We start from the raw sequence: 56,184 nt of genomic DNA on the forward strand, positions 1-56,184 counted from the left end.
CCCCTGGAGGGCGTGCAGGCCCTGTGCAGCTACCTGCAGGAATTTGAACGCACCCACGGATAAGACCCCATGGCCCGCACCCTCCCCGAACTCCGCGCGCTGATTGACGCCGTCGACCTGGAACTGCTGCAACTGCTGAACAAGCGCGCCGGATATGCCAACGAAGTCGGCGAGATCAAGCGCCATGAAGGCTCGGTGGTGTTCCGCCCCGAACGCGAAGCGCAAGTGATTGCCGGCCTGCAGAAGGCCAACGACGGGGCCCTGCGCGACGAGAACATCGCCGTCATCTGGCGCGAGATCATGTCCGCCTGCCGCGCACTGGAAGCCCCGCAGCGCGTGGCCTACCTCGGCCCGTTCGGCACCTTCACGGAAGAGGCCGCGCTGCGCTTCTTCGGCTCCAGCATCCACAAGATTCCCTGCAACTCGTTCGACGAAGTGTTCCATGCCGCCACCTGCGGCAATGCGCAATACGGCGTGGTGGCGCTCGAAAACAGCACCGAAGGCGTGGTCACGCGCACGCTGGATTTGCTGCTGCACTCGCCCCTGCACATCGTCGGCGAAATCAGCCTGCTGATTCGCCACCAGCTGCTGCGCAGCACCAATTCGCTCGATGGCATCGAGGTGGTGCTGGCGCACCCGCAAGCGCTGGCCCAGTGCCAGGAATGGCTCAACACCCACCTGCCCCATGCCGAGCGCCGCGCCGTATCGAGCAATGCCGAGGGTGCCCGCCTGGCCGCCACCAACCCGGCCTGGGCCGGCATCGCCAGCGAACGCGCCGGCTCCGAGTTTGGCCTGCACATCGCCGCCCACGCCATCCAGGACGACCCGTTCAACCGCACCCGCTTTGCCGTGATCTGCCTGCCTTCGGTGCTGCCGGTACCGCAGGCCACCGGGCGCGACTGCACCAGCCTCGTGGTGTCGGTGCCCAACCGCCCCGGCGCCGTGCACGACATGCTGGTGCCGCTGAAGAAGCACGGTGTGTCCATGACGCGCTTCGAATCGCGCCCGGCGCGCTCGGGCCAATGGGAGTACCACTTCTTCATCGACCTGCAGGGTCACCCCAGCGAGCCCCACGTGGCCGCAGCGCTGGCCGACCTGCAGAACCTGTGCGCCTTCTACAAGATCCTGGGCGCCTACCCCTTGGCCGACTGATGGGAAGGGCCCGATCGCATGTTTGAACAATTGGGACTCATCGGATGCGGCCTCATGGGCGGCTCCTTCGCATTGGCGCTCAAGCGCGCCGGCCTGGTGCGCCGCGTGGTCGGCTACAGCAAGTCGCCCAGCACCACCGAACGCGCCCGTGCCATGGGCGTGATCGACGTGGAAGCGCCGTCGGCCCTGCTTGCCGTCTCAGGCGCCGACATCGTGCTGATTGCCGTCCCGGTGGCATCCACTGAAGCAACCTTCAAGGCCATCAAGCACCTGGTGTCCAATGACATGCTCATCATGGACGTGGGGTCGACCAAGTCGGACGTGATCCAGGCCGCCAGTCGCGTGCTGCGCGAGCGCGTCCGATCCTTCGTGCCGGCCCACCCCATTGCCGGCAAGGAGTTGGCCGGTGTGGAACATGCCGATCCCGAGCTCTACAAGGGGCGCCAGGTCATCCTGACCCCGAACGACCAAACCGGTGCTGCGCAGGTCCAGAAGGCCATCGACCTGTGGACGGCGCTGGGTTGCCGGGTGCTGCAGATGAGCCCCGAGCAGCATGATGCAGCCTACGCCGCCGTGAGCCACCTGCCCCACCTGCTGGCCTTTGCCATAATGAACGGCATCACCAGCCAGCCGCAGTCCAAGGATTACCTGTCATTGGCCGGTCCGGGCTTTCGCGACTTCACGCGCATTGCCGCCGGCGACCCCAAGGTCTGGCGTGACATCCTCCTGGCCAACCGCGACGAACTGCTCAAGCAGAGCCAGATCTTCCAGCGCAACCTGCACGCCCTGGAACTGGTGATCTCCAGCGGCAATGGCGAAGCCTTGCAAGGCCTGCTCGAGCAGGCAAGCCAAGCCCGGGGCAATTGGACCCTGGGCAACAACCCACAGAACTGATGTTTTCCACTGCTTTTCTCGACCTGCCCCCACTCGCCAGCGCGCAGGGCAGCATCACCCTGCCGGGCTCCAAGAGCATTTCCAACCGCGTACTGCTGCTGGCCGCCCTGTGCGAAGGCGTTACCACCATCCACGACCTGCTCGATTCGGACGACACCCGGGTCATGCTGGCGGCCTTGCGCCAGCTCGGTTGCACCATCGAACAATCCGGCGCCACCGTGCAGATCACCGGTCTGGGCGGCAGGATCGCACCGCAGAACGCACAGGCCGACCTGTTCCTGGGCAACGCTGGCACTGCCATGCGCCCCTTGACGGCCGCCCTCTCGGTACTGGGTGGCGACTTCCAGCTGCGTGGTATCCCGCGCATGCATGAGCGCCCCATCGGTGACCTGGTGGACGCGCTGCGCCAGCTTGGCTGCGATGTGCGCTACCTGGGTAACGAGGGTTACCCGCCGCTGCACATCGGCCAGGCCCACATTGCCATCGACGCACCGATCCGCGTGCGTGGTGACGTTTCCAGCCAGTTTCTCACCGCCTTGCTGCTGGCACTTCCGCTGGTTGCCCAAACCCAGGCCATCGTGATCGAGGTGGTGGGTGAACTCATTTCCAAACCCTACATCGAGATCACCCTGCAGTTGCTGGCGCGCTTTGGCGTACGGGTTCAGCGTGATGGCTGGCAGCGCTTCACCATTGCAGCGGGGGCCCGGTATACCAGCCCCGGCACCATCCATGTCGAGGCCGACGCCTCGTCCGCTAGCTATTTCATAGCGCTTGGCGCAATTGCCACGCGGGATGGAGGCGAAAATCACATCCACATCCAAGGCGTGGGGGCGGACAGCATCCAGGGTGACATCCGTTTCGTGGAAGCGGCCACCGCCATGGGTGCGAAGGTGGAAAGTGGACCGAACTGGCTCAAGGTGTCGCGCGGTAGCTGGCCCCTGAAGGCCATCGACCTCGACTGCAACCACATTCCTGACGCGGCCATGACCCTGGCGGTCATGGCTCTCTATGCCGAAGGCACCACCACCCTGCGCAACATCGCCTCCTGGCGTGTCAAGGAAACCGACCGCATCGCCGCCATGGCCTGCGAACTGCGCAAGCTGGGTGCCACGGTGGTCGAAGGGGAAGACTTCATTTCGGTCACCGCACCCGCTTCGAAGTCCGACTGGAAGGCGGCTTCGATCCACACCTACGACGACCACCGGGTGGCCATGTGCTTCTCGCTGGCCGTGTTCAACCCCGCAGGTCTGCCGGTGCGCATCGAAGACCCGAAATGCGTGGCGAAGACCTTTCCGGACTATTTCGAAGCATTGTTTTCTCTCGCAAAGGCGGACAGCGCAGCGATTCCCGTGCTGTGCGTGGATGGCCCCACAGCGTCCGGCAAAGGCACGCTGGCCACGGTACTGGCCGAACGCCTCGGCTACCACCTGCTGGACTCAGGCTCGCTGTACCGCATCACCGGGCTTGCCGCTACCCGCCGCGGCATCGCCATCGAACCAGCCAACGCCCAGGCACTGGCGGACATGGTGGGCGGCCTGCACATCCATTTTGAAGGCATGACAGTCTTCCTGGATGGCGAGGATGTGACCCAGGCCATCCGCACCGAGGAAGCCGGCATGAACGCTTCACGCATCGCTGCCCTACCGCCTGTGCGCATCGCCATGACCGCGTTCCAGCACAGCTTTGCCCAACTGCCTGGCCTGGTGGCCGACGGTCGCGACATGGGTACGGTGATCTTCCCTGAAGCGCCACTCAAGGTGTTCCTCACGGCCAGTGCCCAGAAGCGTGCGGAGAGGCGCCATAAGCAGTTGATTTCAAAAGGAATTGCAGCTACACTCGACAGTCTTCGCGCCGATTTGGAAGAACGTGACGCCCGCGACATGAACCGCAGCGTAGCGCCTTTGAAGCCAGCGCAGGACGCCCAACTTCTGGACAACTCCGATCTCACCGTCGAACAGTCGGTCGAATTGGTGCTGGGCTGGTGGCAAGGCAAGCAGCCGTTTCAACACACGTAGCAACGACTGGCGACAGCAAGTCGCGTCCCTCCTGGGGTCGCGCAAAACCGGGCCCCTGGTGCTCCTCTCGCGCGACAGCGCACTGGCAACAGGGTTCTACAACCTAACCCACGGGTCACACCGTGAGCAACTTGCGGTTCACGCCGCACAACAACATGTCTGAATCTTTCGCAGCCCTCTTTGAAGAGTCCCTCAAGCGTTCCGAAACCAAGGTTGGTGAAGTCGTCACCGCCGAAGTCATTCGCATCGAGCACAACTTCGTCGTGGTCAATGCCGGCCTCAAGTCGGAAGCCTATGTGCCTCTGTCCGAGTTCAAGAATGACCAAGGCGAACTCGAAGTTCAAGTGGGCGAGTTCATTTCCGTGGCCATCGTCGCCATGGAAAACGGTTACGGCGACACCATCGTCAGCCGCGACACCGCCAAGCGCCTGGCTTCCTGGATGAGCCTGGAAAAGGCCCTGGAATCCGGCGAGTTCGTCACCGGCACCACTTCCGGCAAGGTCAAGGGCGGCCTGACCGTTCTGGTCAACGGCATCCGCGCCTTCCTGCCCGGTTCGCTGGTCGATACACGTCCCACCAAGGACCTGTCTCCCTGGGAAAACAAGACCATGGAATTCAAGGTCATCAAGCTGGACCGCAAGCGCAACAACGTGGTGCTGAGCCGCCGTGCCGTGGTGGAAGCCTCCATGGGCGAAGAGCGCGCCAAGCTGATGGAAAACCTCAAGGAAGGTTCCATCGTCCGCGGCGTGGTCAAGAACATCACCGAATACGGTGCATTCGTGGACCTGGGTGGCATCGACGGCCTGCTGCACATCACCGACATGGCATGGCGCCGTGTCCGCCACCCCTCCGAGGTGGTGCAGGCTGGCCAAGAGATCTCTGCCAAGATCCTCAAGTTCGACACCGAGAAGAACCGCGTGTCCCTGGGCCTCAAGCAAATGGGCGACGATCCCTGGATGGGCGTCAACCGCCGCTACCCCTCCGGCACCCGCATGTTCGGCAAGATCACGAACATCGCCGACTACGGTGCATTCGTCGAACTCGAACCCGGCATCGAAGGCCTGGTGCACGTGTCCGAAATGGACTGGACCAACAAGAACGTTGCTCCTTCCAAGATCGTGTCCCTGGGTGACGAAGTCGAAGTCATGGTTCTGGAAATCGACGAAGACAAGCGTCGTATCTCCCTGGGCATGAAGCAGTGCAAGGCCAACCCCTGGCAGGAATTCGCCCAGAACACCAAGCGCGGCGACCGCGTCAAGGGCCCGATCAAGTCGATCACCGACTTCGGCGTGTTCGTGGGTCTGGCTGCCGGTATCGACGGCCTGGTGCACCTGTCTGACCTGTCCTGGAACGAGTCCGGCGAAGCCGCCGTGCGTGAGTTCAAGAAGGGCCAGGAAGTCGAAGCCATCGTGTTGGCTGTGGACGTGGACCGCGAGCGCATCTCCCTGGGCATCAAGCAACTCGATTCCGACCCCTTCACCACCTTCGTGTCGATCAACGACAAGGGTGCCACCGTGACCGGCAAGGTCAAGACCGTGGACCCCAAGGGCGCTGAAATCGACCTGGGCGAAGACGTCATCGGCTACCTGCGTGCTTCCGAAATCAGCCGCGACCGCGTCGAAGACGCCCGCAATGTGCTGAAGGAAGGCGACGAAGTCACCGCTGTGGTCGTGAACGTGGATCGCAAGAGCCGCAACATCCAGCTGTCCATCAAGGCCAAGGACGTGGCAGACCAGAACGAAGCCATGGCCAACCTGAGCCAGAACTCCGGCAACGCCGGCACCACCAGCCTGGGCGCTCTGCTGCGCGCCAAGCTGGACAACAACAACTAATCAGCTGTTGTAGACCCTGATCAACGGCCGAACGCTCCCTTCAGTGTGGGCTTCGGCCGTTTTCTTTTGTAGTGAATCACCATGACCCGCTCCGACCTCGTTGAAGAACTGGCCAACCGTTTTGCCCAACTGAACCACCGCGACTCCGAAATCGCCGTGAAGGCAATCCTGGACGCCATGAACGACGCCTTGGTGCGCGGCCACCGTATCGAAATCCGCGGTTTCGGAAGTTTCTCCATCAACCGCCGCCCGCCGCGCATGGGCCGCAACCCACGCAGTGGCGAAAGTGTCGCCATTCCCGAGAAGCGCGTTCCCCACTTCAAACCCGGCAAGGCCTTGCGCGAAGCCGTGGACAAGCGCACCGCCGAACTGCAGTCCAGGGCCTGAGTGGCTGCGATGCAGCGATAGAATCACCTCGCCTGCGAGGAGATCCATGAAACACCTGGCCTGGCTCTTTCGCACCCTGGTGAAAGCGGCCATATTCTTTACCCTGTTCGCGTTCACGCTCAACAATCAGGCGGACGTCACGGTCCATTTCTTCTTCGGTCGCCAATGGACCGGCCCGCTGATCCTGGTAGTGCTGGGTGCGTTCTGCATTGGTGTCATGCTTGGCATCGTGGCCATGGTGCCGCGCTGGTGGCGCCACCGCAGCGACGCCGAACAGGCGCGCCGGGCCATGCAAGGCCCGGCGGCCCCCGCCACGCCCCCATCCACTCCCCTACCACCCGATGGAATTTGATTTCAGTTTCTTCCTACTGGGCTTGCCCATCGCGTTCGGACTGGGGTGGCTCGCCTCACGCATGGACATCCGGCAACTGCGACTGGAAAACCAGCAAGCCCCCAAGGCCTATTTCAAGGGCCTGAATTTCCTGCTCAACGAACAGCAGGACCAGGCCATCGACGCATTCATCGAGGCGGTGCAGAACGACCCCGACACGTCGGAGCTGCATTTTGCCCTGGGCAACCTGTTTCGCCGCCGTGGCGAGTACGAACGGGCAGTGCGCGTGCACCAGCACCTGCTGTCGCGATCCGACCTCAGCCAGGATGACCGCCACCGCGCCCAGCACGCACTGGCGCTGGACTATCTCAAGGCTGGCCTGCTCGACCGCGCCGAGCAGGCCCTGCTCAAGCTCGAAGGCACCCGTTTCGAGGAGCAGGCGCGCCTGGCCCTGCTGGCCAACTACGAGCGCAGCCGCGACTGGCCACTCGCCGCCGGGGTGGCTCAGCGCCTGCAGGACAGCGGCCAGGGACATTTTGCGACACGACTGGCGCACTACCTGTGTGAGCAGGCGCAGACCCTGGTGCAGCAACAACAGGTCGATGAGGCCATGGCGCTCTACCGCCGAGCCATCGACACCGCCCCGGAGGCGGCCCGGGCGCGCATTGCGCTGGCCGAACTGCAGCACCGCCAAGGACAAACCTCGGACGCGTTCGAGACCCTGCTGGCTGCCCTTGACCATGCACCACAGGCCAGCCCGTTGGTCGCCCCCTTGCTGGCACGCTATGCCCAAGCCTGCGGCCAGCAGACACGTGCACTGGAGACCTTGCTGGCCTTGTACCGCGGCCCACACCCATCCCTCGACGTGCTCGATGCGATTGTCTCCCTGCAAGCACCCGACGCCCTGGAGAGTGCGCGCGACTGGTATGTGCAACACCTGGAAAAGGAGCCCTCGCTGGTGGCTGCCGCCAAGTGGATTGCGGGCGAGAAGCTGGAGCACGAACAGTTCCACCCCCAGGTGCAGCGCGCCCTGGACCACGCCGTCAAGCCTCTCACACGCTACCGCTGCGCCGCCTGCGGGTTTGAAGCCAAGAGTCACTTCTGGCAGTGCCCGGGTTGCCAGACCTGGGACAGCTACCCCGCACGGCGCGTCGAAGAGCTATAAACACCGATTCGTATGGACATCAACAAAGCAAAACTATCCGCCTCCCGCGTGCTGGTCGTCGGCGACGTCATGCTCGACCGCTACTGGTACGGCGCCGTTGACCGCATCAGCCCAGAGGCCCCGGTGCCCGTGGTGCGCGTCACGCGCGAGGAAGAACGCTGCGGTGGCGCCGCCAACGTGGCCTTCAACGCTGCATCGCTGGGTGCGCAGGCATCTTTGCTGACCGTGGTCGGTGACGACGAGGCCAGCCACAAGCTCGAACGCATCGTCGCCCGTACCGGCATCCGCACCCACTTCGGTCGCGACGCGGACCTGCAGACCACCGTCAAGCTGCGCGTGATCGGGCGCCAGCAGCAGTTGATCCGTCTGGACTTCGAGAACACCCCCAAGACCGAGGTGCTGGCCACCCAGACCGAAACCTTCGCACAACTGCTGCCCAGCCACGAGGCTGTGCTGTTTTCGGACTACTGCAAGGGCGGGCTGGCCCACGTGAGCGACATGATTGCCCGGGCACGCGCCGCCGGCAAGCCGGTGCTAATCGACCCCAAGGGGGCCGACTATTCGCGCTACCGCGGCGCCAGCGTCATCACCCCCAACCGGGCCGAGCTGCAGCAGGTGGTGGGCCACTGGAACAGCGAAACCGAACTGCGCGCCAAGGCGCACCAGTTGCGCGCGGACCTGCAGCTCGACGCTGTGCTGCTGACCCGCAGTGAGGAAGGCATGACCCTCTTTGATGCCGATGGCGAACTCCACGTGAGCGCCCAGGCCCGTGAGGTGTTTGACGTGACGGGCGCTGGGGACACCGTCATTGCCACCATGGCCGCCCTGGTGGGGGCGGGCATGACGCTGCGTGAAGCCGTACCCCACGCCAACCGCGCCGGCGGCATCGTGGTCGGCAAATTCGGCACCGCTGCCGTGTCTTTCGAGGAGTTGTTCGCATGACCCGAATTGTTGTAACTGGCGCCGCAGGTTTTATTGGCAGCAACATCATCGCCGGGCTCAACGCCCGCGGCCTCACCGACATCATTGCGGTCGATGACCTGACCCAGGGCGACAAGTTCCGCAACCTGGCCGACCTGCAGATCGCCGACTACGTGGACGCCGGCACCTTTTACGACGAATTCGCTTCCGGCCACTACGGCCAGATCGAAGCGGTGTTCCACGAAGGCGCCTGCAGCGACACCATGGAACTTGATGGCAAGTACATGATGGCCAACAACTACACGCTGTCGTGGAACCTGTTCCAGGCCTGCCAGAAGCGCGGCGCGCGCCTGCTGTATGCGTCGAGTGCCGCCACCTACGGCGGCTCCAGCACCTTCCGCGAAGACCCTGCGTTTGAGTTGCCACTGAACGTGTACGGCTACTCGAAGCTGCTGTTCGACCAACGCATGCGCCGCGAGTGCGGTGTCAACTTCGAACGCACCAAGGCCGGCCGCACCCACCAGGTGGTGGGTTTCCGCTACTTCAACGTGTACGGCCCGCGTGAACAGCACAAGGGCCGCATGGCCAGCGTCGCCTTCCACCAATACCACCAGTTCCAGGGCGAAGGAAAAGTCAAGCTGTTCGGCGAATACGGCGGCTACGCAGCTGGTGGCCAGATGCGGGACTTCGTCTTCGTGGACGATGTGGTCGCGGTCAACCTCTGGTTCTTCGACAACCCCTCCAAGGTCGGCATCTTCAACCTCGGTTCCGGCCGCGCGCAGCCGTTCAACGACGTTGCCAGCTCGGTGGTCAACGCCCTGCGCACGCTGCGTGGTGACGCCCCCTTGCCGCTGGCCGACATCGCCGCCCAGGGCCTGGTCGAGTACGTTCCTTTCCCCGATGCGCTGCGCGGCAAGTACCAGTGCTATACCCAGGCGGATCTCACGGCACTGCGCAGCGCCGGTTGCGACCATGCGTTCGTGGATGTGCAGACCGGAGTCGCCAAGTACGTGCAGTGGCTGCACCAGCGCGGCTGAAGACACTCGCCATGAAGCAGCCACTTCACACCCTGCGTACCGGCTTGGCGGCTCTTTGCCTGGCCCTGGCCACCAGCGCGTTTGCCGTGGACGCCAATACCGCCACGGAAGCGGAATTGGACAGTGTCAAGGGGCTCGGGCCCAGCCAGACCGCGCGCATCCTGCAGGCCCGTGAAAAAGGCCTGTTCAAGAACTGGGCCGACCTGATGGCGCGCGTCAAGGGCATCAAGCCCGCCACCGCTGCCAAGCTGACGGCCAACGGCCTGACCGTGAACGAACAAGGCTACCAGCCCCCTGCGAAATGATGCTCCAGGTGTTCGCCATCTGCCTGGGCGCCTGCGCGGGCGCACTGGCGCGCTGGCAACTCGGGCTGTGGCTCAACCCCACCGGCGTGGTGGTGGGCAGCACCTTGCCCCTGGGCACCCTGGCGGCCAACCTCATCGGCGGCTACCTCATCGGCGTCTGTGTGGCCGTGTTCCAGGCCTTGCCGGAACTGCACCCGGCATGGCGACTGGCGCTGGTCACCGGCTTCCTGGGCGCCCTGACCACCTTTTCCAGTTTCTCCGCCGAAGTGGTGGCCATGCTGGGGCAGGAGCGTTATGCCTTGGCCCTGGGCACCTCGGCACTGCACCTGCTCGGGTCACTGGCCATGACCATTGCCGGCATCCGATCCGCTAGCATTTTCCTAGCTACCCACGCATAGTTTGCGCGGGCTGCAGGCCAATTTCTATCCCAAATCCGTTCTGTATCGCGCTCAAGGGCCGACCAGACCGACGCTGCGCAACCAGTCCTTCTCCTCCCCCAAGGGACGGTAGAGAAAACGCTCGGGCAACTCCCACACCAGCACATTCGGTGGTGCGGATGTGAACGCCTCGTCTTTCAGGTAGGCGGTGGTCGCCTGCAGGAAACCGCCTCCGTCCTTCGACACGTTGAGCACCTTGCGCGAAAGTGCCTGCTGCAACGCACCATGGAAGTTGCCTCGCTGCGAATACGAGGTGCCAGTCAGCACCACCGGGACCGCCGCATCACCGAACAAGCCGACGGCGGCGTCCTGTGAGACCTGGCTGGTTGCCCTTGGTGTCTCGCGGTCCGGCAAGGGACGCCAGCCGTTGGGCACCGACTCGAGCCCCATGAGACGCAACAGGTCGCCAGGACGCTCCCCCTCCGGGCCTTGCGGCGCGGTTTCGAAGCGCGTATCGCCAGCGCCCGCCAGCATCGACTGAATCTGCTTGGCAATGGCCTGTGCGGCGATCTCGGCCCCGTCCTGGTTCCAGTGCGTGTCGGTGCGGTAATAAACCGGTTTGGTGCGCCCGGCCTGCGTCAACGGTGTGACCAAGTCCACCACCGGTACACCGGCATTGCGCAAACCATCCAGGGCCGCCGTGTAGCGGCCCTGCAGGTAGGACGGATAGCCACCCTGCACCCATTCCGCGTAGATGCGTGCCTTGTCGGGTACCACCGCCACCACCAGTTCCACCTGCTTCTTCGCCAAGGCCTGGCGGGTTTGCTGCAGCAGGGCTACACGTGCGGCCAGCTGCTCCTGGCCATGGTCATCAAACTGCACTTCCTCGGTAAGGAAGATCCAGCCATCGCGCCCCAGGCGCACCTGGTCGTTGGCTCCACCGGTGATGCGCCAGCGCAGGGCATTGGCAAAGGCGATGATGTCGGCCCGCTGCGGCATCGCCTTGTCCAGCGACTTCTCGATCGCCCCCGTCATGCGGCCGTCGCGGAAGGCGTCAATTCCGTGCGGAAATTCGATCGGCTTGCCGGATGCCAGGGCCAACACGTACTGGCTGGCACCTGCCAGGACCACCAGGCCCAAAGCCGCGGCTGCCGCATGCCGGTGCCAGCGCTCCAGTACAGAATCAGCCGGCCCGTTGGAAGCGTTCAGGGTGTCTTGCATGGCAGCGCTCAGAATTGGAAATACAGGAACGGTGTGAACGACTGCGACGACAGGGTCGCCACCGCCCACACGAACAAGGGGATCAGCGCATAGCGCAGCACACTGCCACGCTGGCGGCGCAGCCAGGGCATGGCGTACACCAGACCGATACCGAACACCAGCACCAGCAGTCGCTCGGGCACCACCTGCCAGGACATCGGGTCCGAAATTCCCAGGCCCTGCATACCCGCCATGCCCTTGAACATGCGCATCGCACCTGCCACGTCCGCGGCGCGGAAAAAGACCCAGCCAATGATGACCAGCAGCATGGTCTTGGCCACCCGCACCACTGCAGGCAGGCGGCTCGGCCCGAAGCGCTCTTCGAGGTAGCGCTCGACCGCGAGGATGCCCCCGTGCCAGGCCCCCCAGATCACGAAGGTGAAGTTGGCGCCATGCCACAGGCCTCCGAGCAGCATGGTGAGGAACAGGTTGATGTAGGTACGCACCCTGCCCTTGCGGTTGCCCCCGAGCGCGATGTACAGGTACTCGCGCAGCCAGTTCGACAAGGACATGTGCCAGCGCTTCCAGAATTCGGTGATGGACTTGGAGGTGTAGGGGTCGTTGAAGTTTTCGGGAAAGACAAAACCGATCATCAATGCCAAGCCGATGGCCATGTCGGTATAGCCGCTGAAGTCGAAGAACAGCTGCACGGTGTAGGCCACCGCGCCCAACCAGGCATCGGCCAGACTGGGATTACTCAGCGCAAACGCGGCGTCGGCCAACGGGGCGACCGAGTCGGCTATCAGCACCTTCTTGCAGAACCCCACCATGAAGATCACGCAACCGCGGCTGAAGCGCTCCATGGAGTGCACCCGGCTGCCGAACTGCTGCGCCAGCAGGTGGTAGCGCAGCACCGGGCCCGCGACCAGGTGCGGAAAGAGGGCAATGAATGCCGCAAAGTCGATCAGGTTGCGCGCCGGCGGCGCCTCTTCGCGGTAGATGTCGACCAGGTAGCTGATGGCATGGAAGATGTAGAACGACAGGCCGATGGGCAGGAGCACATGGGACCAGGGCATGGCTTCGAACCCCATGGCCACCAGCAGGGCATTGAAGGTCTCCACCCCGAAATTGGCGTACTTGAAATAGGCCAGCGCGGCCAGGTTCAGCACCACCCCCAGCGTCAGGTAGCGGTACTTGGTGGCCTTGTCGGCAGCCGATCCAATGGCCAGCGCGATGGCGTAGGAAACCACCGTGACCCCCACCAGCAGGCCCAGGAAGTCCGGGCGCCACCATGCATAAAAAGCATAGCTGAACGCCAGAATCAGCGCCGACCGCCAGCGCTGCGGGGAGAGGTAATAGCTCGCCAGGAACAGCGGCAGAAACGCAAACAGAAAGAGATTGGAGCTAAATACCATACGAATTTTTCGAGTCGACAATGCACTTCCATCGCGGACTGAATGCGAGGACAAATACATGTGGCATGGGGCTGATGTTACGCGCAATGCCTAGCCAGTCGCCGTGAAGTATTTCGCTACTCGTCCCAATATTCCCTGCAAGACAATCCGGCGCACTGATAGTGAACAACTTTGGTTAGCCGTTGCACCGCTGGGGAGACATCTGCACCGGCCGAATCCGTTTCCCACGGCTATGGCCCCAGACCTAGGCAATTACCAAGTACGATTCACTTGGTTGCCATTGAAAAAACCAGCATGCCAGATTTCACTTCATCGTTGTTTTGGATTTCCGTACTGCAAATCATCGCAATCGACATCATGCTCGGCGGCGACAACGCCGTCGTTATTGCATTGGCCTGTCGCAAGCTACCGCCTGAGCAGCGCAATAGAGGGATATTCTGGGGTGTGGTGGGTGCGATCGGACTACGGATTGCACTGATCTATTTCGCTCTGCGACTGCTTGAGTTGCCTTACCTGAAGATTTTTGGTGCACTTCTGTTGCTTTGGATTGGAATCAAGCTCCTCGTCCCCGAAGATGAGCAACACGACGCTATCGACGGTGGCACCACCCTGTTGAACGCCATCAAAACGATCATTGTTGCCGATGCAGTCATGAGTTTGGACAACGTAATCGCCGTCGCTGGTGCGTCCCACGGGTCGCTCATATTGGTGACATTCGGCATTTTGGTATCTATCCCCATCGTGGTGTGGGGAAGTAAGCTGGTGTTGACGCTCATGGACCGATTCCCTCTAGTAATCACATTGGGTGGGGCACTGTTGGGCTGGATTGCTGGAGGGATGATGCTGACCGACCCAGCCATGCCGAAGTCGCTATCGGAATCAATGCCACATGCGAACTATGTATTCTCTGCAATCGGAGCCGTACTAGTGGTCGTCATCGGAAAGTGGAAAGCAAGGCAAAGACAACCACCAAGTCCGCACGACATATCTGCGGCATCCAATGAAAACCGATAACGGAAAGAATGGAATGACATCTCATACACCAGAGCATTGGTTAGTACCGATTGATGGATCGGACCATTCAATCCACGCCTTGAAACTTGCGATCAGCGAAGCACAGGCACGACTTACAACACCGAAGTTGATGCTACTCAATGTGCAACTGCCGTTGCCGTCGGACGTTACCCGGTTTATCGACGGCGGAACCATTGATGAATTCCACCGCGAAGCCGGTGAACGCGCTGTTCAGGCCGCAAAAGACCTCGTGGAAGCTACTGGACTTGCGCACTCGGTCCACATCGTGGTGGGGTCTGTCGCATCGACGATTGTTGCATTCGGATCGAGCAACGCCTGCACAAGGATCGTCATGGGGACCCATGGGCACAGCAGTGTCGCAGCAATGATCATGGGATCGGTCACAACCAAAGTTCTGCACCAAAGTACTTTGCCTGTACTGCTCACGAAATAAGCTTTCTGCCCTGCGGCGGAATGGACAACTCACCCGAGCCGCGCAAAATGCCCGGATTGCAACGGTTTGGAAGTCTCCACAGCGGTACGACGTATTTCTGCCGGTCAAAGCGGTCACATCGCTGGCCACCAAAGGCCCCGCCGAGCAATGTCGTCAAAATCGATTTCACGGGCCTTGGCCAAGCCCAGACAAACCCTAGCCGTCAGCATCTCTTCAGCACACGAGCCAGAGACAAGGCGTAGACTCGCGGCTCGCAAGTGGGTATTGCCAATGTTTTTGTGCTGCCCACCACTACAACGGAGACAACCATGACACCTTTGCTCTCGCTGTCCAGACTGATCGACAAGGTCAGCACCCTGGTCGGCAAACTCACCATGTGGCTCATTCTGGCCACCACGCTCATCAGTGCAGGCAATGCACTGGTGCGCAAGTTCTTCAACAGCAGCTCCAACGGCCTGCTGGAAATCCAGTGGTACCTGTTTGCCGGCGTGTTCATGCTGGGGGCCAGCTACGGTTTCCTGAAGAATTCCCATGTCCGCATCGACTTCATCTCCAGCAAGCTGTCGGACCGCGGACGCAACTGGGTGGACGTGGTCGGCATCGTGGCGGTGCTGTTTCCGTTCTGCATCATCGGCATCTCCTTGGGTTGGCCCTTCTTCATGCAGGCCTTCACCAGCGGTGAAATGTCGCAAAACGCTGGCGGCCTGATCCGCTGGCCGGCCTACCTGCTCATCCCCGTGGGCTTTGCCCTGCTGATGCTGCAGGGTGTGTCCGAACTCATCAAGCGCCTGGCCTTCCTCACCGGCAACGGCCCCGACGTATTGAATAGCGAAGACACCAAGTCCGACGAACAAAAGCACCTGGAAGCGCTCGAAGCCCAGGCCGCTGCCCAGTTGGGAGGTACCAAGTAATGCAAGAGACTTTCCTGGCACAGCAGTTTGTGCCCATCATGTTCATCACCCTGTTCGCCGTGTTGCTGACAGGCTTTCCCGTCGCTTTCGGTCTGGCAGCAACCGGCCTGGGGCTGGGCTTTGTCGGCATCCAGGCCGGCATCTTCCCCGCGGCCATGTTCCAGGCTCTGCCCTTGCGCATCTTCGGCATCATGCAGAACGACACCCTGCTGGCCATTCCGTTCTTCACCTTCATGGGCATCATCCTGGAGCGAAGCGGCATGGCCGAAGACCTGCTGGAAACGGTAGGCCAGGTGTTCGGCCCGGTGCGCGGTGGCGTGGCCATCGCCGTCATCCTGGTGGGTGCGCTGCTGGCCGCTACCACCGGTGTTGTGGCCGCAGCGGTCATTTCCATGGGCCTCATCTCCCTGCCCGTCATGCTGCGCTACGGCTACAGCCGCACCATCGCCACCGGCACCATCACTGCCTCGGGCACCCTGGCGCAGGCCATTCCGCCTTCGCTGGTGCTGATCGTTCTGGCCGACCAGCTGGGTCGCTCCGTCGGTGACATGTATTCCGGCGCGTTGATTCCCGGTCTGCTGCTGGTAGGCCTGTACATCGCCTTCATCGTGGCCGTGGCCATTTTCAAGCCCGCCATGGTGCCGGCCTTGCCGCCCGAGGCCTTGCTGTACAAGGAAGACAACGGTGCATCGGGCCACAAGTCCCTGCTGGCACTGGCACTGATCTGCACCGCCGTGGGCTACGGCTGGGCCCAAGTGCACGACGGCCTGATGACCCAATGGCTGGAACGTGCCACCAAGTCGCCCGGCGATGAAATCGTCATCATGTCCTTGACACTGGCCTCCCTCACCGGCCTGGCACTGGCCATCGTGAACAAAGTGATCGGCCTGAAGCTGCTTTCGCGCCTGGCCGAGCAAGTGACCTTTGTGCTCATGCCACCGCTGATCCTGATCTTCCTGGTACTGGGCACCATCTTCCTGGGCGTAGCCACTCCCACCGAAGGCGGCGCCATGGGTGCACTGGGTGCCATGGTGCTGGCCATTGGCAAGAAGCGCCTGTCCTTCAGCCTGATGAAGCAGGCATTGGAAAACACCGCCAAGCTGGCCAGCTTCGTGCTGTTCATCCTGATCGGCTCCACCGTGTTCAGCTTCACCTTCAACGCCGCCGACGGCCACATCTGGGTCGAGCATCTGTTCGCCAGCATGCCCGGTGGCGCCTGGGGCTTCCTGCTCGTGGTGAACATTCTGGTGTTCATCCTCGGTTGCTTCATCGACTTCTTCGAGATCGCCTTCATCGTGATCCCGCTGCTGGCGCCCGTGGCCGAGAAGCTACTGCCCGGTCTGGTCCCCGGCATGACTCCCGACCAGGCGATGATCTGGTTTGGCGTGATCATTGCCATGAACCTGCAGACCTCGTTCCTGACACCGCCCTTCGGCTTTGCGCTGTTCTACCTGCGCAGCGTGGCCGCCAAGTTCGACTACAAGGACCGTGTCACCGGCAAGCTGATTCCCTCGGTCAAGACCGTGGAAATCTACAAAGGCTCCATCGCCTTCATCATCCTGCAGCTGATCATGGTGGTTGCAGTTGTTGCCTTCCCGGTGCTGGTCACCGGAGGGATCGAAAAAACCGAAACCCTGAACGCCGACCAGATCATGGAGCAGCTGGAAATGCCCAAGGCCGAGGGTGAAGCAGACCCCGCGGCAGCGATGGAAAACGCCGCCAAGGAAGGCGAGGCCAAAGAGGGCGAAATGCCCAACCCGGCCGCCGATGCCGCGAAGGAAGACGACCCCATGAAAGCCATGCTGGAAGAGGCCGAGAAAGACGCCAAGAAGAAGCCCTGAGCCGGGCCGACACAACAAGGGGCCCGGCGGGCCCCTTTTTTTCCATAACTACAAAGGAGACAGCATGCTGACCACACTCGTCATCATTTTTGTGCTGGCCTACGCCGCCATTGCGCTCGAACACCCGCTGCACATCAACAAGTCGGCCAGCGCCCTGCTCGGCGCGGGCCTGTTGTGGACCATCTACGCGCTGGGCCAGGGCGACGCCCACCTGGTGGGCGAGCACCTCAACGAATCGCTCATGGGCACGGCGCAGATCGTGTTCTTCCTCATGGGTGCCATGACCATCGTCGAGGTGGTGGACGCGCACAACGGCTTCGAGGTCATCACCTCGCGCATCAAGACGCAGAAGCTCTCCAGTCTGATGTGGATGGTGGGGTTCGTGGCGTTCTTCCTGAGCTCCATCCTCGACAACCTGACCACCACCATCGTCATGGTGTCGCTGATGAAGAAGCTGCTCGACAAGCGCGAAGACCGCCTGTTCTTTGCGGGCATCATCATCATTGCAGCCAACGCCGGTGGCGCCTGGACACCCATCGGCGACGTCACCACCACCATGCTGTGGATTGGCGGCCAAATCACAGCCGTGGAGATCATGAAAGGACTGTTCATTCCCTCCATGATCAACCTGCTGGTACCACTCGCGGTGACCGCCATGGTGCTGGGAAACCGCCCGGTCATTGCACCACAGCGCAACCCCGAAGAAGAGCCCTTCGAGACCAGCGCCTTCGAGCGCAACCTCATGTTCTACATGGGTCTTTCCATCCTGGTGCTGGTACCGGTGTTCAAGACCGTGACCCACCTGCCGCCTTTCATGGGCATTCTGTTGGGCCTGGGCGTGCTGTGGCTGGTGGGTGACTTGGTGCACCGCAAGACCGAAGACCTGCGCAAGCAGCGCTTGACGCTGGCACGGGCACTCACCCGCATCGACATGAGCTCCATCGTGTTCTTCATTGGCATCCTGCTCAGCGTGGCGGTGCTGGAGCACACCCATATCCTCTCCAGCATTGCCAAATGGCTGGACACCACCGTGGGCCGCCAGGACATCATCGTTGTCCTGATCGGGCTGGTGAGTGCAGTGGTGGACAACGTGCCTCTGGTAGCCGCCAGCATGGGCATGTACAGCCTGGAGCAGTACCCCACCGACAGCTTCCTGTGGGAATTCATGGCCTACTGTGCTGGTACGGGCGGCTCCATCCTCATCATCGGCTCCGCCGCCGGTGTGGCGGCCATGGGCCTGGAGAAGATCGACTTCTTCTGGTACATGAAACGCATCAGCGGCCTGGCCTTGCTGGGCTATGCCGGTGGAGCGATTGCCTACATCATCCAGTACAACCTGCTGCACTAAAACAATTCCGCGGGCCCACAGTGCACGCGCAATAGGGGCCTCTGGGGCCCCTGTTTTTTGGCGCTCACAACCAGGAAGAGAACGCACGGCCATAAAAAAACCCCGCCAAGGCGGGGTTCTGTACGTCGGCCCGAAGGCCGATGCGGTGCTTACAGCTTTTGCGCCTGCATGAAGCTGTCGAAACGCGCTTCTGTGAAACGGAACCACAGGTTCTGGTCCTTGCGGAAAGCGGCCATGTCTTCGTAGACCTTCTTCCAGTTTTCGTTCTTGGCGCTCAGTTCGGCGTAGATAGCCATGGCTTCCTTGAAAGCCAAGTCCATCACATCCTTGGGGAAGGGCAGCACTTTGACCTTCTGGCCTACCAGCTGCTTGAGCGCTCCGGGGTTCTTGGCGTCGTACTTGGCTTGCATTTCGGTGTGGGCATAGGCCGCAGCCGCTTCCACAATCGCCTTGTATTCGGGGCTCAGTGCCTCGTACGCTTCCTTGTTGATGTACAGGTCGAGCTGTGGGCCACCTTCCCACCAGCCGGGGTAGTAATAGAAGGGCGCAACCTTGTTGAAGCCCAGCTTCTGGTCGTCGTACGGACCCACCCACTCAGCGGCGTCAATGGTGCCTTTTTCCAATGCGGTGTAGATTTCACCGCCAGGAATGTTTTGGGGCACGCCACCCATGCGCTCGAACACCTTACCGGCAAAGCCACCAATGCGCATCTTCATGCCCTTGATGTCCTTGACCGACTTGATTTCCTTGCGGTACCAGCCGCCCATCTGCGCACCGGTGTTGCCCATGGGGAAGCTGACGATGTTGTACTTGGCGTAGAACTCGCGCATCAGCTTCAAGCCATTGCCCTGGTACTGCCAGGCGGTCATCTGGCGGCTGTTCAGACCGAAGGGGATGGCGCAACCCAGTGCAAAGGTCTCGTCCTTGCCGAAGAAGTAATAGGGGGCGGTGTGAGCCATTTCCACGGTCTTGTTTTGCACGCCATCGACCACGCCGAAGGGAGGCATCAGCTCGCCACCGGGATGCACGGTAATGACAAACTTGCCACCGGACATTTCGCCGACTTTCTTGGCGAAGGTTTCAGCGGCACCGAAGATGGTGTCCAGCGCCTTGGGGAAGCTGGAGGCCAGACGCCAGCGAATAGTGGCCGACTGGGCCTGCACAGCGGGTGCAGCACCAGCGGCGATTACACCGGCGACGCCAGCGTTCTTGAGGGCGGAACGACGATCCATGTATTGACTCCTTGGATGGTTAGGGAACATGCCATGCTGGAACAGCACGACACAAGACGCAATTACGGTCTGCGGTCATTGTAGGAACGCCACCGCGGTCAACCCTGCGGGTTTTCCCTCGAAAATAACCCTAGAAACGACGCCTTCAGCTTTCTGCAAGTGTAGGCAGTGGCACTTGCAAGTTTCGCGTCAGATCAGGCCGCCTTGGGAACCGCGGCGCATGCCAGTGCGGACGCAAAGCGCGCGCGAATTGCAGCCTCGATGCCTGCGGCATCCAGCCCCTGCAAGGCCAGCAGCTTGGCCGGATCACCGTGTTCGATGAACTCGTCGCGCAAGCCCAACTGCAGCACCGGGCGCAGCACACTGGCTGCATTCAATGCTTCCAGCACGGCACTGCCGGCGCCACCCATGATGCAGCCTTCTTCCACCGTGACCAGCGCATCGTGCTGCGCTGCCACTTCCAGCAGCAGGGCGGTGTCGAGCGGCTTGGCCCAACGCATGTTGACCACGGTGGCACCCAAGGCCTCTGCGGCCTGCAGGGCCGGGTAGACCAAGGTACCAAAGGCCAGAATGGCCACGCCCTTGCCCTGCAGGCGCACCTCGCCCTTGCCGAACGGCAAGGGTTCCAGATCCGCCGCGGGCACCACACCCGCACCACTGCCGCGCGGATAGCGCACGGCGACCGGGTGGTTCTGGGCATAGGCGGTGCTCAACAGCTGGCGGCACTCGGCTTCGTCGGCCGGGCAAGCCACGCTGAAGTTGGGAATGCAGCGCAGGTAGGCGATGTCGTAGGCACCGGCGTGGGTGGCGCCGTCGGCCCCCACCAACCCGGCGCGGTCCAGCGCAAACACCACCGGCAGGTTCTGCAGCGCCACGTCGTGGATGGCCTGGTCGTAGGCACGCTGCAGGAAGGTGGAGTAGATCGCCACTACCGGTTTCAGACCTTCACAGGCCAGTCCGGCGGCAAAGGTGACCGCATGCTGCTCGGCAATGCCCACGTCGTAGTAACGGTCCGGGAAGCGCTTGTGGAATTCGACCATGCCCGAGCCTTCGCGCATGGCAGGGGTAATTCCGACCAGCTTGTCGTCCTTCTCGGCCATATCGCACAGCCACTGACCGAACACCTGCGTGAACGTGGTCTTGGGCGGTGTGGCGGGCTTCTGCAGACCCACGGCGGGGTCGAACTTGCCCGGGCCATGGTAGGCAATCGGATCGGCCTCGGCGAGCTTGTAGCCCTGCCCCTTCTTGGTCACCACGTGCAGGAACTGCGGCCCTTGCAGGTGCTTGATGTTCTCCAGCGTGGGGATCAGCGACTCGAGGTCGTGTCCGTCGATGGGACCGATGTAGTTGAACCCGAACTTTTCGAACAGCGTGGCCGGCACCACCATGCCCTTGGCATGTTCCTCGATGCGCTTGGCCAGCTCAAACAGGGGCGGAGCACCCTTGAGCACCGTCTTGCCCACGTTCTTTGCCGCGGCATAGAACTGCCCGCTCATGAGCTGGGCCAGATAGCGGTTGAGCGCACCCACCGGCGGGCTGATGCTCATGTCGTTGTCGTTGAGGATCACCAGCAGCCTGCAGTCTTCCACGCCGCCGTGGTTGAGCGCCTCGAAGGCCATGCCGGCCGTCATGGCACCATCTCCGATGACGGCAATCGCATGGCGGTCCTCACCCTTCTGGCGTGCGGCCAGCGCCATGCCCAGAGCCGCCGAAATCGAGGTACTGGAGTGTGCCGTGCCGAAGGTGTCGTACACGCTTTCGGCCCGCTGCGGGAAGCCGGACAGGCCACCCATCTGGCGCAGCGTGTGCATGCGGTCGCGGCGGCCGGTGAGGATCTTGTGCGGGTAGGTCTGGTGTCCCACGTCCCAGACGATGCGGTCTTCGGGCGTGTTGAACACGTAGTGCAGGGCCACCGTGAGTTCCACCGTGCCCAGGTTGGAGCTCAGGTGTCCACCGGTCTTGGCCACCGATTCCAGCAGGTAGCTGCGCAACTCGTCGGCCAGGCCACGCAACTGGGCTCTCGGCACACGACGCAAGTCCGCCGGGGACTGGATGGAACTCAGGGAGACAGCTTGCGTGTGCGGCATGGTTTCACTACTCTTTTTATAGCTTGTTACGCTTGTTCTATGCGGGCAGGCGGCCGATTTATCCTGAAGTCAGCTGGATCGGCCGACCACCATGTGGGCCAGCGCCTGCAGCGAGCGGGTATCGGCCAAGCCGCTGTCAGCCAGGGCCTGCAGCGACTGCTCCAGCAGCGACTGGGCATAGGCTCGGCTGCGCTCCAGGCCCATGATGGACACGTAGGTCGGCTTGTCGTTGTCGGCGTCCTTGCCGGCGGTCTTGCCCAGCGTGGCGGAATCGGCCGTCACATCCAGAATGTCGTCGACCACCTGGAAGGCCAGGCCGATGGCGGCACCATAGGCCTTGAGGGCCTGCATTGCCACACCCGTTGCTGCAGCACATTCCGCGCCCATGAGCACGCTCGCCTGCAATAGCGCACCGGTCTTGAGCTGGTGCATGGTGCGCAACTGCTGTTCCGACAGCTGCTCGCCCACACTCGCCAAATCGATGGCCTGGCCACCCGCCATGCCCGCACAGCCCGACGCCCGCGCCAGCACGGCGCACAGGCGCGCCTGCACGGCTGCGGGCACGCTGCCGTCCACAGGGGTGAGCAGCTCAAAGGCCAGGGCCTGCAAGGCGTCGCCGGCCAGCAAGGCCGAGGCTTCACCAAAGCGCACATGCACCGTGGGCTTGCCCCGGCGCAGCACGTCGTTGTCCATGCACGGCATGTCATCGTGCACCAGGGAATAGGCATGGATCAGCTCCACCGCGCAGGCCGCGCGCAGCGCTGCCGCCTGCCCCGCTTGGGCATCGGCGCCCGAAGAAGCCACAGCCTCGCATGCCGCCAGCACCAGCAGCGGGCGCAAACGCTTGCCACCATCGAGCACCGCGTAACGCATGGCCTCCACCAGGGCCGCGGGCGCGTCGTGGTCGGCGCTGGCGTCCGAACGTACACTCACCCACTGCGCCAAAGCGCGCTCGACGGTGTCGAGGCGCTGCGCCATCCAGCGCTGGAAATCGAAAGACACGTCCATGGTCACACGGTGCCTGCGCGCTTGGGTTTGAAGACACTGCCGTCGATCAGACGCACCTGCTCTTCCACCGCCTGCAGCTTGCCACGGCAGAAATTCAGCAGTTCGGCACCACGCTGGTAGCTTGAGAGCATCTGCTCCAGCGGCATGCTGCCCGACTCCAGCGCCTCGACGATGCGCTGCAATTCAGCCAGGGCAGCTTCGTAACTGGCAGGGGCTTCGACAGCAGTCGCGGTGGATGGAGGAGCCTTGGGCATGGGTCAGGCGCAGACTGCGCGGCAAAAAAGGCTGATTTTAGGCCCTGGCAGCCAGCCTTCGGGAGCGGTGCGGGGCCAATACCCCTGTTTAAGCCTAGGTCGATCGCGGGGGTGGGGGTACAATCCCGGGCTCTTGGCGGCGCAGGGCACTCACTTCGGGGCTTTGCGCTTTTTGTTTCACCCTGCGCACACCTCCTTCACGTGTGACGCGTCCCCCTGTGGGGAGTCTTTAGGTCAGGTCACCCATGTCTGATTTAAGTCTTCAACTGCAGCCGGCTGTTAGCCAACTACCAGTTTCAAGCTATTTCGATCCAGCGCTGTATGCCCTGGAAATGAAGCAACTTTTTGCACGAGGCCCGAAATACGTCGGCCATGTCCTGTCGGTTCCGGAGCACGGCGACTACTATGCCCTGCCCCAGGAACAAGGGGGACGGGCGCTGGTACGCAACGCCCAGGGGGTGGAACTGATCTCCAATGTCTGCCGCCACCGTCAGGCCGTCATGCTCAAGGGACGCGGCAACCTGCGCGCGCAGGGCTCGGGCAACATCGTGTGCCCCATCCATCGCTGGACCTACAGCGGCGCACCCACAGGCAACAACGCCACCGGTACGCTCATCGGTGCACCCCACTTCAGCCACGACCCGTGCCTGAACCTGAACAACTACCGCCTGCGCGAATGGAACGGTCTGCTGTTCGAGGACAACGGGCGCGACATTGCTGCCGACCTGAACGGCATGGGCCCGCGCGAAGCCCTGAGCTTCGACGGCTTCGTGCTCGACCACGTGGAAATGCACGAGTGCAAGTACAACTGGAAGACCTTCATCGAGGTCTACCTGGAGGACTACCACGTGGCGCCCTTCCACCCGGGCTTGGGCAACTTCGTCACCTGCGACGACCTGCGCTGGGAATTCAAGAGCGAGTACTCGGTACAGACCGTCGGCGTCGCCAAAGGCCTAGCCGCAGCCCTGGCTGGCGGCGGCTCGGCCGTGTACGAGCGCTACAAGAAGGCCTTGCTGGCGGTGCGCGAAGGCCAGGCCCCGAGCTTTGGTGCCGTGTGGCTCACCTACTACCCGCACATCATGGTCGAGGCCTACCCGCATGTGCTGACGGTTTCCACACTGCACCCCATGGGGCCAGACCGCACCATGAACATGGTCGAGTTCTACTACCCGGAAGAAATTGCCGCTTTCGAGCGCGAGTTCGTGGAGGCCCAGCGCGCGGCCTACATGGAGACCTGCATCGAGGACGACGAGATTGGTGAGCGCATGGACGAGGGACGCCGGGCCCTGTACCAGCGCGGCGACAACGAAGTGGGCCCCTACCAGACCCCCATGGAAGACGGTATGCAGCACTTCCACGAGTGGTACCGCCAGCGCATCGCACCCGATGCCATAGGCAGCTGATCCGCTCAATGCCTGACCAAGCGCATCATTTGCTACATTTTCAATAGCTTCTGCCGCAATTTCCGCAAGGGGTTGCGGCATTTTTCATACTAGGATTTCCGCATGCAAGCCTCCTGGATGGTGCTGGGCACCTTCTTCTTCTCGCTCATGGCGGTCGGCATCAAGTACGCGTCGCAGAGCTTCGGCACGCTGGAAATCCTGTTCTACCGCGGCCTGGTTGCCATGGTATTCATGGGCACGGTGCTGGCCGTTCGGCGTATCGACTGGCGCACCCCCGTTCCCATGCTGCACGTGTCACGCAGTGCAGCCGGCGTCTTTGCCATGGGCACCTGGTTCTACGCCATTGCCCAACTGCCCCTGGCCACAGCCATGACGCTGAATTACACGAGCAGCGTCTGGATCGCAGCGTTCATCGTCGGTGGTGCGCTGCTGTACGGCAATGCGCCACAGCGCCAGGGGCCGCTGCTGGCGGCGGTGCTGATGGGCTTCGTTGGCGTGCTGATGGCCCTGCGCCCCACCATGGACCACACCCAGCTGTTTGCAGGTCTGGTCGGCATGATGTCGGGCATGGGCGCGGCCCTGGCCTACATGCAGGTCACCGCCCTGGGCAAGGCAGGAGAGCCGGAAGAACGCGTGGTGTTCTATTTCTCCGTCGGCACCACGCTGGTGGGTCTCGTGGGCATGCTCGCGGGCGGCATCACCACCTGGAGCAGCGTACGCTGGCAGGATGCAGCCTGGCTCATTCCCATCGGCGTGCTGGCCTCGCTGGGCCAGTGGAGCCTGACACGCGCCTATCGCCAAGGCGCCACCCTGGTCGTGGCCAACCTGCAGTACTCGGGCATCGTGTTTGCTTCGCTGTTCAGCGTGGTTCTGTTCAACGACACCATCCCGGTGCTGGGCTGGCTGGGCATCGCGCTCATCGTCGTCAGCGGCATCCTTGCCACCGTGCTGCGCACCCGTGCCCTGCCGCAGACGCCCGCCGAGGACCACTGAGCCTCTCGGGCTCATCGCCCCAGTACGGCGTCCTTGAATCTCCAGTCGGCGGGCGACTTGCCGACCCAGATCGACAGCAAGGCGTTGTAGAACTCGACCTCCTTGAACGGCTCGCCCTGCACCTTGTTGTTGATGGCCAGGACCGCGCCGGTACCCGGCAGCCAGTCGATGGTGAAGCTCTCACCGGCCATGAACTTGCCGTGGTCGCCCAGTATCTGGCCCATGCGTATCAGTCCCGGCACCAGTGGCGCCATCTCGGACTTGTTGGCGTTGTCATCGAACCCACGGATGAATTCCTTGCTGAATTTCTTGGCCTCCACATCCACCAACAGATTGATCTGCATGCGTTTGGGGCCTGGGGCCGACAGTACCTCTTCCGCTGTAGCGGACTTGCGTGTCAGGTAGAGCCCCCCGGCAAAGACCTTGAAGATGGCCTTGTAGCGCACCCCCGCGCCATTCAGGCGCAAGGCCGTACCGCCAAGCGCCAATTCATCGGCGAACTTGACCCCCGCGACATCCACCGTCGCGGCACCCGCCACCGAGCCCCATACCACGCCCAGACAGGCCATCCAACGTTTCCAAACCGGCACCATTCCTGACTCCTCTTGTTGCTATGAATCACCCCGCCATGGCGCATTCCACGGCGCGGGGCACACCGCCACTGCCTGCCATGGAAAGCGGCCAATGCGGCTGGGCGCGGATTCTGATGGTCACCGGAAGGCAGCCGAGTCCCGCAGTCGACAGCACCGCACTCCCGCCGACGACCCTGCGCCGAGACGCCGAAGCGGGCGCTATCATGCGCAGCACCTTCGCACCCAGGACTGCCACATGCCCTATTCCACCCTCATCACCGTCGAACAGCTCCAGGCCCTGCAGTCCAGTGGCAGCCCGCTGGTGATCTTTGACTGCAGTTCCGAGCTCGCGAACCCGCAGGCCGGGCCCGAACAGTTTGCACAGCAGCACATTGCGGGCGCGCGCTATGCCCACCTTGACCTGCACCTCAGCGCCAAGGGGGAGCGCCCGGCCGTCAATGGCGGGCGCCACCCCTTGCCGACCCGCGAGTCGTTCGCCCAATGGATCGGAAGCCAGGGCGTCGGCAACAGCACCCAGGTCGTGGTCTACGACCGCCAGGGCGTGCACTACTGCGGCCGCCTGTGGTGGATGCTGCAATGGCTAGGCCACGAAGCCGTGGCCGTGCTGGACGGCGGACTGCAGGCCTGGGTGGCTGCCGGGGGGGCCACAGCCACCGGTGAAGCGGCACCCGCCACCGCCTGCGACTTTGCACTGCATCCACCCCGTGTCACCCTGGTCGATGCCGATACGGTTCTCGCGCACCTGGGCCAGCCCGACCAGCACATCATTGACGCCCGTGGAGCGCCGCGCTTTCGCGGCGAGGTCGAGCCCCTGGACCCCAAGGCAGGGCACATTCCCGGCGCCCTGAACCGTCCCTTCACCAGCAACTTCGGGCCCGACGGCAAATTCAAACCGGCGGCGCAGCTGCGTTCGGAATTTCAGTCTCTGTTGGGTCAGCGCGATGCGGCCCATGTGGTGCACCATTGCGGCAGCGGCGTGACCGCCGTTCCCAATGTGCTGGCCATGGTCCTGGCGGGCTATCCGACCCCGGCGCTGTTTGCCGGCAGCTGGAGCGAGTGGTGTGCACACCCCGACCGCCCCGTGGCACAGGGCTGACCCAAGGCCTGATCCACACCCCTACTTGATGAGGCGGCCCTGGGAGCCGATGAGCGTCAGCTCGACAAATTTCGAGCCGCTGGCGGCGCCCTGCCCGAAGCTGACCGTGACACCGCCCAGGTTGAGGCCGCGCATTTCCTCCATGGCGGCCACGAAACTGCTGCGCGACAGGTTCTTGCCGGCGCGCCGCAAGCCTTCCGCAGCGAGCTTGGCATTGGCATAGCCCTCCAGGCTCTGGTGCGAAAAGTCGGTGAACCCGGCTGCGGTCATGGCCTGCTGGTACTCCCGCACCAGCGGCAAGGCCGGGTTGGTCGGAAACGGCACCACCTGCGTGATCGCCACCCCCGTGCCTGCCGACCCCAGTGCCTTGATGTTGGAGGCGGTACCCAACACCGACAGGCCGTACAGGGTCAGGCCACGGCGACGCTGGCTGATGCCCTTGATGGCCTCGATGGCCGGCTTGCCTGCCAGACCGAGCAACACCGCCTCGGCACTGCTCCCCGCAGCCTTCTCTGCCACGGCATTCACGTCCGAGGCATCGTTCTCCACCGACGCCACCAATACGGGCTTGAGCCCGCGCTTTTCCATGGCCGCATGGGCGGCGGCCAGGTATTCCTTGCCGAAGGCATTGTTCTGGTGGATCACAGCGAGGCGCTGGATGCCCACCGTGGCCAGATGTTCCACCGAGCGCTCCACCTCGTCGGCATAGCTGGCCCGCAGGTTGAAGACACCAGAGAGCGACTTCGCACGCACCGAGTTGGCGCCGGTGTAGGGTGTGATCACGGGCATGCCCGCCGACTGCGCCAGCGGGATCAAGGCTTCATTGTTGGCAGTGCCAAAGCTGCCGAAGAATGCGAATGCGCTTGCGTTGGCGATCACACCCTGGGCGATCTCCACCGTCTTCTTCGGGTCGTAGGCGTCGTCATGGACCACCAGCTTGACGCTGCGACCCTGCACACCACCGCGTGCGTTGAGGGCGTCGAAGTACACCTTGGCGCCCCGGCTGAATTCCTGTCCCAGGTCGCCGAGCGGGCCGGTCAGTGCCACTGTCTGCTCCAGCACGATGGGCTCCGTCGTGTCGGCACGGACCTGCCAGGGAGCCAAAGACAGGGCACACAGTGGAAGCAGCGCGCAGGCCAACCACCGACGCCGGGGAGAGAACAGGGAATGGGACATGATGTTTCGAAGGCCACCGTTGAGAGTCGCGGGATTGTCGATGTCCCGCCAGCCCGGGCAGTTACGGGATTACCCCCGACTTTGTCACCCGGACAACGATTGGGTGCGATTGGAGCCTGCCGGTTTGACAGGTGCCTGACGAACAAGCCCCGCCACGCCCATTCGCCCAGGTCCAGCCGACATCGTCTTCTGCAAGTTTGCGCGCTAAGTGCTTGATTTTCCTCGCACTGGTGAACTGTTCAGACTTCCTGTGGATAACTTTGTTGATATCCGCAGGCGGAAGGCCCGCAACCCGCATGCATCAAGGCTTTCCTTGGCCTGCACGGTTTTTTGGCACATTTCTAAAACCTATGAAAATCAACAACTTACGTGTGCTATGGGGTTTGTAGCGCAGGCTGCCTCACTCCAGGCCAGGCCGCACAACACCCAGGAAAAATGTGCATAACCGCCCCTGGCAGCTGCCCGGACCACGCGGTTCTGTGCTAGGCACAGGCCATGGCACCGGATACAGGCCTTCGAGTCATACCCCCGGAGGTTTTCCCCTACAGACAGTGCCCGATGACCTGCACTAAGGTGGTGTCCCTGCTTTCCTCCTGCTCTGGCATGCTGTCTGTCCGAACCTTTTTGGGGCTGCTACTGGCCCTGTGCCTGGCCTGGTTTCTCTGGACCCTGACCGGATACCCCGACGCCATGCCACCCTCCGCCGATCCGCACGCGACGGTGGTGGAGTCCATCGGCTCCAATACCGGCAAAGGCAACATGCTGGCGGTGCAGCCTTGGCTGACTGCTCGCGACTACGCCAATGCCGACACGCTGGAACGCAAACTCGCCACCTACCTGCAGCTGGCACAGGACAAGGGCTGGCTCCATGGTGGCAAGACGGTGGTGGTATGGCCCGAATACACCGGCACCTGGCTGGTCGCCGCCAACGAAAAGCAGGCCGCTCTGGAAGCACCCGGCATCGTATCGGCGCTGACCACGGTGGCCTTGACCCACCTACCCGCATATGCCTTCCGCTTGCTCACCGCCCCTGCCGTCGCTGCGAAGGATCGATGGGCACTGTTCACGCTCAAGAGCCGCAGCATGGCGGCGGACTACGAAACCGTGTTCGGCAACCTTTCCCGCCGCTTTGGTGTCTACATGGTGGCGGGTTCCACCGTGCTGCCCTCCCCGACCCTGGTCAAAGGTCACCTGGTCGTGCAACCGGGCCAGCCGCTGGTGGCCATGAGTGCCGTGTTTGCCCCCGATGGACGCATTCAGGCGCCGCTGGTGCTCAAGTCTTTCCCCATCGCCGACGAGCTGGATTTCGCCATTCCCGCGCGCTCCGCACAGGCGCCCCTGTTCGTCACCGATGCGGGCAAGCTGGCGGTATTGATCTGTGCCGACGCCTGGTACCCGGCGTCCTACGATCTCCTGCGGGGTGCCGGGGCCACGCTGATGGCCGTGCCCTCGTTCTCTGCCGGCAATGGTGCCTGGAGCGTTCCCTGGGCCGGCTACAACGGGGCCCCGAACGCCGCTGACGTGGATACCCGCGACATCGGCACCTTGACTGAAGCACAGGCTTGGCACAAGTACGCCATGCAGGCGCGTGCGCCAGCGATCGGCGTGCACACGGCTGCCAACGTATTCTTGCGCGGCCAGCTCTGGGACCTGGGCTCCGACGGTGGCACGCTCACCCTGCAGCGTGGTCAGCCCCATGCGGCCCCAGTGGTCGCCACCAGTGCCATGACCAACCTCTGGATCCACTGAACCATACCGTTCCATGCACCTCCCCCATTCCCCCTCATCCCTCGAATGGCACGGCCTGGGCCGACGCCGCTTTCTGCGCCTGCTCGGTACCCTGGGCGCCGCCGGTGCCACCGCCCCCCTGCTGACGGCGTGCTCCGGTGCAGATGCGCCCGCTCAGCGCCTGCTGGTGCTGTCTTCCGGCCAGGCTGTCACCATGGCAGCCATCGCCGCCGCCGTCGTGCCGTCACAGCAAGGCTTTCCCTCCGTGGCGCAGGCCCAGGTGGTGCAGCGCCTGGACGAGGAGCTGTGGCTGTCCGACGCCAGCATCCAGGACGACATGCGCGCCGCGCTGGACGTAGCCGAATGGCTGCCGTTGGCCTACGGGCATTTCAGCCGTTTCACGCGCCTGGAACGCACGGCCCAGCAGGCCTTGCTGCAGCGCTGGATGGCCTCCAGCGTGGAGACCGTGCGCGCCATCGGCACCAACCTCAAGCTGGTGTCGCACTTCATGTACTTCGGCCACCCCAGCACCTGGGCCGCCATCGGCTACGACGGCCCGTTCCAGAAGCGCGCGCCCATCGTTAGCGAGCAGCGCAAGGCCTATGCCCTGCGCGTGCAACAGGGAGCAGCGAAATGAGCGGGAAGATCTGGCAAGGCAAGGACATCACCGCCGACACGACCATCGAGGCCGACGTCTGCATCATCGGCTCGGGCTGTGGCGGTGCGACTTTGGCCAAGCAACTCGCGCTGGCCGGGCGCACGGTGGTGGTGCTGGAGCGTGGGGGCTACTACACCGAGGCCGACTTCGACCAGGACGAGCTCAACATGAACGGCAAGCTCTCCGCCAACCGCAGCCTCAAGAGCAGCACCGACGGCGGCACGCTGCTGCTGTCGGGCAACAACGTCGGTGGGGCTTCCGTGCACTACTGGGCCGACACCTACCGCACACCGCAGGACCGGCTGGACCACTGGACGCAGCGCTACGGCCTCACCGGCCACGGCGCGGCCGAACTCAGCCCGGCCTGGGACGCTCTCGACAAGGTGCTGAACGTGCACCGCGCCGACGAGGAACACCACAACCGCATGAACCAGCTGCTGCGCGAAGGCGCGAAGAAGCTGGGCTGGGAAGGCAATGCCGTGCCGCAGGCGCGCAAGGGCTGTGTCAAGAGCGGCCACTGCATGCAGGGCTGCCTGTACGCGGCCAAGCAAAGCCAGCTGGTCACGCACATCCCGCAGGCTGTGGCCGCGGGTGCGAACGTGTACGCAGACATCCTGGCCGAGAAGCTCACCCATGCCAACGGGAAGGTGAGCAGCCTGGCTTGCCGGGTGATGGACCGCGCCACCAACCGCCCCTCCGGTCACACGCTCAACGTGCACGCCAAGCAATTCGCCGTTGCCGCCGGTGGCTACTACAGCGCGCCCTTCCTCATCGCCAACGGCCTGCAGAGCCAGTTGCCCGCGCTGGGCCAGCACTTCGGCATGAACCCGACCGCCTGGGCCTTCGGCCTGTACGACGAGGACATCACGCTCTGGCGCAACATCCCGGCGGCCTTCGGCGTGGAGGAATTCCGCCTGGCCCGCTTCGATGCGCAAAACCGCTACCTGGAGGGCGGCTACCTGCTCATGGCCAACCAGGTGCAGCCTGGCACCCTGGCCGGCACCATGCCGCTCATGGGCGACGAGATCGGCGAATGGATGGGCCAGGCCCACAAGATCGGCAGCACCATCGTCTGGTTGGACGACTACGAGGAAGAGCTGGGCACCATCGGCATCAACGCCGACGGCTCGCCCAAGGTGGACTATCCCTATGGCCCGGTCACCACGGCCATGCTGCGCGATTCGATGAAGAAGCAGGTGCAGGTGCTGTTTGCCACTGGGGCCCGCAAGGTGCTGCTGGGCAGCGGGCGGCGCGTCATGCTCGACAGCGCCAACGACCTCTCGGCCATCGACCAGCTCGACATCACGGGCGGTGGCCTCTTCATGGCGGCACCCCACCCCTTCGGTGGCTGCCGCATGGGGGCGGACCCGAAAACGTCGGTGGTGGGCATGGACCACCGCGTGCACGGGTTTTCCAACCTGTTCGTGGCCGACCCCTCGGTGTTCCCCACCGGGCCCTCGGTGGATCCAAGCTTCACCATCATGGCCTTCAGCACGGTAGCAGCGAAGCACATGCTGGCAGCCTGACCCAAGCCCGATTTGAGGGCAAATTCAGCTTCCAGCCCTCACAGATATTGCGTAGACAGCTACCAATTCAATAGCAACTCAGACGAAGCGCTGGGCTGACGCTGCGGCCTCCCGTGCCGCAGCCTGGCGCCACCAGCGCCCCAGCAAGCCTCGACCCTGCCAGTCTCCCACGCGGGCCTGGGCCTGCCAGCGCGCGCGCCAGTCGGCCGCCTGCTGCGCCCAGCTACCATCCACCGCCTCACCGCGTTCCAAGGCGCTCCACCACTGCGCCTCCAGCGCGTCGCGTTCGGCGCGCAGGCGTTGGCGGAAGTCGGCATCGAACAGCGCGCGCTGGTGCACCGGCTCCCATGCGGCCCAGGCGCTGGCCGACACCGGGGTGTCTGGGGCCAGCACGAGGCTGCTGCTGGGGCGTTCGGCACCGACCGGCAGCGGCTCGAACAGCGACAGGCACGGTGCCGACGTGCCGGTGGCCGCCACTTGCACCGGCCTACCCACTTCCAGCCGCGCAATCAGCGAAGCCGTGGTCTGCGACGGCCGCCAGAAGCTGGCCGCATGCAGGCACACCTGCCGGTTGTCGTGGCGGGCAAAGTCGTCGCCATGCTGCCCGTGGTCGCGCAGACGCGCCGTCAGCGCCTGCCACGAAGGCACCAGCCCACAGGCCAGTGCCTCGGCATTGAGCGCGCGGCGGCGGTGGGCACCGCCGACCCAGGCATACAGGCGGGTATCGAAGGCCTTGCCGAAGTGGAACGGCGCCTTGCCATCCCACAGTCCCAGCTTGCGGGCGGCGTCCTGCAGCCCCGGGCTGCTGAGGTCAAAGTCCTCCCCCAGCGAGTAGCAGTTGGAAATGGCCCAGGCCTGCACGCGCTTGGCGGCCCACAGCCGCCCGGCCGTTTCCAGCACCCAGGCCTCGTGTGCATCGGCAATGAGAAAGCTGTTGTCGTAGCGAAAGCCCTTGTCGCGGTAGCCCGCTGGCCCGCCCTGCCCGTGCGCCTGGAGCAGCTCGGTAATGATGTCCAGCGCTTCGCGGGCCGTGGCGGCGCGCTCCAGCCCCAGGCGCAGCAGGTCCATGCCCAGCAGCGACTGGCCCTTTTTGTCCACCAGCTTGCTGAACACCGCCTCGTTGCCGATGGCCACGCCCTGCGCGTTGACACCGATCTCGCCGCCCCAGATCCAGCTCGGCTGCGACAGCAGCACGCCGTGGCGCTGTGGCAGCTGCGGCACGTCGATATAGGTGCAGCGCACACGGGCTGCCGCATCACCCGCCACCGCGCCGCGCCACACCAAGGCCTGCGGCTCGTCGCTCTCGCGGTCGCTGTTCTTGGCAAACCAGCCTACGCCCTCGTGGCGCACATACAGGGTGTCACACATCGCTTGTCCTCCTGGGTGCATTCTCTGGCCCTGCGCGGGAAAGTCACCTGCGCGATAACCCTGCTTGTCCGACACCGGCGGATGCCGTATTCTCGGTTCAATTAAGAAAGCAATCAGGAGACAGGCATGAACGCACCGGTACCCGCCCACAACCTCGCCCCCTTTGGCGACGACTACGGCCCGCTCCTGCAGGGTGTGTACGCCCCGGTGGCGGACGAGTGCCAGCTGACCGAGCTGCCGCTGCTCCAAGGTGCCATCCCGGCCGACCTGAATGGCGTGTACCTGCGCGCCGGCCCCAACACCCGATTTGCGCCCAATGGCCGCTACCACCCCTTCGATGGCGACGGCATGGTGCACGCGGCGCAGTTCGCGGCAGGACGCCTGACCTACCGCAACCGCTGGGTGCGCACCGACGCCTGGAAGGAAGAGGATGCGGCTGGAAAGTCCACCTTCTACGGCATCCGCGAAACGCTCAAGGGCCGCCCCGACAAGCGCCTCAAGGACAGCGCCAACACCGACATGGTGGCCCATGCCGGACGGGCCCTGGCGCTGTGGTACATGAGCGGCGACGCCTACGAGCTCGACCCCACCACGCTGGAAACGCTGGGCAAATCGCAAGCCGTGACCGCCAGCGGCGGCGGCATCTCGGCCCACGCCAAGGTGGATGAAATTGCCGAAGAGCTGATGTTCTTCGACTACGGCCTGGAAGCGCCCTACATGCACTATGGTGTGGTGGGGCCAGATGGGAAGCTCAAGCACTACGTGCCCATTGACCTGCCGGGCCCGCGCCTGCCGCACGACATGGCCATCACCGAACACTATGCCGTGCTGCACGACCTGCCGCTGTTCCACGACCCCGAGGCCCTGAAGCTGGGGCGCCACAAAATCTGCTTCTTCCCCGACGTTCCCACGCGCTTTGGCGTGATCCCGCGCCTGGGGGCGAGCGACAGCATCCGCTGGTTCGAGTTCAGCCCCTGCTTTGTCTACCACGTGGTCAATGCCTGGGAGGATGGTGACTGGGTAGAGATGGTGGGTTGCCGCTACATGCCGGTACGCCACGCAGACGGCAGCATCGACGCCAACCGCACCGCGCGCGACGTGGCCGAACTGGTGATGCACGCGCGCCTGTGGCACTGGCGCATGAACCTGAGAACCGGTGAAAGTCAGGAGCGCGAACTCGACGGCGAGCGCAACGTCGAGTTCCCCACCTACAACAGCGCCCGCACCGGCCGCTTCACCCGTTACGGCTACCTGGTGGACCACTCCGATGTGAACACCTTGCAGTGGGCTGGCATCCGCAAGTACGACCTGACCACGGGGGAATGCCTGAGCGCCTGGAGCGACAGCCTGGAACACAGCTGGTATTCCGAGCCCTGGTTTGCCAGCGCCGACAACCCGCAAAGCGAAGACCACGGCTATGTCATTGCCTTCCAGTGGCACGACCAGCTGCAGCGCCAGACCCTGGACATCTTCGATGCCCGCGACCTGAACCAGGGCCCCGTAGCGCAGGTGGCCATGCCGGTGCGCATTCCGCTGGGCTTCCACGGCTGCTGGATGGCGGCGCACCGCATGAAAGCTAAGGTATGACCGCAGGGGTGTTTGTATTGGGCGGCTTTCAGACCGACTTCGCCAAGGTCTGGTCGCGCCAGGGGCAGGACATTTCGGACATGGTGCGCGAAGCCACCTACGGGGTGCTGCAGCAGTGCCGCCTCGACCCCGGCGCCATCGAGAGTATCCACGTCGGCAACGCCTTTGGCGAAGCGCAGCGCCAGCAGGGGCACCTGGGGGCCATGGTGGCCCAGGTGGTGCCCGAGCTGTGGGGCGTGCCGGCCATGCGCCACGAAGGGGCCTGTGCCTCGTCCTCGCTGGCCGTGCTGGCGGCCATGGCCGAGATCGAAGCCGGGCGCTACGACTGCGTGCTGGTGCTGGGCGTGGAAGAGTTCAAGAACCTGCCCGGTGACCTGGCCTCGCAAAACCAGAATGCCGCCTCCTGGCAGGGGCACGAGGACATTGACTGCACCTTCATGTGGCCCGCGGCCTTTGGCCTGGTGGCGCGCGAATACGACGAGCGCTACGGCCTGGACCGGCAGTGGCTCAACCAGATCGCCAAACAAAATTACGCCAACGCCAAAGACAACCCGCTGGCGCAAACACGCAAGTGGGCGTTTGATGACTTGAGCTTCACCGACGACGACGAAGCCAATCCGGTGATCGAGCCCGGCACCCGCAGGCAAGACTGCGGGCAGATCACCGATGGGGCCTGCGCCGTGGTGCTGGTGTCCGAACGCTTTTTGCAGCGCCATGCCCGCCACGTTGGGCACATGCAAAGCGACTACGCGCGCATCGCCGGATGGGGCCACCGCACGGCGGGCCTGCGTCTACAGGACAAATTCGAGCGTAGCCGCAATGAGCCCTATGTGTTTGGGCACCTGCGCCAGGCCATCGAAGACGCGTGGCGGCGAGCGGGCATTGGTGGCATCGACGCGGTGCAAGGCGTGGAAACGCACGACTGTTTCACCATCACCGAATACCTGGCCATCGACCACCTGGGGCTCACCCCACCGGGCATGAGCTGGCAGGCGGTGGAGAGCGGGCGCATCGCCCCCGGTGGCAGCTGCCCCGTGAACCGCAGCGGCGGCCTCATCGGCTGCGGCCACCCGGTAGGGGCCACCGGTGCGCGCATGCTGTGGGACGCGGCACGCCAGGTGACCGGCCAGGCCCAGGCCATGCAGATCGACGGTGCCCAGCGCATGCAGACGCTCAACATCGGCGGCTCGTGCGCTACGGTCGTGTCTTTCGTGGTCGAACGCGCCCCATGACCTACATCATCGAAGCCCTGCGCACCCCACGCGGGCGCGGCAACAGCCGGGGGGCGCTGGCGGGCGTGGCCCCAGTGGAACTGCTGGCCCAGCCGCTGCGCGCCTTGGCCGCCGCCCAGCCCCAGGCCTGTGCCGAAGCGCAGGATGTCATCGTCGGCTGCGTGACGCAGCACAGCGGACAAGCGGGCAACATCGCACGCCTGGCCGCATTGCAGGCCGGCTGGAGCGACAGCGTGCCCGGCGTCACGCTCAACCGCTACTGTGCCTCCGGCCTCTCCGCTACGCTTTTTGCAGCGCAGTGCGCACATTCCACGGGGGCTGTGGCCGTTTCCGGGGGGGTGGAGATGATGTCCAACACGCCCATGGGCGCGGATGCGGCACCACTCTTTGCCGACACGGAATTGCAGCGGCGGCTGAACCTAGTGCCGATTGGCTTGGCCGCTGACGCGGTCGCCACGCTGGAGGGCTTCACCCGCGCGCAATGCGATGCCTATGCCTTGGCCTCGCAGCAGCGGGCGCAGGCAGCACTTGCCCAGGGCCACTTCCGTTCGCTGGTGCCTGTGACGGACGCGCACGGCACCACGCTGCTGGCGCAGGACGAAACGCCACGTGCCGCCACCAGTGCCGAGAGCCTGGCGCGCACGCCGTTGGCCTTCGACAGGCTGCCGGATTTCAGTGCTTCACTCTGTGACGAACTCAAGCTTTCGGCGCTTACCCACGTACACCACGCGGCCAATGCCCCCGCCACGGCCGACGGCGCATCCGTCTGCCTGCTCGCAGGGGATGCCGCCGTGCGCCGCCTGGGCCTGCGGCCGCGTGCGCGCATCGTCTCGCACGCCACACTGGCCGTGAACCGCACCCTGGCCCTGACCGGCGCGGTGGACGCCACCCAATGGGCCTTGCAGCGTGCCGGGCTAGACGTAGCGGACATCGATCTCTTTGAAGTGAACGAATCCTTTGCCGCGCTGATGTTGCACTACCAGCGCCACCTCGGTGTGCCGCACGAGCGGCTCAACGTGAACGGCGGTGCCATCGCCCTGGGCCATGCCATGGGCTCCACCGGTTGTGCGCTCGTCAGCATGGCGCTGGACGAACTGGAGCGCCGCCAGCAGCGCTATGCCGTGGTGGCCCTGTGCGGCGCCACAGGCCTTGCAGCAGCTGCCGTGCTGGAGCGACTCCCCGCGTGACCTCCGCCGCGCTGCTGGACACAGCTGCTGCGCCCTTGGCGCCGCAGGACCTGCACCGTGCGCTGATGCACGGACCGTTGAGCCAGGGCCTGCACTACCTCGGCGAGCGTTGGACCGTCGCCATCCTCCTGGGGGCGTTCATGGGCACCAAGCGCTTCGAGGGCTGGCTCTCGCTGCTGGGCATCCCGCGCGCCACGCTGTCCGACCGCTTGCGCAGCCTGTGCCAGCTGGGTGTACTGGAGCGGCGCGACAGCAGCGGCAGCTACCACCTCAGCCCCGCGGGCCTGGCACTGTACGACGCGGTGCTGATGATCTGGGACTGGGAGCGCCGCTTCGGCGGACGCGACCTGGCCATGCCCACCACCCTGGTTCACCAGCCTTGTGGCCATGCATTCACGCCCGAGTTGACCTGCCGGCACTGCCCGGCCCCGGCCCACTTGCACCGCCTGCGACTGGAGCTGGTACCGTCCTCGGGCCTGACGCCACCGCGTCTGCCGCCCGCTACCCGCCAGCGCGGGGCCCGCATGGGCGACAGCGCGCATACCGCCCGCATGGGCCTGGGTCTGCGTGTGGACCGGTGGGCACTGCTGTGCGTTGCCGCCGTGATGCTCGGCTGCCACCATTTCAGCAGCCTGCAAGTCACCCTCGGGGTATCCAGCGCGGTGCTGGCGAGGCGTCTGGCTGCGCTGGTGGATGCCGGCCTGCTGCATGTGGATGCCGACCGATCCGATGCCCGCAAGCGCCACTACGCGCTGACCCCTGCGAGTCACGCGCTGCTGGGCTACATCGTGTGCTTCGACCACTGGGCCGCCACGCACTTGACCCACTGCCAGCCCACCATCGCCCCGGTCCACGCGGACTGTGGCACCCTTTTTGTGCCAACGACCGCCTGCAGCCATTGCCATTCCCGCTTGCTGCCACGGGAAGTCACCGGCCTGCGAAGCAACGCTTTACTTCAAGACTCGCCGCTAAGTCCTTGATTCTTCACGACCTGCAGCACAATCCCACATTCCTGTGGATAACTTTGTTGATATCCCCTTGCCAGTGCGCCAAAACCCGCATAAATCAAGGCTTTTCTTAGGCTGCCCGCAAATTCAGCACACAAATCAAATTCCTTATAAATCAACAACTTAGGATCGCTAGCAATTGAATAGCGCCGCAAGCGCCGGCATCCGCCAGCCGCGAAGCACGTTGCCGGAATTTGTGCATAACAGAAACAAATGGGGCCCCGAAGGGCCCCAAAAATGTGCTAGGCAGGCACGCGCCCTCAGACCGGCAACCAGCCGGACTTCCAGCCCCAGTACAGGCCCGCCACCAATATTGCCAGCACCACGGCATACAGCCCCCAGGGCGTGTCCTTCTCGGCATAGGGGTCGGTCAGGGCGCGCTCGGCGTTGGCCGGCAACTGGGCCAGCTGGGTCAGCGAGGTGCCGAACGGAATGTTGATGCGCGCGCGCGCATTGATGGCCCAGCCATTGGCATCGAGGATGGGCCCCAGGTTGCGGCTGCGCAGCTTGAACCAGGCCATGATCACCGCCGGACCCGAAACCACCAGCAGCATGCCCGCCAGCGCAATCGGAAGCTGCCACCACTTGAGGGCCAGCAGCCCGGTGAGCACCGAGGCCAGTGCGGTTCCCAAGGCGCCCACGGCCAGGCCGATGGCGGCAAAGATACCGGCGAACTTGCCCACATCGAATGCGGTGGGCGGCGCCGGTGGAGCGGCCTTGGCCGGTGCAGGTGCCGCGGCCGTGGTGCCCTTCTTGGCCGCCTCTACCGCCAGCACAGCCATGCGGTCATCGGCTTCCTTGGCCTTGTTGGCAGCGATCTTCTGCAGCTGTTCGCTGACAAGGCGTGCCAGGCGCTTGTAGGGTGCCCAGAACGCCTGGCGCAGGCTGATCGGGTGGTCCACGATCTTGGTGATGGTGGCGTTCCAGTCGCGGCCCTGGCGATCGTAGAACACGCCGTTGCGCCCGACGATGAGCTGGTCCGAGTCGCCAGCCGTGAAGGCAGCCGCCACGCTCATCTTCTCGGCCCCGCGCACACAGTCCACGTAGACCAGGCACATGCGTGCCAGCGTGGCCAGCGCGGCATGCTTGCCCGCATCGTTCACCGCCACGCAGAGTTCGGCCGAACGGCCATCGAGGTACAGGGTGCCCACCTGGAACGTGGCACGCCCCTGGCGGGCATAGAAGTCCTTGAAGGCGACGAAGTTGTTGGCCAGCAGCATCAGGTCGCGCACGAAGCGGGCCAGCTGCTCCAGCTCGCGCACGCCATCGCCCTGGGCCGCCGGGTCGGGCTTGGCGGCCAACCAGGCAGCGTACGGTGCAAACCGGTCCTTCAGGTCTTGCCATTGCGCGGCCGTCAGTGCGCTCTGTGCCCCCAGCAGGGGCACCACGGCAGCGTCGCGCAGGGCCTGCACGCGTGCCGCCCAGGCGGGGTTGATGCCGGTGTCCAGCGGTAGCGCGCCACCAGCCTGCACACGGGCCAACGGCAAGGCAGCCACGCCCTCGTTGTCGCTGCGCAGCGCACTGGCGCCCAAGGCGCTGAGCGCATCGCCGGTGGCATTGAGCGCATCGGCCGCGCGGCCATCGAAGGCTGCGAGGTCACAGCGCACGAACCAGTCGTCCACCTTGGCGGCCACGGCCTGCAAGGCCGCGTAGACAGCTTCCGTGCCCTCGCCAGCCACGCGAGCGGCAGCACCCGCAGACTCCCAGGCGGACTGGGCCTGCTGTGCGAAATGCGCCTGTGCTGCAGCAGCCGCTTCCACGGTGACCAGCCCATCCTGTGCGGAACCATTGGCGGCCAGCACTTCACGGGCGGCTGCAGCAATGCGGGCGCCGGTTTCGTCATCAGCACGGATGGCGGCCAGCGGTACCCCTGCGAGCTTCTGGGCCAGCACCTCCGGCTGTGCCAAGCGCTCGCCAGCCCACTGCACGGCCGCGATCAGGTCCGGCGCGCGGACGTGGCCATCGTTGTCGGTATCGATGAAGGCCAGCGTGCGGGCGTCGAATTCGATGCCCTTGACGGGGCACGACAGTGCCACCCACAGTTTCTGGTCCAGACTGCCGATGGACAGCAGTTCCTGTGCAGTCTCCAGACGGACCTGGTCAAAGCCACCGGCCCGGAAAAAACGCCATTTGCTCAAAGGTGTGTGCATGCAAGCCCCGCGGTTAGGAAATTCATGCAACAACTGTAGCAGTGTGCTCCCCCACCCTTGCGATGCGGGTTTACCCAAACCGTGACAGATTACCCGGGGCCGCGCTGCGTTGGCGCCGCCCGCAGGTCAGGGCGACATGCCATAGGCCGCCCACAGGCGTTGCAGCACGCCAGCGGCCTCCATCTGGCCCAGCAACTTGCTGAGTTCCGGTGCCGAGGGGCGCGCCCCCTTGGCCACCAGGGCCGTGTGGGCGTAGGTCTGGTCCATGTGCTCCGAGACCAGCAAACGGGCCCGGTCTTGCGGTTGTTCCGCCAGGTAGCGGCCCAGGTAGGACTTGGTGAGCACCCCCACGTCCCCCCGCCCGGCGAGCAGGTTGCGCAGGATCACGGCGTTGTCGCTGCTGAAGGTGATGGTGAAACGCTTGCGGAGCAACGCAGGCTCGGCCTCGAAATCGGCAAAGGCATAGTGGTACCCGAGCACGACCATCAGGCTCTTGTCGGTGAGCTTGTGGAAGTATTCCTGCCCACGCCCTCGCTGCGCCCGCGCCACGAACACCTCGCCATCGCCCTTGAGGTAGACCTTGCTGGCCTCTACCTGCTCGGGCGACCAGCCCCATTTGATGTTCTCAAAGAAGATGTGGCTGTAACTGCCGTCGGCCAGATCACGGTAGCGGCGGTTGGCCGAGGTGGGAACGGTCTCGAAACGGTACTCGTTCTGGAAACTGTTGAGTTCCTGTACCAATTCATGCGTCAGCCCGCGGCTGCCATCGGAAAACGGCAGGAAGGGGTATACCCCGACCTTCACCACCAGCGGTTCCGCCTGCACCCCCGTGAGCATCGCCCAGCTCAACCAAAGCCACCAGCACAGTTTGCGCACTTGCACTCCCCCTCGTTCTGATTGGAATGCACCGCCCGCTTTCCGTCTGCAGTCAGTGCAATGTCTCAGCAGGCGTTATACACCCGGGAGCATGACCCTGCAGCGGGAAATGTGACAACTCTGGCTACGTTGCTTCCAGCGCCAACAGCTCGGCCACGGTCTGCTTGCGCCGGATCAGCCGCACGTCGGTGCCATCGACCAGCACCTCGGGAATCAGCGGACGGGTGTTGTAGTTGGAAGACATGGACGCGCCATAGGCCCCGGTGTCGTGCAGCACCAGCCAGTCACCCACCTGCGCGGCAGGCAGGTCACGCAGCAGCACGACACCGCCTTCGCCTTGCGTGAACACGTCACCCGACTCGCACAAGGGACCTGCCACCACCGTCGGCTGCAGCGCGCCTGAGGCGGCTGTGCCGTCGGCCCGGATGAGTTCGATGCCATGGTGCGCGCCGTACATGGCCGGACGCATGAGGTCAGAGAAACCCGCATCCACCAGCACGAAATGCTGGCTGCCCTGGTGCTTGCTGGCACGCACCTCGCTCACCAGCACACCCGATTCGGCCACCAGGTAGCGCCCGGGCTCGATCTCCAGCTGTACCGCGTGGCCCAGCAGCGCCTGCACCTGCTGGCGCGCCGCATCCCACAGCGAGAAGTAATGCGCGGTGTCGATGACCGGCTCGCCCGCGCGGTAGGGTATGGACAGGCCGCCACCGGCCGAGATGGCGTGCAGGTCCAGGCCTTGGGCCTGCACGGCCTTGACGAGCTCCACCATGGCCCCGCACACCTCCTGCAAGTGGCCATAGTCCACCCCCGAGCCGATGTGCATGTGCAGGCCCTGCAGCTTCAGGCCGCGTGCCTTCACGGTGTCCAGCGCACGCACCAGATCACCGTGCCAGATGCCGTGCTTGCTGTGCTCGCCGCCGGTATTGGTCTTGTTCGAATGGCCGTGGCCGAAACCGGGGTTGATGCGCAGCCACACCGGGTGGCCGGGGCTGGCAGTACCGAGCTGGTCGAGCATGTCGATGGAGCCGCAATTCACCGGCACGCCCAGCTCCGCCACGCGCGCCAGCGTGGTGCGGTCGAGGATGTCGGCAGTGAAGACGATGTCGGCATGTCCATCAGCGCGCAGGCCCGGTGTGAAGCCGGCCGCCAGCGCGCGCTCGATCTCACCCAACGACACCGAATCCACCACCACGCCCTGCTCCTTCATCAGGCGCAGGATGTGGGTATTGGAATTGGCCTTCTGGGCGAAGCGCACCACATCGAACGACTGCAGCGCGGCAATGCGGCTGCGGATGGTGGGCGCGTCGTACACCCACACGGGGGTGCCGTACTGCTGGGCGAGGCTGGCGAGTTGGGCGGGGGAGAAAGGGTTCATGCCAACATCTTGCCCACCACCACCAATTCAATCAATGCCATTTTCGTTTTTAATCTATTCACATTCGATATAGTTATGGCATGAATGCCACACCACCTGCCCTGACCCACCGCCAGTTGGCACTGTTTCGCGCCGTCATGCTGCAGGGCAACCTGAGCCGGGCGGCCGAGGGCATGAACACCTCGCAGCCCACCCTCAGCCGCGAACTGGCCCGTCTGGAGCAAGTGCTGGGCTACCCGCTGTTCGACCGCGTGCGCGGGCGCCTGCGCCCCACGGTGCGTGCCCAGGCGCTGATGCAGGAGGTGGAGCGCAGCTTCGTCGGGCTGGAGCAGGTGGCGCAGCGCGCGTTCGAACTGCGCACGCACAACAACACCCGGCTGCAACTGGCCTGCCTGCCGGCACTGGCACATGCGCTGGTACCGCAGGCCCTGGCCCGGCTGTGCAAATCCCACCCCGACGCGCAGGTCAGCGTGGTGCCGATCGAATCGCCGTGGCTGGAGCAGGCCGTGAGTGAGCAGCGCTTCGACCTGGCCCTGAGCGAAAGCACCGAGCCCCCTACCGGCACCACCCGCGTGGCCCTGCTGCAAGCCAATGAAGTGGCCGTGCTGCCCGCAAGCCACCCGCTGTGCCGCAAGAAACGTCTGCAGCCCGGCGACTTTGCTGCCCTGCCTTTCGTGAGCCTAGCGGTGGGCGACCCCTACCGCCAGGCCATCGACGCACTGTTCCAGCAAGCCGGTGTCGCGCGCGAACTGCGCCTGGAAGCCGCCAGCGCCGTGGCGGTGTGCGCCATGGTGGCGCAGGGCCTGGGCGTGGCCATCGTCAACCCGCTCACTGCTGCCGCCATGGCCGGGCCCGCGCTGGCGGTGCGGCCGCTGTCGGCATCGATACCGTTCACCGTCTCGGCCCTGGTACCCCAGGTGGCCGCCGCCCATCCCTTGCGCGACCCCCTGCTGCATGCCCTGCGGGGCTCCATCCACTCGCTATCGCTTTCATAGCATTTGTCGCAGACTCCACCTGGGCGCAGACCAAGATGCGCCCGCTGGTCGACAGAAAGCGGCCGCATTCTGGCAGCCGCCGCTCAAGCTTTCACGGAATTCGTCCGATAAGCATGACACGCCCTCAAGGATCACGCCATGGAAATATCCACCACCTCACTGGTACAGGCTTATGCCCTGCGGCAACAAAACCAGGTTGCACAGACAGCGCAGGTGCTGGTATTGAAGAAAGCCATGGACATGCAAGCGGCAGGTGCGCTGACCCTGCTGCAAGCCCTGCCCCTGGCGACCAGTGGCACGCTGGGTACGCAAGTCAATGCAATGGCATAGCCGGCATTGAAGGGCCCGCCGCTGCCAGCTGACCCGCGCCATTTCCAGCGCTGTCTGTCCATGGCGTGGGGCCGGTGATGCGCTGGCACCACACCCGCCCCGCCACACGCACGTGAATTGACCCCTCTCTCTAGCGGCGTTTGCGCACCGGCCTTGTGCGCAATGGTCACCTGTGCCGAGCGCAAATGCTTCCTCAATGGGTACACCTCCCCTTTCCCGGTCGACACCAGGCCGCCCATGCACAGGGCCTGTGCATGCGCACCGCGCTGGCACACGATGGTGACCACGGCATGACAGAGTGCTCGCTCTAGTTTCCAGCGCGTCACACGCTTGCAATGGACGCAGGGCATCGTGCCCCATGAAAGGAAGGGAACCATGACACTGTTTCAGAAGAACATGGGCCGCCTGCTGGTGGCCTCATTGGCGGTGGCTGCACTCGCGGCCCTGCCTGGCATCTCCCGCGCCGTGGAGGTGGCGGGCGTGAACTACGCCGCGCAGTTGCAGGCCGGCGGGCAACTGCTGCAACTTAATGGCGCGGGCATCCGCCGCAAGGCCAACGCCAACCTGTACTCGGCCGCGCTGTACCTGGGCAGCCCGGCTCGCAGCGCCGATGAAGTGCTGGCCAGCCCGGGCCCCAAGCAACTGCGCGTCTTCATGTTGCAGGACCTCAATAGCCGCGACATGGCCGACATGCTGTCGCGCGGCCTGGTGACCAACAACCCCGATGACGACCTCGCAGCCATCGTCCCCGAAATGCTGGAACTGGGCTCCTTCATCGCCGACCGCGGCAAGCTGCTCACCGGCGACGGCTTCCAGATCGAATGGAACCCTGCCATAGGCACCACCATCACGGTGTTTCAGCGCAACGAGAGCAAACCGATTCGCCAGGTGTTCGAGAAGAAGGACCTCATCGCACCGATGATGAAGATCTGGCTCGGCACCAAACCCGCGGATCCGGAACTGAAGGCCGCCCTGCTGGGTAAGCGCGCATGAAAAAAGGCCGCTACGCCAGCGTAGCGGCCTGAGCACCACGCCCCGATGGGCGCGGCGTGCAGATCAGTCTGCCTGCTGGATACCTGCCAGGGTCCAGCCGCCGTTGCCCTGGCGGGGCTTGGTCAGGTGCCAGATCTCGTCGAAGGTTTCGTCGTCTGATCCCGCACCGTAGCGGATGAAGCCGGTGAACTGCACGCTCACCAGGTAGCGCTGGGCTTCTTCCACCACCTCAAGCACCTGGGCATCCACCCGCAGCACTTCGCCATGCTGGGTGCCGGACTCGCGCTCGGCCAGGTCGAGCTTCAGCTCGGCAAACATCTCCGGCGTGGTGAATTCGCGGATGTCGTCGAGTTTGCCGGCATCGTAGGCGGCCTGCAGACGAATGAACTGCACCTTGGCGTTGCGCTCGAAAGCGGCGCGGTCAAAGTCCGCAGGGATCGACGCACTGGCCGGGCGTGCGGCGCCAATGTCGGCACCGATCAACGAACCACCTGCGCTGCTGGCGGTACTGACGTTAGCGGGCATGGACACCTTGTAGGCGGGCTGCTGGGCGTCAGTAGGCACATTGGAAGCGCCATGCCCTGCCCCTGCGGCGGCTGGCGTGAACCCCGCCGGGGCGGCCATTCCGCCTTGCGCCGCTTGGGCACGCTTGCGCAGGAAGAAGCCCACAACCGCCAGCACGGCAAACACCAGCAAGCCCATCATCACCATGGAAGCCAGTTCGTCGCCAAAGCCGAAGTGGGAAGCCAGGGCGGCGATACCCAGACCGGCGGCCAAGCCGGCCAGCGGGCCCATCATGGAACCCTTGGAGGCAGCGGCTGCACCGGCGCCTGCGGCAGGGGCTGCGTTCTGTGCGGCTGGCGCTGCGGGCGCCTTGTCCTGCACGGCCTGGCGTTGGGTACCCACGGACTTGCCCGAGCCCATGCGCTTGGCGGCCTCGGCCTCCATGGACACCGTGGCGAGGCCCAGCGTGAACACCACGGCCAACATCGATAGGAAGGTTTTCATCGTCATCTCCTGAAAAGTCAAAGGACAGGGTGGAGAGTAAGGACGATGACGTTCAATAAAAACCAACAATCAGTGGAACATCATTCCCAGAAAAACTGAGTAATGCTAGCTTGCCCCCTGCAGCACCCGCAGCACCAGCGGGTGCTGCACCTTGCGCTCGGTGCCCAGGGCGTAGAAATGCTCGACCACCCCGTCGCACGGCCCCAGACGCTTGACGCCGTAGTGCGCCAGCAGGTCGTCGTGCACCCACTCGGCTGCCGGAAAGGCCCCCATGCCGCTGCCACCGAAGGTCTTGAGCAGCGCGCTGTCCTCGAACTCGCCCACGATGCGCGGGCGGATGCCCTGCTGCTCGAACCACTGGTCCAGGCGCACCCGCACGGCGGTGTGGGCCGTGGGCAGCAGCACCGGCATGTCGGCCAGGCACTGGGGGAACTTGCGCCCACCCGCGCGCACCATGGCCGGCGTGGCGTACCAGGCCATGGGTGAGGTGCCCATGGCGTGGCTGTAGAGCTTGATGTTCGGGTTGGCCGGGGCCGGGCGGTCCGAGAAGACCACGTCCAGGCGGTGCAGCGCCAGATCGCCCAACAGGTCGTCCAGCTCACCCTCATGGCAAATGAGTCGCAGGTGGGGCTCGGCCAGCACCGGCTGCAGCAGGCGGCGTACCACCAGCTTCGGAATGCTGTCCGAGATACCCACCGCCAGCCGCATCGACGGCGCGCTGGCGGCGTCGCGCACCAGTGCCGGCAGGCTTTCCCCGATCTGGAATATCTGGTCGGCCAGCTGCATGGCTGTCACGCCCGCGTCGGTGAGCACCAGCCCACGCCCGGCAGGCTTGAGCAGGGCATAGCCCAGCGAGCGCTCCAGTTCGCGCACCTGGGCACTCACGGTCTGCACCGCCATGTCCAGCCGGTCCGCCGCGCGCGACATGCCGCCTTCCTTGGCGACCACCCAGAAGTAGTACAGGTGCTTGTAGTTGAATGCGGTGCTCATATTCCCATTTATCCGAATGATTTGTAAGAAATTATCTGCTTTTTACGCAGCATGGCAAAGCCTATGGTCGAGGCTCTTTCATGACCAGGAGCTTTTCCATGCAGATCATTTTCGAATCCCGCGAGCCCCAGGCCAGCGCACTGCGCGAGCCTGCGCTACAGCGCGTACGCTTTGCCCTGCGGCGGCTGCGCACCCTGGTGCTGCGTGCCAAGGTGCGGTTCATCGACGTCAACGGCCCCCGAGGCGGCGTGGACAAGCAATGCCTGCTGGAGGTGAAGACCGAGAAGTCCGGAGTGCTGGCGATTTCGACCGTGGCCAGTGATTGGCAAGCCGCCCTGAATGCGGCGTTGGACAGGCTCGTGCGCGCGCTGACCCGGCAACTGCAGCGCCAGCACAAGGGCGTACGCGGCCGCTCCCCGCAGCCAGAAAGCGGAGATCACTGATGGACGCCGACTTCTCCACACTGCAGGCCATAGGCCTCGCACTATCCATACCGGTTCTCTATGCCGCGTGGCATGAGTATTCCCAGCGCAACCTGCGCGACGCCAAGCTGCTGGCTGGCTGCGGAGCAGGTGGTTTGCTGCTGGTCGCCACCGGATTCGCCCTCTAACCCCCAAGGAGCCCACCATGAAATGCCCCCACTGCACTGACACCACCCTGGTCATGTCCGAGCGCCAAGGCGTGGAGATTGACTACTGCCCCGCCTGCCGCGGCATCTGGCTCGACCGGGGCGAGCTCGACAAGCTGCTGGAAAAGGCCGCTCCAGCCACAACGGCATCACCGGCGCGGGCCCCCAGCGCCCCCCGGCAACGCGACTTCGCCGACTCGGACTTCAACGACTACCAGCGAAATCCCCACTACCGCAAGAAGTCGTGGCTGCACGAGATATTTGACTGACCGGGGCTTTTCGAGCGCCGAAAACAAGCCGCTGCATTTCTCGCAGCGGCCTCAAGGGTTGCAGACCGTGCACCGGTTATTCGCCATCCATGGACTCACTGTGGACGGCTGATGTGGGCCAGTTGCAGTCATTCACGAATGACGGGAATGAGGCTAGCAAACGCCGATAGTTTTGGGGGCGATTCACTAACACGAATTCAGCCAGAACTGCGTAACGCTTTCTCCTTGCGCCAATTGCGTGGCGGCACGCCATACTCAGTGTTAAACCATCGTGTGAAAGAAGTAGCCTTTGTGTATCCCAGCATGGCAGCGATACTTTCAATCGAGGTCTTTCGGTTCTGGAGATGCCCCAAGACCAATTCCTTTCGTACCTCATTGAGTACCGTAGAGTAGCTCACACCAAGCTCATCCAACTGGCGCTGCAGATTGCGCACGCTCATACCTAAGCCCGGGGCCACCTGCTTGATCTTGGCTTTGCCCAGCGGCAGCAACAGGTAAGTTGCCTTGCGCAGGTTGAACAATAGATCGTCTGCGTCACGCACCTCTCTGGCGCCCATAAAGCGCCGCGCAATGGCTGCCATGGCAGGATCGGCACGAGGGTTGGGGGCATCCAGGTCGGCCGCGTCGCACCAAATGCCGTTGGCACTGGCATCGAATTCAAATCGCGAGTGGAAGACCCGTTCGTGGACGGTGAGGGTGGACGGCTTCGAATGGGTAAAACACACCATCTTGGGCCGCCATTGCGTACCCAGTATGGCTGCGCATGTCTGGTGAATCAATGCCGTTGACAGCTCAACGGCCTGTCGCTTGGGCAGATCGGAATCCGCAAGGGTTTCCTCGCGCAAAAACACGCGCCGCCCCCGGTCTTCAATGCGCAATGCGAAGTACCGGTTGATCAGGTTTCCGAAATCCATCACCACGTGCAGGGCCTCACGCAATGTGGGTTGGTGGCTCATCAGCAAACTCACCTCACCCCAGTCGGCCATGGTTCGCACTTCGGCCATCAGCAGTCCAAAACTCTCCTGCCCTGAAGCCTTTGCCGAGTCCTCCAATAGTTGCAGGACGCTGGCATAGGACAGCATCTGCTCGGGGTTGGCGATCATGGCTGGTGTGATCTTGTGCTGACGCAACATCTGCAAACCGTTGAGCCCGCACTTCTCTGCAATGGTGACGTAGTGCTTGAGTGAAACGGCTCTGAGCAACGCTTCCATGCCTGCCTCCAGTCCTTGGTCATATCCGTAAAAACCCGGATATCAATGGCACCAAATGCGTGATTTTAGGCACCAAATGCTAGAAATAAAAAATTCCAAAAGAATAAATTTCTGTTCCGTTAGCCACCCACATCCAACTCGGAAGGAGACAAGCAAATGGAACAAAAAATCGTGCTCAAGGGCGTTGCAAAGGCACGCGGACATGCGTCTGGCGAAGCTTTGGTGAGCCCCATGAACCTGAGCTGGGCACCTTGCTCAATTCTCAATGACGGCTCCATCAGGGCCTATGGAAACCCCCTCAATGGCGAAAACGTCAAGGGCAAGATCATCGTGTACCCCACGGTGACGGGTTCCACTTCGGGTTCGTTTGGAATGCTGTTCAAAGTCAAGCAAGCCAAAACCGGCCCCACCGGCATCATTTGCAAGGACGTGCACTTCATCGACATTGCCGGCTGCATCGCCAGCGACATTCCCGCCATCGACTCCTTTGACGTCGATCCAGTGGAGGTGATCCAGTCAGGAGACTGGGTCGAAATCCGTGCCGACGAAGTCGGCAAGGAAGCCACCGTCACCATCACCCGCAAAGCTTGACGCAAGCGCCGTTCATCCCTCACACAGCAAAAAGAGACACACCATGATACTGAACACCTACGAACAGGAAATGATCGACGGCAAGCATGGCCCAGCCAAGAAGCTGGCGATGGAAAAGCTGGTGGACTTCGGCAATGCGGTTGGTGCCACCGAGATGGTTCCTCTGTCCTTTGTCCATTACATCGGTGCCGTGAAGGACTTGTCCAAGGACCTGCCCGAATACGAGAAGTACGAATGGGGCCAGGGCCTGCAGCTGGAGCCCTTCTTCGAAATGGATGCCAAGTTGTCGGGTGATTCCAAGTGCACCGCCTGCACCGACCCGCTGCTGCTCCAACTGGACCGCTACGACGAGGAAGGAACGCCCTGGAACAACAAGTTCTTCAAGCTGCCCAAAGTAGTCCATGAGGCTTCGGTCGAAGGCTTCAACGCCATGAAGAAGATGGGCTGGGTCAACACCCTGTCTTGCACGCCACAGTTCAACACCGTGTCGCCCAAGTACGGTCAATACGCGGCTTCCTGCGAATCCAGCTGCGCCTGCTATCTCAACACCATCCTGGGGGTGAAGACCAACCGCGAAAACGCGGTCACTGGCATGTACGCGGCCTTCACCGGAACGCTGCCCAAATACGGCATGTTGCTGGAAGAAAACCGCAAGGCCAAGCTGATTTTCGAAATCGCGGACGAGGTCAAGAACTCCATTACCGATGATCCTGCCGACTGGGCGGCCCTGGGTGGCACCATCGCCATGAAGGTCAACAACCGCGGCATCCCTGCTGTACTGAACATGCCTGATCGTTTGACCGGTTCTGCCGCCAAGGCGTTCACCGCCTGCGCCTCTCCTGGCATGAACGACCCCTTGCTGCACCTGATTGGCATTACGCCGGGCTCCAATACGCTGGAAGATGCCTTTGGCGGACCCGTGCCTGCCGACGTGGTGCGTATCAAGATCACCTTGAAAGATCTGCAGGAAACTTACGAACACCTGTGCTCGGCCAAGAACGACAAAGTGGACATCGTTCACATGGGTTGCCCTCACCTCACCTATGAGGAGATCCGTCAGATTGCCAAGGCGATTGAAGGCAAGAAGGTCAACAAAGACGTGATGATGTGGGTGCAGACCGACACCCCCAGCTACATGATGGCCAAGCACTACGGCGAAGCAAAGATCATCGAAGAAGCAGGTGCCAAGATCTACCACCAGACCTGCGCAGGGATGAACCAGCTCAGCGAAAACTGGGGGACCAACTACAACGTCGCAACCAATAGCTTCAAGCAGGTCAAGATTTTCGGAGGCCTTGGCCCCGGAATGATCTTTGGCAGCCTGCCCGACTTGGTAAACGCCGCTGTCACCGGCCGCTTCGTTTCGACCCGCTGGAAGTAATTCCACAGGCTTCCTGCATGCAGCTCGCACAGACATTGCGCCGCTGCATGCCCCGCAAAGTTTCAATTAGGAGAAAGTAATGCAATTCTTTGATGATTCCCTGCTCCCCGAAAACCAACAGCCCCTGGTAATCCAGGTCGCCCCCTTTGGACCGGAATTCCTGCCCGGTGATTCCGACGACATTCCGGTATCCCTGGACGCACAAATCCAGAAAGCTGTGGACTGCTACAACGCAGGCGCTACCGTGCTGCACGTGCACTGCCGAGAGGAAGACGGCCAGGGCTCGAAGCGCCTGTCGCGCTTCAACGAAACGCTGGCCCGCCTGCGCGAGGCTGTGCCAGACATGCTGTTGCAAGTGGGCGGTTCCATTTCCTTTGCGCCCGAAGGTGAGGGCAATGAAGCCAAGTGGCTCAGTGACGACACGCGCCACATGCTGGCCGAGCTGACCCCCAAGCCCGACCAGGTGACCATTGCCATCAACACCAATCAGATGAACGTCTGCGAGTTGATGTCGGCCGACGACGTCGCCGGCACTTCGCTGGCCTTGCCGGCCTACCAGGCGGCCTATTCCGAAATGACCATTCCCTCCGGCCCGGCATTCGTGGCCGAGCACTTGAAGCGCCTGCAGGCAGCCGGCATCCAGCCGCATTTCATGCTGGCAGACGTAGGTCAGCTGGAAACCGTGGAGCGCCTGATGCGACGCGGTATCTACACTGGCCCGCTGATTCTCAATCACGTCATGATCGGTGGTGGACTGGATGGTCCCAATCCCCGCAACATGATGGAATTCATCAACCGTTGTCCCGAAGGCGCAGTGCTGACCATCGAAACCATCATGCGCAACGTGTTGCCCTTGACCACCATGGCCATCGCCATGGGTCTGCACACCCGCGTGGGCATCGAAGACAACCTGTGGGGCAAGAAGGGTGAACGCATGACCTCGGTGAAGCAGGTAGAGCAGCAGGTACGCATCGCCCGTGAGTTGCACCGTGAAGTCGCCACCGGCAAACAGGCCCGCGAGATCTACAAGATTGGCGAGCATTACAAGTCCGTGGACGAAACACTGGCCAAGGTTGGCTATGCGCCTAACCGGACCAATGAGCGCGGTAACCCTCTGCGCCTGGCTGCCTAACGCAAAGCGCTGAATCAATCACAACGCATAAGGAGACTACCCATGATGGTGGACAGCAATCCGAGAGAGCGCTTCGTTGGTAAAGTGGTCGTCGTGACCGGTGCGGCGGGCCAACTGGGGCGTGCGATCGCATTGGCGTTTGCCGCGCAAGGTGCACAGGTAGTGGCAACCGACATCCATGCTCAGCGACTGGACGAAGTTGCGCAAGACCTCCAAGCTGTGGGTAGTCCCTTCATGTGCAAGACCTGTGACGTGTCCAGCAGTTCTGATGTCAAAGGCCTGTTCGATACGGTCAAGGAAAAATTTGGAACTGTGCATGTGTTGGTGAACAATGCCGCCATCGTTCCCGAGCGGCCCGATGACGCGGCCCGTCGATCCAAGCACTACGGTTACCTGACCACACCCCAGCCACGTCAATCGCTGCAATTCACCAGCAATCTGACGGACGAGGATTGGCACCGCTACTGGGGTGTGAACGTCCACGGCGTCTTCTACTGCACACGTGAAGCCCTGCGAATGATGGAACCCCAAGGTGAAGGTCGCATCATCAATGTGGCATCGACTTCGGGCATTTCTGCCCTGAGCGCGCACAGTCCGCACTATTCGGCAAGCAAAGGTGCCGTTATCGCCTTTACCAAATCGGTTGCCGCGGAAGTTGCTGGTGCCAATATCTTCGTCAATGCCATGGCCCCCGGTGGAATTGAGACCCAGGCCTTCAAGGACTACCTTGCAGCCATGACCGAAGAGCAACGCAACCGGCTTTGGCAAATTGTTCCTGCAGGACGCCTCGGCGCACTACAGGAATACACAGACACAGTGCTTTTCCTCGCGGGTCCGCACTACTTGGTTGGACAGGTGATCAGTCCAAATGGCGGCATGGTGATCTAAAACCAGTCGCTTGGCTGGTTCTACAAATAAACGATGAAGGAGACAGAAATGAGTACATCGAACGGAACTACATGGAAAGACAGGCCGGGAGCAATCCTGATAGGCCTGCTCTTTATGCACGTGCTGGCGCACATCGATCGCAACATGCTGCTGGGTTTTTCCCCCCAGATCACCGGCGAATTGTCCTTGTCCAATGCCCAGTACGGATTCCTCACCGGAGCCGTTTGGGTGCTGAGCTACGGCTTCATGGCCACGTTCATGGGCTCGCTGGCAGACCGTTTCAGCCGTACCAAGGTGATCGCTGCTGGCGTCTTGATCTGGAGTGTTTGCACTGCGGCCTCAGGCTTTGCACAAGACTTTGGCCAGATGGTCGTGGCACGCTTCCTGGTTGCCAGCGGTGAGGCAGCCTTGGTACCTGCTGCGGTGTCCTTGATTGCAGAGGTTTTCAGCGCACAACGCCGCAGCAGTGCGGTGGGTGTTTTCTTCGTAGGCATCCCGTTGGGTATTGGTCTGGCGTTTGTCATCGCCGGTTCCTTGGGGGTGACCTGGGGCTGGCGCATGACGTTCATGGCTCTGGGTGTTGCAGGGGTTGGATTGACCTTTCCGCTGTTGTTGCTCAAGGATGATCGTGGAAACCTGGCAGCCGCCGAACGCGGTGCCCCGTTCTTCCAGCAGCTGCGTGCTGTGCACGGTGTGATGAAGGAATGCAAGCCGCTGCGTCAGACGGTAGTGGGCTTTGTATTGGTTCACTTTGCCTTTGCAGGCCTCTCGTTTGTGCAGCTGTGGCTGGTGCGCGAACGCGGCTTTGACGCAGCCCAGATTGCCAAGCAGATGGGCGGTTTGCAAATCGTCTTCGGAACCCTGGGTGCCATCCTTGGAGGTATCGCAAGCGACCGCCTGTTCAAGCGTTTCAAGGGTGGACATGCCACCGTAGTCACGCTGTTGGTGCTGTTCCTCGCTCCTCTCATGCTGACTTACCGTTTTGCGGCACCAGGCTCTGCGTTGTTCTATGTCGGTATGTGTGCCGGCTTCTTCCTCCCATTGGCGGTGTATGGCCCTTGCCTGACTCTGTTTCAAACCCTGGCACCTGCAAGCATGCGCTCCACCGTTGTCGGTGTGGTCATGTTGCTGCTGAATGTGGTTGCGATTGCGATTGGAAACCTGGCCGTCGGTGCCATTAGCGACCGTTTGACCAAGGCGGGATCCACACAAGGCCTGTCGACTGTGTTGATTGCTACCGACGTCTTGGTGGCGCTGTCACTGTGGTTCTTCTGGCGCGCTTCATTGAGCGGAGACCCACGCCTGGGAGCTGAGCGCGACAAATCCATCGTTGCACACTGATCCAAACGTAACACCACCAACGATGCTGCCTCTGCCCAGAGGCAGCAGGAGGTTAAGCACATGTCACGTGATGTCGTAGTGACCCAACTTTGGAAAGTACCCCAGACACGGGGGCTGCATTGCAGCGTCAACGGTCTGGAGTTGGCAGTCTTTCGGGTCGATGGCGAAGTCTTTGCCATTGCCGACAGCTGCCCCCACAGTGGTGCATCCCTTTCCAACGGCAAGATCAGCGGCCACACAGTCGCCTGCCCCGCGCATGGTCTGAAATTTGACGTGCGTACCGGTTGCTCGCAAGTCTCACCCGACCTGCGCAACAAGACCTATCCGGTGCGAGTGGACCACGGCAACGTGGTACTCGATCTGGATGCAATTTGAAATCAGGAGAAGAAATGCTGAACGGACAAATGATGCAAATGCCGCTGCTGGTGTCCAGCCTGCTGGTGCATGCCGAACGCCACCACCCGGAGCAAGAAGTGGTGTCACGCCGGGTTGAAGGTGACATCCACCGCGAAACCTTTGCCGAGTTGGCCTCGCGCTCGCGCCGTGTTGCCAATGCCTTGAAGCACCTGGGCGTGCAAATGTCCGACCGCGTGGCAACCTTGGCCTGGAACGGCTACCGCCACATGGAGCTCTACTACGGCGTGTCGGGCTCGGGCGCCGTCCTGCACACCCTGAATCCCCGCCTGCACCCGGACCAGGTGGTGTGGATTGCCGACCATGCCGAAGACCAGGTCCTGTTCTTTGACATGACCTTCCTGCCCATCATCGAAGCCATTGCCGGACGCGTGAAGACCATCAAGGCCTTCGTGGCCATGACCGACCGCTCCCACATGCCGGCCAGCACGAAGATCCCCAACCTGCTGTGCTACGAAGAACTGCTGGCGCAATCTTCCGACCGCTACGACTGGCCTGAGTTCGACGAGCAAGCTGCCTGCACCCTGTGCTACACCAGCGGCACCACCGGCAACCCCAAAGGTGTTCTGTACTCGCATCGCTCGACCATGCTGCATGCCTTTGGAGCAGCCTTGCCCGATGCATTGAACTGCTCGGCCAGCGACGTCATCTTGCCGGTGGTTCCCATGTTCCACGTCAACGCCTGGAGCCTGCCGTATGTGGCCTGCATGGTCGGCTCCAAGCTTGTCTTCCCCGGCCCGGGGCTCGATGGCAAGTCCTTGTACGAACTCATGGAGTACGAAAACGTCACCGTATCGGCCGGCGTGCCCACCGTCTGGCAGGGTTTGCTGGGTCATATGGAGCCGCAGGGGCTGCGTTTTTCCAGCATGAAGCGC

Annotated in this window: 55 protein-coding genes (2 of these 55 running past the window's edge); 40 read left to right on the plus strand and 15 right to left on the minus strand. The window is 63.3% G+C overall.

Annotated features, from left to right (window positions below; translation table 11 throughout):
* The 12 genes from serC to crcB form a co-directional block, all read left to right on the plus strand.
* A protein-coding gene (gene serC / locus RQP54_RS00230; RefSeq protein ID WP_315676071.1) for a 3-phosphoserine/phosphohydroxythreonine transaminase crosses the window boundary here: on the plus strand, positions 1-63 show its final stretch. The gene continues 1,065 nt to the left of window position 1, outside the view; only the last 63 of its 1,128 coding nucleotides appear in the window; its start codon lies off the left edge, out of view; it ends in the stop codon at positions 61-63.
* A 6-nt stretch (positions 64-69) separates the two neighbouring features.
* A complete protein-coding gene (gene pheA, locus RQP54_RS00235; protein WP_409997515.1) occupies positions 70-1,152 on the plus strand; it encodes a prephenate dehydratase in 1,083 nt (360 codons plus the stop codon).
* Positions 1,153-1,170: 18 nt separating this feature from the next.
* Positions 1,171-2,046 carry a prephenate dehydrogenase gene (locus RQP54_RS00240; protein ID WP_315676072.1) on the plus strand — a complete coding sequence of 292 codons (876 nt, stop codon included), beginning with the start codon at positions 1,171-1,173 and terminating at the stop codon, positions 2,044-2,046.
* Positions 2,046-4,061: a bifunctional 3-phosphoshikimate 1-carboxyvinyltransferase/cytidylate kinase gene (locus RQP54_RS00245; protein WP_315676073.1), complete on the plus strand. Its 2,016-nt coding sequence runs from the start codon at positions 2,046-2,048 to the stop codon at positions 4,059-4,061. The genes RQP54_RS00240 and RQP54_RS00245 overlap by 1 nt, the downstream gene beginning before the upstream one ends.
* Before the next feature lie 155 nt (positions 4,062-4,216).
* Complete coding sequence (gene rpsA / locus RQP54_RS00250; protein WP_315676074.1) at positions 4,217-5,893, plus strand: 30S ribosomal protein S1; 1,677 nt, start codon at positions 4,217-4,219, stop codon at positions 5,891-5,893.
* A gap of 81 nt (positions 5,894-5,974) precedes the next feature.
* On the plus strand, positions 5,975-6,280 hold the full coding sequence (locus RQP54_RS00255) for an integration host factor subunit beta (protein ID WP_315676075.1): 306 nt from the start codon (positions 5,975-5,977) through the stop codon (positions 6,278-6,280).
* A gap of 46 nt (positions 6,281-6,326) precedes the next feature.
* Positions 6,327-6,632: a LapA family protein gene (locus RQP54_RS00260; RefSeq protein WP_315676076.1), complete on the plus strand. Its 306-nt coding sequence runs from the start codon at positions 6,327-6,329 to the stop codon at positions 6,630-6,632.
* Complete coding sequence (gene lapB, locus RQP54_RS00265) at positions 6,622-7,776, plus strand: lipopolysaccharide assembly protein LapB (RefSeq protein ID WP_315676077.1); 1,155 nt, start codon at positions 6,622-6,624, stop codon at positions 7,774-7,776. The genes RQP54_RS00260 and lapB overlap by 11 nt, the downstream gene beginning before the upstream one ends.
* Positions 7,777-7,788: 12 nt before the next feature.
* Complete coding sequence (gene rfaE1 / locus RQP54_RS00270; protein ID WP_315676078.1) at positions 7,789-8,718, plus strand: D-glycero-beta-D-manno-heptose-7-phosphate kinase; 930 nt, start codon at positions 7,789-7,791, stop codon at positions 8,716-8,718.
* The gene (rfaD, locus tag RQP54_RS00275; protein ID WP_315676079.1) at positions 8,715-9,734 is read left to right on the plus strand and encodes an ADP-glyceromanno-heptose 6-epimerase; all 1,020 of its coding nucleotides are present in this window, start codon (positions 8,715-8,717) and stop codon (positions 9,732-9,734) included. Before rfaE1 ends, rfaD begins: the two co-directional genes overlap by 4 nt.
* A gap of 11 nt (positions 9,735-9,745) precedes the next feature.
* Positions 9,746-10,039, plus strand: a complete 294-nt coding sequence (locus tag RQP54_RS00280) for a helix-hairpin-helix domain-containing protein (protein ID WP_315676080.1) — start codon at positions 9,746-9,748, stop codon at positions 10,037-10,039.
* Positions 10,039-10,437, plus strand: coding sequence for a fluoride efflux transporter CrcB (crcB, locus tag RQP54_RS00285; protein WP_315676081.1), 399 nt, complete (start codon positions 10,039-10,041; stop codon positions 10,435-10,437). The genes RQP54_RS00280 and crcB overlap by 1 nt, the downstream gene beginning before the upstream one ends.
* Positions 10,438-10,488: 51 nt before the next feature.
* Here the strand turns inward: crcB and RQP54_RS00290 are convergent, their stop codons facing one another.
* Both RQP54_RS00290 and RQP54_RS00295 read right to left on the minus strand, forming a co-directional pair.
* Positions 10,489-11,637, minus strand: a complete 1,149-nt coding sequence (locus RQP54_RS00290) for an alginate O-acetyltransferase AlgX-related protein (RefSeq protein WP_315676082.1) — start codon at positions 11,635-11,637, stop codon at positions 10,489-10,491.
* Positions 11,638-11,645: 8 nt separating this feature from the next.
* Positions 11,646-13,031 carry an MBOAT family protein gene (locus RQP54_RS00295; protein ID WP_315676083.1) on the minus strand — a complete coding sequence of 462 codons (1,386 nt, stop codon included), beginning with the start codon at positions 13,029-13,031 and terminating at the stop codon, positions 11,646-11,648.
* Positions 13,032-13,325: 294 nt separating this feature from the next.
* On the opposite strand from RQP54_RS00295, the gene RQP54_RS00300 reads away from it, so the two are divergent.
* The 5 genes from RQP54_RS00300 (at position 13,326) to nhaD (ending at position 18,599) form a co-directional block, all read left to right on the plus strand.
* Positions 13,326-14,045 (plus strand): TerC family protein, encoded by a 720-nt coding sequence (locus RQP54_RS00300; protein WP_315677725.1) that lies wholly within the window; start codon positions 13,326-13,328, stop codon positions 14,043-14,045.
* Positions 14,032-14,499, plus strand: a complete 468-nt coding sequence (locus tag RQP54_RS00305; protein ID WP_315676084.1) for a universal stress protein — start codon at positions 14,032-14,034, stop codon at positions 14,497-14,499. Before RQP54_RS00300 ends, RQP54_RS00305 begins: the two co-directional genes overlap by 14 nt.
* 308 nt (positions 14,500-14,807) lie before the next feature.
* Positions 14,808-15,410 carry a TRAP transporter small permease subunit gene (locus RQP54_RS00310; protein ID WP_315676085.1) on the plus strand — a complete coding sequence of 201 codons (603 nt, stop codon included), beginning with the start codon at positions 14,808-14,810 and terminating at the stop codon, positions 15,408-15,410.
* Positions 15,410-17,251, plus strand: a complete 1,842-nt coding sequence (locus tag RQP54_RS00315; protein ID WP_315676086.1) for a TRAP transporter large permease subunit — start codon at positions 15,410-15,412, stop codon at positions 17,249-17,251. The genes RQP54_RS00310 and RQP54_RS00315 overlap by 1 nt, the downstream gene beginning before the upstream one ends.
* A gap of 64 nt (positions 17,252-17,315) precedes the next feature.
* On the plus strand, positions 17,316-18,599 hold the full coding sequence (gene nhaD / locus RQP54_RS00320; protein ID WP_315676087.1) for a sodium:proton antiporter NhaD: 1,284 nt from the start codon (positions 17,316-17,318) through the stop codon (positions 18,597-18,599).
* Between the two features lie 149 nt (positions 18,600-18,748).
* On the opposite strand, the gene RQP54_RS00325 is transcribed toward nhaD, so the two are convergent.
* The 4 genes from RQP54_RS00325 to xseB all read right to left on the minus strand — a co-directional run bounded on the left by RQP54_RS00325 (position 18,749) and on the right by xseB (position 23,180).
* Positions 18,749-19,831: a TRAP transporter substrate-binding protein gene (locus RQP54_RS00325; RefSeq protein ID WP_315676088.1), complete on the minus strand. Its 1,083-nt coding sequence runs from the start codon at positions 19,829-19,831 to the stop codon at positions 18,749-18,751.
* Between the two features lie 194 nt (positions 19,832-20,025).
* Positions 20,026-21,918: a 1-deoxy-D-xylulose-5-phosphate synthase gene (dxs, locus tag RQP54_RS00330; RefSeq protein WP_315676089.1), complete on the minus strand. Its 1,893-nt coding sequence runs from the start codon at positions 21,916-21,918 to the stop codon at positions 20,026-20,028.
* 69 nt (positions 21,919-21,987) lie between these two features.
* Positions 21,988-22,926, minus strand: a complete 939-nt coding sequence (locus RQP54_RS00335) for a farnesyl diphosphate synthase (protein ID WP_315676090.1) — start codon at positions 22,924-22,926, stop codon at positions 21,988-21,990.
* 2 nt (positions 22,927-22,928) lie between these two features.
* Positions 22,929-23,180, minus strand: coding sequence for an exodeoxyribonuclease VII small subunit (xseB, locus tag RQP54_RS00340; RefSeq protein ID WP_315676091.1), 252 nt, complete (start codon positions 23,178-23,180; stop codon positions 22,929-22,931).
* Positions 23,181-23,425: 245 nt separating this feature from the next.
* Here xseB and RQP54_RS00345 point away from each other — a divergent pair, with 245 nt between their 5' ends.
* Together RQP54_RS00345 and RQP54_RS00350 are read left to right on the plus strand one after the other, a co-directional pair.
* Positions 23,426-24,583, plus strand: a complete 1,158-nt coding sequence (locus RQP54_RS00345; RefSeq protein ID WP_315676092.1) for an aromatic ring-hydroxylating dioxygenase subunit alpha — start codon at positions 23,426-23,428, stop codon at positions 24,581-24,583.
* Positions 24,584-24,685: 102 nt separating this feature from the next.
* On the plus strand, positions 24,686-25,576 hold the full coding sequence (locus RQP54_RS00350) for a DMT family transporter (RefSeq protein WP_315676093.1): 891 nt from the start codon (positions 24,686-24,688) through the stop codon (positions 25,574-25,576).
* 11 nt (positions 25,577-25,587) lie between these two features.
* Here RQP54_RS00350 and RQP54_RS00355 read toward each other — a convergent pair whose 3' ends face one another.
* Positions 25,588-26,166, minus strand: coding sequence for a chalcone isomerase family protein (locus RQP54_RS00355; RefSeq protein WP_315676094.1), 579 nt, complete (start codon positions 26,164-26,166; stop codon positions 25,588-25,590).
* A gap of 238 nt (positions 26,167-26,404) precedes the next feature.
* Here RQP54_RS00355 and RQP54_RS00360 point away from each other — a divergent pair, with 238 nt between their 5' ends.
* On the plus strand, positions 26,405-27,265 hold the full coding sequence (locus RQP54_RS00360; protein ID WP_315676095.1) for a sulfurtransferase: 861 nt from the start codon (positions 26,405-26,407) through the stop codon (positions 27,263-27,265).
* A gap of 21 nt (positions 27,266-27,286) precedes the next feature.
* Here RQP54_RS00360 and RQP54_RS00365 read toward each other — a convergent pair whose 3' ends face one another.
* Positions 27,287-28,441: an ABC transporter substrate-binding protein gene (locus tag RQP54_RS00365; protein WP_315676096.1), complete on the minus strand. Its 1,155-nt coding sequence runs from the start codon at positions 28,439-28,441 to the stop codon at positions 27,287-27,289.
* Positions 28,442-29,044: 603 nt separating this feature from the next.
* On the opposite strand from RQP54_RS00365, the gene RQP54_RS00370 reads away from it, so the two are divergent.
* From RQP54_RS00370 to RQP54_RS00380, 3 genes are read left to right on the plus strand one after another with little or no spacing between them, the layout of a single operon-like run.
* Positions 29,045-30,190 carry a hypothetical protein gene (locus tag RQP54_RS00370; protein WP_315676097.1) on the plus strand — a complete coding sequence of 382 codons (1,146 nt, stop codon included), beginning with the start codon at positions 29,045-29,047 and terminating at the stop codon, positions 30,188-30,190.
* A 13-nt stretch (positions 30,191-30,203) separates the two neighbouring features.
* The gene (locus tag RQP54_RS00375) at positions 30,204-30,806 is read left to right on the plus strand and encodes a hypothetical protein (protein WP_315676098.1); all 603 of its coding nucleotides are present in this window, start codon (positions 30,204-30,206) and stop codon (positions 30,804-30,806) included.
* Positions 30,803-32,353 carry a GMC family oxidoreductase gene (locus RQP54_RS00380; RefSeq protein ID WP_315676099.1) on the plus strand — a complete coding sequence of 517 codons (1,551 nt, stop codon included), beginning with the start codon at positions 30,803-30,805 and terminating at the stop codon, positions 32,351-32,353. The genes RQP54_RS00375 and RQP54_RS00380 overlap by 4 nt, the downstream gene beginning before the upstream one ends.
* 78 nt (positions 32,354-32,431) lie before the next feature.
* Here the strand turns inward: RQP54_RS00380 and RQP54_RS00385 are convergent, their stop codons facing one another.
* A complete protein-coding gene (locus RQP54_RS00385) occupies positions 32,432-33,721 on the minus strand; it encodes a C69 family dipeptidase (RefSeq protein ID WP_315676100.1) in 1,290 nt (429 codons plus the stop codon).
* Positions 33,722-33,847: 126 nt separating this feature from the next.
* On the opposite strand from RQP54_RS00385, the gene RQP54_RS00390 reads away from it, so the two are divergent.
* The 4 genes from RQP54_RS00390 to RQP54_RS00405 are packed head-to-tail and all read left to right on the plus strand — an operon-like array spanning position 33,848 to position 38,707.
* On the plus strand, positions 33,848-35,308 hold the full coding sequence (locus tag RQP54_RS00390; RefSeq protein WP_315676101.1) for a carotenoid oxygenase family protein: 1,461 nt from the start codon (positions 33,848-33,850) through the stop codon (positions 35,306-35,308).
* The gene (locus RQP54_RS00395) at positions 35,305-36,540 is read left to right on the plus strand and encodes an acetyl-CoA acetyltransferase (protein WP_315676102.1); all 1,236 of its coding nucleotides are present in this window, start codon (positions 35,305-35,307) and stop codon (positions 36,538-36,540) included. Before RQP54_RS00390 ends, RQP54_RS00395 begins: the two co-directional genes overlap by 4 nt.
* The gene (locus RQP54_RS00400) at positions 36,537-37,727 is read left to right on the plus strand and encodes an acetyl-CoA C-acyltransferase (protein ID WP_315676103.1); all 1,191 of its coding nucleotides are present in this window, start codon (positions 36,537-36,539) and stop codon (positions 37,725-37,727) included. Before RQP54_RS00395 ends, RQP54_RS00400 begins: the two co-directional genes overlap by 4 nt.
* A complete protein-coding gene (locus RQP54_RS00405) occupies positions 37,724-38,707 on the plus strand; it encodes a winged helix-turn-helix transcriptional regulator (RefSeq protein WP_315676104.1) in 984 nt (327 codons plus the stop codon). The genes RQP54_RS00400 and RQP54_RS00405 overlap by 4 nt, the downstream gene beginning before the upstream one ends.
* 287 nt (positions 38,708-38,994) lie before the next feature.
* Here RQP54_RS00405 and RQP54_RS00410 read toward each other — a convergent pair whose 3' ends face one another.
* The 3 genes from RQP54_RS00410 to lysA form a co-directional block, all read right to left on the minus strand.
* Entirely contained in the window at positions 38,995-40,884 is a 1,890-nt protein-coding gene (locus RQP54_RS00410) for a hypothetical protein (RefSeq protein WP_315676105.1), read from the minus strand.
* A gap of 126 nt (positions 40,885-41,010) precedes the next feature.
* Complete coding sequence (locus tag RQP54_RS00415; RefSeq protein ID WP_315676106.1) at positions 41,011-41,760, minus strand: transporter substrate-binding domain-containing protein; 750 nt, start codon at positions 41,758-41,760, stop codon at positions 41,011-41,013.
* Positions 41,761-41,884: 124 nt separating this feature from the next.
* On the minus strand, positions 41,885-43,138 hold the full coding sequence (lysA, locus tag RQP54_RS00420) for a diaminopimelate decarboxylase (protein WP_315676107.1): 1,254 nt from the start codon (positions 43,136-43,138) through the stop codon (positions 41,885-41,887).
* An 80-nt stretch (positions 43,139-43,218) separates the two neighbouring features.
* Between lysA and RQP54_RS00425 the strand changes: the two genes are divergently transcribed.
* The 3 genes from RQP54_RS00425 (at position 43,219) to RQP54_RS00435 (ending at position 45,456) form a co-directional block, all read left to right on the plus strand.
* Positions 43,219-44,133 carry a LysR family transcriptional regulator gene (locus RQP54_RS00425; protein ID WP_315676108.1) on the plus strand — a complete coding sequence of 305 codons (915 nt, stop codon included), beginning with the start codon at positions 43,219-43,221 and terminating at the stop codon, positions 44,131-44,133.
* Between the two features lie 138 nt (positions 44,134-44,271).
* Complete coding sequence (locus RQP54_RS00430; protein ID WP_315676109.1) at positions 44,272-44,463, plus strand: putative motility protein; 192 nt, start codon at positions 44,272-44,274, stop codon at positions 44,461-44,463.
* A gap of 375 nt (positions 44,464-44,838) precedes the next feature.
* Complete coding sequence (locus RQP54_RS00435; RefSeq protein WP_315676110.1) at positions 44,839-45,456, plus strand: chalcone isomerase family protein; 618 nt, start codon at positions 44,839-44,841, stop codon at positions 45,454-45,456.
* 63 nt (positions 45,457-45,519) lie between these two features.
* Here RQP54_RS00435 and RQP54_RS00440 read toward each other — a convergent pair whose 3' ends face one another.
* Positions 45,520-46,464 carry a Tim44-like domain-containing protein gene (locus RQP54_RS00440; protein ID WP_315676111.1) on the minus strand — a complete coding sequence of 315 codons (945 nt, stop codon included), beginning with the start codon at positions 46,462-46,464 and terminating at the stop codon, positions 45,520-45,522.
* 105 nt (positions 46,465-46,569) lie between these two features.
* Positions 46,570-47,454 (minus strand): LysR family transcriptional regulator, encoded by an 885-nt coding sequence (locus RQP54_RS00445; RefSeq protein WP_315676112.1) that lies wholly within the window; start codon positions 47,452-47,454, stop codon positions 46,570-46,572.
* Between the two features lie 98 nt (positions 47,455-47,552).
* Between RQP54_RS00445 and RQP54_RS00450 the strand changes: the two genes are divergently transcribed.
* From RQP54_RS00450 to RQP54_RS00460, 3 genes are read left to right on the plus strand one after another with little or no spacing between them, the layout of a single operon-like run.
* Positions 47,553-47,897 carry an HPF/RaiA family ribosome-associated protein gene (locus RQP54_RS00450; protein ID WP_315676113.1) on the plus strand — a complete coding sequence of 115 codons (345 nt, stop codon included), beginning with the start codon at positions 47,553-47,555 and terminating at the stop codon, positions 47,895-47,897.
* Positions 47,897-48,064: a hypothetical protein gene (locus tag RQP54_RS00455; RefSeq protein WP_315676114.1), complete on the plus strand. Its 168-nt coding sequence runs from the start codon at positions 47,897-47,899 to the stop codon at positions 48,062-48,064. Before RQP54_RS00450 ends, RQP54_RS00455 begins: the two co-directional genes overlap by 1 nt.
* A 17-nt stretch (positions 48,065-48,081) precedes the next feature.
* Positions 48,082-48,351, plus strand: a complete 270-nt coding sequence (locus tag RQP54_RS00460; RefSeq protein WP_315676115.1) for a zf-TFIIB domain-containing protein — start codon at positions 48,082-48,084, stop codon at positions 48,349-48,351.
* Positions 48,352-48,548: 197 nt separating this feature from the next.
* Here the strand turns inward: RQP54_RS00460 and RQP54_RS00465 are convergent, their stop codons facing one another.
* A complete protein-coding gene (locus tag RQP54_RS00465; protein WP_315676116.1) occupies positions 48,549-49,562 on the minus strand; it encodes an AraC family transcriptional regulator in 1,014 nt (337 codons plus the stop codon).
* Positions 49,563-49,718: 156 nt separating this feature from the next.
* On the opposite strand from RQP54_RS00465, the gene RQP54_RS00470 reads away from it, so the two are divergent.
* From RQP54_RS00470 to RQP54_RS00500, 7 genes are all read left to right on the plus strand, one after another.
* A complete protein-coding gene (locus RQP54_RS00470) occupies positions 49,719-50,153 on the plus strand; it encodes an aconitase X swivel domain-containing protein (protein ID WP_315676117.1) in 435 nt (144 codons plus the stop codon).
* A gap of 43 nt (positions 50,154-50,196) precedes the next feature.
* Complete coding sequence (locus RQP54_RS00475; protein WP_315676118.1) at positions 50,197-51,534, plus strand: aconitase X catalytic domain-containing protein; 1,338 nt, start codon at positions 50,197-50,199, stop codon at positions 51,532-51,534.
* A gap of 79 nt (positions 51,535-51,613) precedes the next feature.
* The gene (locus RQP54_RS00480; protein WP_315676119.1) at positions 51,614-52,666 is read left to right on the plus strand and encodes a 3-keto-5-aminohexanoate cleavage protein; all 1,053 of its coding nucleotides are present in this window, start codon (positions 51,614-51,616) and stop codon (positions 52,664-52,666) included.
* A 42-nt stretch (positions 52,667-52,708) separates the two neighbouring features.
* Positions 52,709-53,554, plus strand: coding sequence for an SDR family NAD(P)-dependent oxidoreductase (locus RQP54_RS00485; protein ID WP_315676120.1), 846 nt, complete (start codon positions 52,709-52,711; stop codon positions 53,552-53,554).
* A 48-nt stretch (positions 53,555-53,602) separates the two neighbouring features.
* Positions 53,603-54,895: an MFS transporter gene (locus tag RQP54_RS00490; RefSeq protein WP_315676121.1), complete on the plus strand. Its 1,293-nt coding sequence runs from the start codon at positions 53,603-53,605 to the stop codon at positions 54,893-54,895.
* A 60-nt stretch (positions 54,896-54,955) separates the two neighbouring features.
* Positions 54,956-55,270, plus strand: coding sequence for a Rieske (2Fe-2S) protein (locus RQP54_RS00495; protein ID WP_315676122.1), 315 nt, complete (start codon positions 54,956-54,958; stop codon positions 55,268-55,270).
* A 17-nt stretch (positions 55,271-55,287) separates the two neighbouring features.
* Positions 55,288-56,184 carry the 5' portion of a 3-(methylthio)propionyl-CoA ligase gene (locus RQP54_RS00500; protein ID WP_315677726.1) on the plus strand. 747 nt of this gene lie beyond the right edge of the window, so the window shows 897 of its 1,644 coding nt (coding positions 1-897); its start codon is at positions 55,288-55,290; the stop codon falls past the right edge of the window.

Origin of the sequence: Curvibacter sp. APW13 (genome assembly GCF_032337135.1) — a bacterium.
Classification (GTDB): domain Bacteria; phylum Pseudomonadota; class Gammaproteobacteria; order Burkholderiales; family Burkholderiaceae_C; genus Allorhodoferax.

Bases quoted from the DNA above. Each gene is read 5' to 3' on its own strand.
- pheA (WP_409997515.1), top strand. From the start codon at position 70: ATGGCCCGCACCCTCCCCGAACTCCGCGCGCTGATTGACGCCGTCGAC.
- RQP54_RS00240 (WP_315676072.1), top strand. From the start codon at position 1,171: ATGTTTGAACAATTGGGACTCATCGGATGCGGCCTCATGGGCGGCTCC.
- RQP54_RS00245 (WP_315676073.1), top strand. From the start codon at position 2,046: ATGTTTTCCACTGCTTTTCTCGACCTGCCCCCACTCGCCAGCGCGCAG.
- rpsA (WP_315676074.1), top strand. From the start codon at position 4,217: ATGTCTGAATCTTTCGCAGCCCTCTTTGAAGAGTCCCTCAAGCGTTCC.
- RQP54_RS00255 (WP_315676075.1), top strand. From the start codon at position 5,975: ATGACCCGCTCCGACCTCGTTGAAGAACTGGCCAACCGTTTTGCCCAA.
- RQP54_RS00260 (WP_315676076.1), top strand. From the start codon at position 6,327: ATGAAACACCTGGCCTGGCTCTTTCGCACCCTGGTGAAAGCGGCCATA.
- lapB (WP_315676077.1), top strand. From the start codon at position 6,622: ATGGAATTTGATTTCAGTTTCTTCCTACTGGGCTTGCCCATCGCGTTC.
- rfaE1 (WP_315676078.1), top strand. From the start codon at position 7,789: ATGGACATCAACAAAGCAAAACTATCCGCCTCCCGCGTGCTGGTCGTC.
- rfaD (WP_315676079.1), top strand. From the start codon at position 8,715: ATGACCCGAATTGTTGTAACTGGCGCCGCAGGTTTTATTGGCAGCAAC.
- RQP54_RS00280 (WP_315676080.1), top strand. From the start codon at position 9,746: ATGAAGCAGCCACTTCACACCCTGCGTACCGGCTTGGCGGCTCTTTGC.
- crcB (WP_315676081.1), top strand. From the start codon at position 10,039: ATGCTCCAGGTGTTCGCCATCTGCCTGGGCGCCTGCGCGGGCGCACTG.
- RQP54_RS00290 (WP_315676082.1), bottom strand. From the start codon at position 11,637: ATGCAAGACACCCTGAACGCTTCCAACGGGCCGGCTGATTCTGTACTG.
- RQP54_RS00295 (WP_315676083.1), bottom strand. From the start codon at position 13,031: ATGGTATTTAGCTCCAATCTCTTTCTGTTTGCGTTTCTGCCGCTGTTC.
- RQP54_RS00300 (WP_315677725.1), top strand. From the start codon at position 13,326: ATGCCAGATTTCACTTCATCGTTGTTTTGGATTTCCGTACTGCAAATC.
- RQP54_RS00305 (WP_315676084.1), top strand. From the start codon at position 14,032: ATGAAAACCGATAACGGAAAGAATGGAATGACATCTCATACACCAGAG.
- RQP54_RS00310 (WP_315676085.1), top strand. From the start codon at position 14,808: ATGACACCTTTGCTCTCGCTGTCCAGACTGATCGACAAGGTCAGCACC.
- RQP54_RS00315 (WP_315676086.1), top strand. From the start codon at position 15,410: ATGCAAGAGACTTTCCTGGCACAGCAGTTTGTGCCCATCATGTTCATC.
- nhaD (WP_315676087.1), top strand. From the start codon at position 17,316: ATGCTGACCACACTCGTCATCATTTTTGTGCTGGCCTACGCCGCCATT.
- RQP54_RS00325 (WP_315676088.1), bottom strand. From the start codon at position 19,831: ATGGATCGTCGTTCCGCCCTCAAGAACGCTGGCGTCGCCGGTGTAATC.
- dxs (WP_315676089.1), bottom strand. From the start codon at position 21,918: ATGCCGCACACGCAAGCTGTCTCCCTGAGTTCCATCCAGTCCCCGGCG.
- RQP54_RS00335 (WP_315676090.1), bottom strand. From the start codon at position 22,926: ATGGACGTGTCTTTCGATTTCCAGCGCTGGATGGCGCAGCGCCTCGAC.
- xseB (WP_315676091.1), bottom strand. From the start codon at position 23,180: ATGCCCAAGGCTCCTCCATCCACCGCGACTGCTGTCGAAGCCCCTGCC.
- RQP54_RS00345 (WP_315676092.1), top strand. From the start codon at position 23,426: ATGTCTGATTTAAGTCTTCAACTGCAGCCGGCTGTTAGCCAACTACCA.
- RQP54_RS00350 (WP_315676093.1), top strand. From the start codon at position 24,686: ATGCAAGCCTCCTGGATGGTGCTGGGCACCTTCTTCTTCTCGCTCATG.
- RQP54_RS00360 (WP_315676095.1), top strand. From the start codon at position 26,405: ATGCCCTATTCCACCCTCATCACCGTCGAACAGCTCCAGGCCCTGCAG.
- RQP54_RS00365 (WP_315676096.1), bottom strand. From the start codon at position 28,441: ATGTCCCATTCCCTGTTCTCTCCCCGGCGTCGGTGGTTGGCCTGCGCG.
- RQP54_RS00370 (WP_315676097.1), top strand. From the start codon at position 29,045: ATGCTGTCTGTCCGAACCTTTTTGGGGCTGCTACTGGCCCTGTGCCTG.
- RQP54_RS00375 (WP_315676098.1), top strand. From the start codon at position 30,204: ATGCACCTCCCCCATTCCCCCTCATCCCTCGAATGGCACGGCCTGGGC.
- RQP54_RS00380 (WP_315676099.1), top strand. From the start codon at position 30,803: ATGAGCGGGAAGATCTGGCAAGGCAAGGACATCACCGCCGACACGACC.
- RQP54_RS00385 (WP_315676100.1), bottom strand. From the start codon at position 33,721: ATGTGTGACACCCTGTATGTGCGCCACGAGGGCGTAGGCTGGTTTGCC.
- RQP54_RS00390 (WP_315676101.1), top strand. From the start codon at position 33,848: ATGAACGCACCGGTACCCGCCCACAACCTCGCCCCCTTTGGCGACGAC.
- RQP54_RS00395 (WP_315676102.1), top strand. From the start codon at position 35,305: ATGACCGCAGGGGTGTTTGTATTGGGCGGCTTTCAGACCGACTTCGCC.
- RQP54_RS00400 (WP_315676103.1), top strand. From the start codon at position 36,537: ATGACCTACATCATCGAAGCCCTGCGCACCCCACGCGGGCGCGGCAAC.
- RQP54_RS00410 (WP_315676105.1), bottom strand. From the start codon at position 40,884: ATGCACACACCTTTGAGCAAATGGCGTTTTTTCCGGGCCGGTGGCTTT.
- lysA (WP_315676107.1), bottom strand. From the start codon at position 43,138: ATGAACCCTTTCTCCCCCGCCCAACTCGCCAGCCTCGCCCAGCAGTAC.
- RQP54_RS00425 (WP_315676108.1), top strand. From the start codon at position 43,219: ATGAATGCCACACCACCTGCCCTGACCCACCGCCAGTTGGCACTGTTT.
- RQP54_RS00430 (WP_315676109.1), top strand. From the start codon at position 44,272: ATGGAAATATCCACCACCTCACTGGTACAGGCTTATGCCCTGCGGCAA.
- RQP54_RS00435 (WP_315676110.1), top strand. From the start codon at position 44,839: ATGACACTGTTTCAGAAGAACATGGGCCGCCTGCTGGTGGCCTCATTG.
- RQP54_RS00440 (WP_315676111.1), bottom strand. From the start codon at position 46,464: ATGAAAACCTTCCTATCGATGTTGGCCGTGGTGTTCACGCTGGGCCTC.
- RQP54_RS00445 (WP_315676112.1), bottom strand. From the start codon at position 47,454: ATGAGCACCGCATTCAACTACAAGCACCTGTACTACTTCTGGGTGGTC.
- RQP54_RS00450 (WP_315676113.1), top strand. From the start codon at position 47,553: ATGCAGATCATTTTCGAATCCCGCGAGCCCCAGGCCAGCGCACTGCGC.
- RQP54_RS00455 (WP_315676114.1), top strand. From the start codon at position 47,897: ATGGACGCCGACTTCTCCACACTGCAGGCCATAGGCCTCGCACTATCC.
- RQP54_RS00460 (WP_315676115.1), top strand. From the start codon at position 48,082: ATGAAATGCCCCCACTGCACTGACACCACCCTGGTCATGTCCGAGCGC.
- RQP54_RS00465 (WP_315676116.1), bottom strand. From the start codon at position 49,562: ATGGAAGCGTTGCTCAGAGCCGTTTCACTCAAGCACTACGTCACCATT.
- RQP54_RS00470 (WP_315676117.1), top strand. From the start codon at position 49,719: ATGGAACAAAAAATCGTGCTCAAGGGCGTTGCAAAGGCACGCGGACAT.
- RQP54_RS00475 (WP_315676118.1), top strand. From the start codon at position 50,197: ATGATACTGAACACCTACGAACAGGAAATGATCGACGGCAAGCATGGC.
- RQP54_RS00480 (WP_315676119.1), top strand. From the start codon at position 51,614: ATGCAATTCTTTGATGATTCCCTGCTCCCCGAAAACCAACAGCCCCTG.
- RQP54_RS00485 (WP_315676120.1), top strand. From the start codon at position 52,709: ATGATGGTGGACAGCAATCCGAGAGAGCGCTTCGTTGGTAAAGTGGTC.
- RQP54_RS00490 (WP_315676121.1), top strand. From the start codon at position 53,603: ATGAGTACATCGAACGGAACTACATGGAAAGACAGGCCGGGAGCAATC.
- RQP54_RS00495 (WP_315676122.1), top strand. From the start codon at position 54,956: ATGTCACGTGATGTCGTAGTGACCCAACTTTGGAAAGTACCCCAGACA.